At 70.0% G+C, this 55153-nt stretch carries 56 protein-coding genes and 1 tRNA gene (2 of these 57 running past the window's edge); 31 read left to right on the forward strand and 26 right to left on the reverse strand.

Going from position 1 to position 55153, the window contains the following annotated elements; translation table 11 throughout:
• The 5 genes in view from ACIGEP_RS10820 to ACIGEP_RS10840 are tightly spaced (at most 12 nt apart) and all read right to left on the reverse strand, a layout consistent with a single transcriptional unit that may run on beyond the window.
• Window positions 1-154, reverse strand: partial view of a peptidoglycan D,D-transpeptidase FtsI family protein gene (locus ACIGEP_RS10820; protein WP_396661620.1) — the start only. Its footprint begins 1301 nt before the window's first position; 154 of the gene's 1455 nt are visible here — the first part of the coding sequence; the start codon lies at window positions 152-154; the stop codon falls past the left edge of the window.
• A complete protein-coding gene (locus ACIGEP_RS10825; RefSeq protein ID WP_396661621.1) occupies window positions 151-1527 on the reverse strand; it encodes an FtsW/RodA/SpoVE family cell cycle protein in 1377 nt (458 codons plus the stop codon). Before ACIGEP_RS10825 ends, ACIGEP_RS10820 begins: the two co-directional genes overlap by 4 nt.
• On the reverse strand, window positions 1524-2753 hold the full coding sequence (locus ACIGEP_RS10830) for a PP2C family protein-serine/threonine phosphatase (protein WP_396661622.1): 1230 nt from the start codon (window positions 2751-2753) through the stop codon (window positions 1524-1526). Before ACIGEP_RS10830 ends, ACIGEP_RS10825 begins: the two co-directional genes overlap by 4 nt.
• A gap of 12 nt (window positions 2754-2765) precedes the next feature.
• Entirely contained in the window at window positions 2766-3302 is a 537-nt protein-coding gene (locus ACIGEP_RS10835) for an FHA domain-containing protein (protein ID WP_396661623.1), read from the reverse strand.
• Window positions 3299-4030, reverse strand: a complete 732-nt coding sequence (locus tag ACIGEP_RS10840; protein ID WP_396661624.1) for an FhaA domain-containing protein — start codon at window positions 4028-4030, stop codon at window positions 3299-3301. Before ACIGEP_RS10840 ends, ACIGEP_RS10835 begins: the two co-directional genes overlap by 4 nt.
• A 143-nt stretch (window positions 4031-4173) precedes the next feature.
• Here ACIGEP_RS10840 and ACIGEP_RS10845 point away from each other — a divergent pair.
• Window positions 4174-4257 (forward strand) — tRNA-Leu (locus ACIGEP_RS10845).
• Window positions 4258-4336: 79 nt separating this feature from the next.
• On the forward strand, window positions 4337-5371 hold the full coding sequence (locus ACIGEP_RS10850) for an FUSC family protein (protein ID WP_396661625.1): 1035 nt from the start codon (window positions 4337-4339) through the stop codon (window positions 5369-5371).
• Here ACIGEP_RS10850 and ACIGEP_RS10855 read toward each other — a convergent pair.
• From ACIGEP_RS10855 to ACIGEP_RS10865, 3 genes are read right to left on the reverse strand one after another with little or no spacing between them, the layout of a single operon-like run.
• Window positions 5362-5757 (reverse strand): VOC family protein, encoded by a 396-nt coding sequence (locus tag ACIGEP_RS10855; protein ID WP_396661626.1) that lies wholly within the window; start codon window positions 5755-5757, stop codon window positions 5362-5364. The genes ACIGEP_RS10850 and ACIGEP_RS10855 overlap by 10 nt on opposite strands.
• A 59-nt stretch (window positions 5758-5816) precedes the next feature.
• The gene (locus ACIGEP_RS10860; protein WP_396661627.1) at window positions 5817-6083 is read right to left on the reverse strand and encodes a metal-sensitive transcriptional regulator; all 267 of its coding nucleotides are present in this window, start codon (window positions 6081-6083) and stop codon (window positions 5817-5819) included.
• 2 nt (window positions 6084-6085) lie between these two features.
• The gene (locus ACIGEP_RS10865; protein WP_396661628.1) at window positions 6086-7732 is read right to left on the reverse strand and encodes an FAD-dependent oxidoreductase; all 1647 of its coding nucleotides are present in this window, start codon (window positions 7730-7732) and stop codon (window positions 6086-6088) included.
• Between the two features lie 173 nt (window positions 7733-7905).
• On the opposite strand from ACIGEP_RS10865, the gene ACIGEP_RS10870 reads away from it, so the two are divergent.
• Window positions 7906-8112 (forward strand): cold-shock protein, encoded by a 207-nt coding sequence (locus tag ACIGEP_RS10870; protein WP_064002832.1) that lies wholly within the window; start codon window positions 7906-7908, stop codon window positions 8110-8112.
• Between the two features lie 4 nt (window positions 8113-8116).
• Here the strand turns inward: ACIGEP_RS10870 and ACIGEP_RS10875 are convergent, their stop codons facing one another.
• Both ACIGEP_RS10875 and ACIGEP_RS10880 read right to left on the reverse strand, forming a co-directional pair.
• Complete coding sequence (locus ACIGEP_RS10875) at window positions 8117-8794, reverse strand: HAD hydrolase-like protein (RefSeq protein ID WP_396661629.1); 678 nt, start codon at window positions 8792-8794, stop codon at window positions 8117-8119.
• Window positions 8791-9729 carry a helix-turn-helix domain-containing protein gene (locus ACIGEP_RS10880; protein ID WP_396661630.1) on the reverse strand — a complete coding sequence of 313 codons (939 nt, stop codon included), beginning with the start codon at window positions 9727-9729 and terminating at the stop codon, window positions 8791-8793. Before ACIGEP_RS10880 ends, ACIGEP_RS10875 begins: the two co-directional genes overlap by 4 nt.
• Before the next feature lie 252 nt (window positions 9730-9981).
• Between ACIGEP_RS10880 and nucS the strand changes: the two genes are divergently transcribed.
• The gene (gene nucS / locus ACIGEP_RS10885) at window positions 9982-10668 is read left to right on the forward strand and encodes an endonuclease NucS (protein WP_396661631.1); all 687 of its coding nucleotides are present in this window, start codon (window positions 9982-9984) and stop codon (window positions 10666-10668) included.
• Window positions 10669-10674: 6 nt separating this feature from the next.
• On the opposite strand, the gene ACIGEP_RS10890 is transcribed toward nucS, so the two are convergent.
• Window positions 10675-11889, reverse strand: a complete 1215-nt coding sequence (locus tag ACIGEP_RS10890) for an MFS transporter (protein ID WP_396661632.1) — start codon at window positions 11887-11889, stop codon at window positions 10675-10677.
• A gap of 66 nt (window positions 11890-11955) precedes the next feature.
• On the opposite strand from ACIGEP_RS10890, the gene ACIGEP_RS10895 reads away from it, so the two are divergent.
• The 7 genes from ACIGEP_RS10895 to mnhG all read left to right on the forward strand — a co-directional run bounded on the left by ACIGEP_RS10895 (window position 11956) and on the right by mnhG (window position 19289).
• The gene (locus ACIGEP_RS10895) at window positions 11956-12996 is read left to right on the forward strand and encodes a LacI family DNA-binding transcriptional regulator (protein WP_396661633.1); all 1041 of its coding nucleotides are present in this window, start codon (window positions 11956-11958) and stop codon (window positions 12994-12996) included.
• Between the two features lie 80 nt (window positions 12997-13076).
• Window positions 13077-15992 (forward strand): Na+/H+ antiporter subunit A, encoded by a 2916-nt coding sequence (locus tag ACIGEP_RS10900; protein WP_396661634.1) that lies wholly within the window; start codon window positions 13077-13079, stop codon window positions 15990-15992.
• The gene (locus tag ACIGEP_RS10905) at window positions 15989-16510 is read left to right on the forward strand and encodes a Na(+)/H(+) antiporter subunit C (RefSeq protein WP_251577412.1); all 522 of its coding nucleotides are present in this window, start codon (window positions 15989-15991) and stop codon (window positions 16508-16510) included. The genes ACIGEP_RS10900 and ACIGEP_RS10905 overlap by 4 nt, the downstream gene beginning before the upstream one ends.
• Window positions 16507-18078 (forward strand): Na+/H+ antiporter subunit D, encoded by a 1572-nt coding sequence (locus tag ACIGEP_RS10910; protein WP_396661635.1) that lies wholly within the window; start codon window positions 16507-16509, stop codon window positions 18076-18078. Before ACIGEP_RS10905 ends, ACIGEP_RS10910 begins: the two co-directional genes overlap by 4 nt.
• Window positions 18068-18667, forward strand: a complete 600-nt coding sequence (locus ACIGEP_RS10915) for a Na+/H+ antiporter subunit E (RefSeq protein ID WP_396661636.1) — start codon at window positions 18068-18070, stop codon at window positions 18665-18667. Before ACIGEP_RS10910 ends, ACIGEP_RS10915 begins: the two co-directional genes overlap by 11 nt.
• Complete coding sequence (locus ACIGEP_RS10920) at window positions 18664-18936, forward strand: monovalent cation/H+ antiporter complex subunit F (RefSeq protein WP_396661637.1); 273 nt, start codon at window positions 18664-18666, stop codon at window positions 18934-18936. Before ACIGEP_RS10915 ends, ACIGEP_RS10920 begins: the two co-directional genes overlap by 4 nt.
• On the forward strand, window positions 18933-19289 hold the full coding sequence (gene mnhG, locus ACIGEP_RS10925; RefSeq protein ID WP_396661638.1) for a monovalent cation/H(+) antiporter subunit G: 357 nt from the start codon (window positions 18933-18935) through the stop codon (window positions 19287-19289). The genes ACIGEP_RS10920 and mnhG overlap by 4 nt, the downstream gene beginning before the upstream one ends.
• Window positions 19290-19292: 3 nt before the next feature.
• On the opposite strand, the gene ACIGEP_RS10930 is transcribed toward mnhG, so the two are convergent.
• The 3 genes from ACIGEP_RS10930 to ACIGEP_RS10940 are packed head-to-tail and all read right to left on the reverse strand — an operon-like array spanning window position 19293 to window position 22497.
• Window positions 19293-21188: a YhgE/Pip family protein gene (locus ACIGEP_RS10930; RefSeq protein WP_396661639.1), complete on the reverse strand. Its 1896-nt coding sequence runs from the start codon at window positions 21186-21188 to the stop codon at window positions 19293-19295.
• Window positions 21185-21889, reverse strand: a complete 705-nt coding sequence (locus ACIGEP_RS10935) for a hypothetical protein (RefSeq protein WP_396661640.1) — start codon at window positions 21887-21889, stop codon at window positions 21185-21187. The genes ACIGEP_RS10930 and ACIGEP_RS10935 overlap by 4 nt, the downstream gene beginning before the upstream one ends.
• Entirely contained in the window at window positions 21886-22497 is a 612-nt protein-coding gene (locus ACIGEP_RS10940; RefSeq protein ID WP_396661641.1) for a TetR/AcrR family transcriptional regulator, read from the reverse strand. The genes ACIGEP_RS10935 and ACIGEP_RS10940 overlap by 4 nt, the downstream gene beginning before the upstream one ends.
• Before the next feature lie 97 nt (window positions 22498-22594).
• Here ACIGEP_RS10940 and ACIGEP_RS10945 point away from each other — a divergent pair, with 97 nt between their 5' ends.
• Entirely contained in the window at window positions 22595-24880 is a 2286-nt protein-coding gene (locus tag ACIGEP_RS10945; protein WP_396661642.1) for a beta-galactosidase, read from the forward strand.
• A gap of 9 nt (window positions 24881-24889) precedes the next feature.
• Here the strand turns inward: ACIGEP_RS10945 and argG are convergent, their stop codons facing one another.
• Window positions 24890-26332, reverse strand: a complete 1443-nt coding sequence (argG, locus tag ACIGEP_RS10950) for an argininosuccinate synthase (RefSeq protein WP_396661643.1) — start codon at window positions 26330-26332, stop codon at window positions 24890-24892.
• 344 nt (window positions 26333-26676) lie between these two features.
• On the opposite strand from argG, the gene ACIGEP_RS10955 reads away from it, so the two are divergent.
• The 6 genes from ACIGEP_RS10955 to ACIGEP_RS10980 all read left to right on the forward strand — a co-directional run bounded on the left by ACIGEP_RS10955 (window position 26677) and on the right by ACIGEP_RS10980 (window position 33986).
• Complete coding sequence (locus ACIGEP_RS10955; RefSeq protein WP_396661644.1) at window positions 26677-27663, forward strand: ABC transporter substrate-binding protein; 987 nt, start codon at window positions 26677-26679, stop codon at window positions 27661-27663.
• 94 nt (window positions 27664-27757) lie between these two features.
• Complete coding sequence (locus tag ACIGEP_RS10960) at window positions 27758-29350, forward strand: sugar ABC transporter ATP-binding protein (protein WP_396661645.1); 1593 nt, start codon at window positions 27758-27760, stop codon at window positions 29348-29350.
• On the forward strand, window positions 29347-30396 hold the full coding sequence (locus ACIGEP_RS10965; RefSeq protein ID WP_396661646.1) for an ABC transporter permease: 1050 nt from the start codon (window positions 29347-29349) through the stop codon (window positions 30394-30396). The genes ACIGEP_RS10960 and ACIGEP_RS10965 overlap by 4 nt, the downstream gene beginning before the upstream one ends.
• The gene (locus ACIGEP_RS10970; protein ID WP_396661647.1) at window positions 30393-31421 is read left to right on the forward strand and encodes a sugar ABC transporter permease YjfF; all 1029 of its coding nucleotides are present in this window, start codon (window positions 30393-30395) and stop codon (window positions 31419-31421) included. The genes ACIGEP_RS10965 and ACIGEP_RS10970 overlap by 4 nt, the downstream gene beginning before the upstream one ends.
• A 37-nt stretch (window positions 31422-31458) precedes the next feature.
• The gene (locus tag ACIGEP_RS10975) at window positions 31459-32982 is read left to right on the forward strand and encodes a sugar ABC transporter ATP-binding protein (RefSeq protein ID WP_396661648.1); all 1524 of its coding nucleotides are present in this window, start codon (window positions 31459-31461) and stop codon (window positions 32980-32982) included.
• Entirely contained in the window at window positions 32979-33986 is a 1008-nt protein-coding gene (locus ACIGEP_RS10980; protein ID WP_396661649.1) for a LacI family DNA-binding transcriptional regulator, read from the forward strand. The genes ACIGEP_RS10975 and ACIGEP_RS10980 overlap by 4 nt, the downstream gene beginning before the upstream one ends.
• Window positions 33987-33992: 6 nt before the next feature.
• Here ACIGEP_RS10980 and ACIGEP_RS10985 read toward each other — a convergent pair whose 3' ends face one another.
• The 4 genes from ACIGEP_RS10985 to ACIGEP_RS11000 form a co-directional block, all read right to left on the reverse strand.
• Window positions 33993-34700, reverse strand: a complete 708-nt coding sequence (locus tag ACIGEP_RS10985) for a Pr6Pr family membrane protein (protein ID WP_396661650.1) — start codon at window positions 34698-34700, stop codon at window positions 33993-33995.
• 54 nt (window positions 34701-34754) lie between these two features.
• Complete coding sequence (locus tag ACIGEP_RS10990) at window positions 34755-35585, reverse strand: MetQ/NlpA family ABC transporter substrate-binding protein (RefSeq protein ID WP_396661651.1); 831 nt, start codon at window positions 35583-35585, stop codon at window positions 34755-34757.
• Window positions 35586-35649: 64 nt separating this feature from the next.
• Window positions 35650-36369, reverse strand: coding sequence for a methionine ABC transporter permease (locus ACIGEP_RS10995; RefSeq protein WP_396661652.1), 720 nt, complete (start codon window positions 36367-36369; stop codon window positions 35650-35652).
• Window positions 36366-37349 (reverse strand): methionine ABC transporter ATP-binding protein, encoded by a 984-nt coding sequence (locus tag ACIGEP_RS11000; RefSeq protein WP_396661653.1) that lies wholly within the window; start codon window positions 37347-37349, stop codon window positions 36366-36368. Before ACIGEP_RS11000 ends, ACIGEP_RS10995 begins: the two co-directional genes overlap by 4 nt.
• A gap of 185 nt (window positions 37350-37534) precedes the next feature.
• Between ACIGEP_RS11000 and ACIGEP_RS11005 the strand changes: the two genes are divergently transcribed.
• Genes ACIGEP_RS11005 through ACIGEP_RS11055 form a run of 11 tightly spaced genes read left to right on the forward strand, consistent with a single transcriptional unit; the run spans window position 37535 to window position 47295 of the window.
• On the forward strand, window positions 37535-38821 hold the full coding sequence (locus ACIGEP_RS11005; protein ID WP_396661654.1) for an adenylosuccinate synthase: 1287 nt from the start codon (window positions 37535-37537) through the stop codon (window positions 38819-38821).
• Window positions 38822-38823: 2 nt separating this feature from the next.
• The gene (locus ACIGEP_RS11010) at window positions 38824-39936 is read left to right on the forward strand and encodes a lactonase family protein (protein WP_396661655.1); all 1113 of its coding nucleotides are present in this window, start codon (window positions 38824-38826) and stop codon (window positions 39934-39936) included.
• A gap of 37 nt (window positions 39937-39973) precedes the next feature.
• The gene (locus ACIGEP_RS11015) at window positions 39974-40777 is read left to right on the forward strand and encodes a hypothetical protein (protein ID WP_396661656.1); all 804 of its coding nucleotides are present in this window, start codon (window positions 39974-39976) and stop codon (window positions 40775-40777) included.
• Window positions 40708-41532 carry a hypothetical protein gene (locus ACIGEP_RS11020; protein WP_396661657.1) on the forward strand — a complete coding sequence of 275 codons (825 nt, stop codon included), beginning with the start codon at window positions 40708-40710 and terminating at the stop codon, window positions 41530-41532. Before ACIGEP_RS11015 ends, ACIGEP_RS11020 begins: the two co-directional genes overlap by 70 nt.
• Before the next feature lie 22 nt (window positions 41533-41554).
• Window positions 41555-43174 carry an AAA family ATPase gene (locus ACIGEP_RS11025; RefSeq protein ID WP_396661658.1) on the forward strand — a complete coding sequence of 540 codons (1620 nt, stop codon included), beginning with the start codon at window positions 41555-41557 and terminating at the stop codon, window positions 43172-43174.
• Window positions 43175-43185: 11 nt separating this feature from the next.
• Window positions 43186-43392, forward strand: coding sequence for a DUF2997 domain-containing protein (locus ACIGEP_RS11030; protein WP_396661659.1), 207 nt, complete (start codon window positions 43186-43188; stop codon window positions 43390-43392).
• Window positions 43389-44126: a 4Fe-4S single cluster domain-containing protein gene (locus ACIGEP_RS11035; RefSeq protein WP_396661660.1), complete on the forward strand. Its 738-nt coding sequence runs from the start codon at window positions 43389-43391 to the stop codon at window positions 44124-44126. Before ACIGEP_RS11030 ends, ACIGEP_RS11035 begins: the two co-directional genes overlap by 4 nt.
• Window positions 44123-44629, forward strand: a complete 507-nt coding sequence (locus ACIGEP_RS11040; protein ID WP_396661661.1) for a hypothetical protein — start codon at window positions 44123-44125, stop codon at window positions 44627-44629. Before ACIGEP_RS11035 ends, ACIGEP_RS11040 begins: the two co-directional genes overlap by 4 nt.
• Window positions 44626-45369 carry a ComEA family DNA-binding protein gene (locus ACIGEP_RS11045; RefSeq protein ID WP_396661662.1) on the forward strand — a complete coding sequence of 248 codons (744 nt, stop codon included), beginning with the start codon at window positions 44626-44628 and terminating at the stop codon, window positions 45367-45369. Before ACIGEP_RS11040 ends, ACIGEP_RS11045 begins: the two co-directional genes overlap by 4 nt.
• Window positions 45370-45421: 52 nt before the next feature.
• The gene (locus ACIGEP_RS11050; RefSeq protein ID WP_396661663.1) at window positions 45422-46963 is read left to right on the forward strand and encodes an alpha-L-fucosidase; all 1542 of its coding nucleotides are present in this window, start codon (window positions 45422-45424) and stop codon (window positions 46961-46963) included.
• Window positions 46964-47004: 41 nt separating this feature from the next.
• A complete protein-coding gene (locus ACIGEP_RS11055; RefSeq protein ID WP_251577468.1) occupies window positions 47005-47295 on the forward strand; it encodes a chorismate mutase in 291 nt (96 codons plus the stop codon).
• Window positions 47296-47415: 120 nt separating this feature from the next.
• Here ACIGEP_RS11055 and ACIGEP_RS11060 read toward each other — a convergent pair whose 3' ends face one another.
• A complete protein-coding gene (locus tag ACIGEP_RS11060; RefSeq protein ID WP_396661664.1) occupies window positions 47416-47772 on the reverse strand; it encodes a nuclear transport factor 2 family protein in 357 nt (118 codons plus the stop codon).
• A gap of 118 nt (window positions 47773-47890) precedes the next feature.
• Window positions 47891-49006 (reverse strand): hypothetical protein, encoded by a 1116-nt coding sequence (locus ACIGEP_RS11065; RefSeq protein WP_396661987.1) that lies wholly within the window; start codon window positions 49004-49006, stop codon window positions 47891-47893.
• Window positions 49007-49115: 109 nt separating this feature from the next.
• On the opposite strand from ACIGEP_RS11065, the gene ACIGEP_RS11070 reads away from it, so the two are divergent.
• Both ACIGEP_RS11070 and ACIGEP_RS11075 read left to right on the forward strand, forming a co-directional pair.
• Window positions 49116-49646 carry a MarR family winged helix-turn-helix transcriptional regulator gene (locus ACIGEP_RS11070; protein ID WP_396661665.1) on the forward strand — a complete coding sequence of 177 codons (531 nt, stop codon included), beginning with the start codon at window positions 49116-49118 and terminating at the stop codon, window positions 49644-49646.
• Between the two features lie 85 nt (window positions 49647-49731).
• Window positions 49732-50517, forward strand: a complete 786-nt coding sequence (locus ACIGEP_RS11075; protein WP_396661666.1) for an SDR family oxidoreductase — start codon at window positions 49732-49734, stop codon at window positions 50515-50517.
• A gap of 102 nt (window positions 50518-50619) precedes the next feature.
• Here ACIGEP_RS11075 and ACIGEP_RS11080 read toward each other — a convergent pair whose 3' ends face one another.
• The 5 genes from ACIGEP_RS11080 to ACIGEP_RS11100 all read right to left on the reverse strand — a co-directional run.
• On the reverse strand, window positions 50620-52512 hold the full coding sequence (locus ACIGEP_RS11080; RefSeq protein WP_396661667.1) for an amylosucrase: 1893 nt from the start codon (window positions 52510-52512) through the stop codon (window positions 50620-50622).
• A gap of 91 nt (window positions 52513-52603) precedes the next feature.
• Window positions 52604-53299 (reverse strand): hypothetical protein, encoded by a 696-nt coding sequence (locus ACIGEP_RS11085; RefSeq protein ID WP_396661668.1) that lies wholly within the window; start codon window positions 53297-53299, stop codon window positions 52604-52606.
• The gene (locus ACIGEP_RS11090; RefSeq protein ID WP_396661669.1) at window positions 53296-54192 is read right to left on the reverse strand and encodes an ABC transporter ATP-binding protein; all 897 of its coding nucleotides are present in this window, start codon (window positions 54190-54192) and stop codon (window positions 53296-53298) included. The genes ACIGEP_RS11085 and ACIGEP_RS11090 overlap by 4 nt, the downstream gene beginning before the upstream one ends.
• Entirely contained in the window at window positions 54189-54572 is a 384-nt protein-coding gene (locus ACIGEP_RS11095; RefSeq protein ID WP_396661670.1) for a GntR family transcriptional regulator, read from the reverse strand. Before ACIGEP_RS11095 ends, ACIGEP_RS11090 begins: the two co-directional genes overlap by 4 nt.
• A 183-nt stretch (window positions 54573-54755) precedes the next feature.
• Window positions 54756-55153, reverse strand: the 3' portion of a protein-coding gene (locus tag ACIGEP_RS11100; RefSeq protein WP_396661671.1) for a MalY/PatB family protein. It continues 772 nt past the right edge of the window; only the last 398 of its 1170 coding nucleotides appear in the window; its start codon lies off the right edge, out of view; the stop codon is at window positions 54756-54758.

Here is a 55153-nt window from a genome sequence, read left to right on the forward strand (position 1 = left end):
GCTGCACCGCGTACGAGTCGTACAGCGTGCGCCGGTTCTCGGGGTTCTCGTTCAGCTGACCCGCGAGGGCCACCTGGATCACACTCGTCGAGGCGAAGAGACTGAGGAACATCAGGAGCACGACGATGCTCAGTCGGCGGAGTTGCTTGGTCATCCGATCACCACCCGGGGCCTGGAGCGGACGGCATCCGAGATCCTCAGCAGGATCGCGATGATGAGGAAGTTCGCAATGAGCGAGGAACCGCCGGCCGCGAGGAACGGCATCGTCAGACCCGTCAGGGGGATGAGACGGGTGACGCCGCCGACCATGATGAACACCTGCAGCGCGAGCGTGAACGAGAGTCCCGTCGCGAGCAGCTTTCCGAAGTCGTCCTGCCCGGCGATGCCGATGCGGATGCCGCGGCTGACGAACACCATGTAGAGCGCGAGGATCGCGAAGACGCCGACGAGCCCGAGCTCCTCGCCGAGGCTCGGCAGGATGTAGTCGTTGTGGGCCAGCGGCGTCAGATCGGGACGCCCCAGTCCCCAGCCGGTGCCGATGAGGCCGCCGTGGGCGAGGCCGAAGATGCCCGAGACGAGCTGGAAGCTGCTGCCGTTGATGTAGTCGGGGTTGAAGGCGTCGAGCCAGTTCGAGAACCGCGACGCGACGTAGGGCAGGATCTGCGAGGCCGCGAGCGCTCCCGCCACCGCGAGGAGCACCCCGAGGATCGCCCAGCTCGCCTTGCCGGTCGCGACGTAGAGCATCGCGATGAACATGCCGAAGATGAGGATGCCGGTACCCAGGTCGCGCTGCAGGACGATGATGCCGAGCGACACGCCCCAGACGATCAGCAGCGGTCCGAGCTGGCGGGCGTGCGGCCACGTGATCCCGAGGAACCGCGTGCCCACCGAGGTGAGGGCTTCGCGCGTGCGGACGAGGTAGCCGGCGAAGAAGATCGCGAGGCAGATCTTCGCGAGTTCACCGGGCTGGAACGAGAAGACCCCGGCCACCGACACCCAGACGTCGGCGCCGGCCTCGATGCCGAGGCCGGGAACGAAGGGAAGCAGGAGCAGCAGGATGCCGCTCAGGCCGAAGACGTACGTGTACCGGAACAGCACCCGGTAGTTGCGGAGGAAGATCACGATGAGGATGGCGCCGCCGATCGCGATCGCCGCCCAGACCAGCTGGCGGAAACCGAGCGACGACCAGCCGAGGCGATCCTCCGCGATGTCGAGGCGGTAGATCATCGCGACGCCGATCCCGGTGAGGAGCGTGGCGATCGGAAGGACGAAGGGGTCGGCGTCGCGGGCGCAGATGCGCGTCACGATGTGGAGGGCGAGCGAGAGCCCGGCGAGCCATCCGCAGTAGGAGAGGAACGTCGGATCGATCTCGTCACGGGCGCCGAGCTGCACAAGGATCACGGCCGCCGTCGTCACGATGATCGCGAACAGGAGCAGACCCAGCTCGCGGTTGCGTTGAGTCGCCGGCATCCGGAGTTTCCGGAGCGCCTTGATGACCGTCGTGTCGGTCTCTACCGCGGCTGTCATGGGGTCCCCTGGCGGAGGTTGTCGACGATCGCCTGCGCGTCGGCGAGCGATCGGGCGGAGATGGTCTGCTCGACGGACTGTCGCTGGTAGGCGGGCAGGTCTGCGAGGAGGATGTTCGTGTCCTCGTAGGGCGTCGACAGCGAGATCGGACCGATGTCCTGCTGGATGCCGCGGTAGATCACCACGCTGTCGTCGTCGGGGCCGACGAAGTAGCGCGTCTGCGTCCAGGCGTACCCCGCGAAGACGCCGGCGGCGAGCACGGCGACGATCGCGATGAAGCCGACGAACCACCACACCCGTCGGCGGCGCGCCCGTCGGCGGTCCTCTTCGATGAGTTCCTCGAGGTACTCGGCTGCAGGTTCGAAGTGGCTGGGTTCGTTCGCCGCCTGTCGACCGGTCTGGAACCACCCGGTGCGCGCCGGCCGGGCGACCGGGACCTCGATCCCCTTTGGGGTGGCGGCCGAACCCACGACGGTCGCGGTGCCGCTGAACATCGGGTGCCGTCCGCCCACGTCGACGAGGACGATCGTGACGTTGTCGGGGGCACCGGCATCCAGCGCCAGCTTCAAGAGCATGTCGGCGGTACGACCCGGCGCGAGGTCCTGGCGCAGGACCTTCGCGGTCTGAGCGTCGTCGACGACGCCGCAGAGGCCGTCGGAGCAGATGAGCCAGCGGTCACCCGGCTGGGTCTGCATGATGAACGCGTCGACCTCGGGGTCGGTGCCCATGTCACCGAGCACGCGCATGAGAACCGAGCGCCGCGGGTGGTAACGGGCCTCTTCGGGGGTGATGCGTCCCGAGTCGACGAGCCGCTGCACGAACGTGTGGTCCGTCGTGATCTGCGTGAGTGCGCCGTCGCGGAACAGGTAGACGCGGGAGTCCCCGATGTGGGCGATGACGGCGTAGTCGTCGACCATGAGCACGGCACTGACCGTCGTGCCCATGCCGGCGAGCTCGGGACGCTCGGCGACCGTGTCGACGAGGACGTGCGCGGCGTCGACGATCGACTCGCGCAGTTCACGCTCGGCCTCGGCCGGTGTGGGGAACGCGTGGTCGAGACCTTCGAGGTGGTGGACGGCGATGCTCGAGGCGATGTCACCGCCGGCGTGACCGCCCATGCCGTCGGCGACGACGAACAGGTTCGAGCCCGAGAAGCCCGAGTCCTGATTGTTGGAGCGGACCTTCCCGGTATGCGAGATGGCGGCGCTCGAGCCCTCGAAGACCATCGGTGCGGGCCGTTACTTCCGCAGCTCGAACGTCGTGGCGCCGACCTTGATCGGAGCTCCGACGATCACCGGGACGGGCGAAGCGACGCGCTCGCCGTCGTGCCAGGTGCCGTTGGTCGAGTCGAGGTCCTGCACCATCCACTGCTCGCCCCACAGCACGAGACGGGCGTGGTGGCTCGACGTGTAGTCGTCGCGGATGACGAGGCCCGACTCGCTCGAGCGCCCGATCGTGAGGGGCTCGTTCCCGAGGGGGAGCTCGAGCCCCGCCTTGGGGCCGCTCGTGATGACGATGCGGGAGACCGTGTTCACCGTCGCATTCTGCGGGCCCGACGGTGCCGGCGAACGGGTCATGACCGGAGAGACGATGGACGTCTCCGCGTTCGCCGGGGCGGTGGCGACGGGGCCGGGGGCCGCCGGCGCCGGCTCGGGCATCTTGCGGACCTTCACGCCGAACAGGTCGGCGCGCAGCGAATAGACGACCGCGAAGACGAAGAACCACAGCAGGATCAGGAACCCGATCTGCAGCAGCAGGAGTGTCAGTTCGCTCATGCCTGGCCTCCGAGGTCGAACAAGCGGGTCGCCGGGTCCTGCGGCCGCGGGGGGATGCGGGACGCCTGCGCGACGACGCGGAACGTGATGCGGGTGCGGCCGATGGTGACGACCGAGTCGGGTTCGAGGGCCGCCTCCGAGACCTTCTGGCCGTTCAGCTGGGTGCCGTTGGTCGAGCCGAGGTCGCGGACCATCGCGCGACGTCCGTCCCAGAGGATCTCGACGTGCCGGCGGCTCGTGCCGGCGTCGGGGATCGTGATGTCGGCATCCGTCCCGCGACCGATGACGGTGCGGCTGCCGGTGAGCGGGTGCTGCGTGCCGTCGATCTCGACGACGCCGTGCCAGGAGACCTCCTCGGCAGACGCGGACCTGGAGTCCACTCGCACCGTTCCGGTCGTGAGCGACTCGTCGGGGTTGATGGCGAGTGAGACGGGGCCGGCGAAGCTGTACTTCTGCGCCTTCGCGTGGCCCTCGACGAGCTGGACGAGCTCGTCGTGCAGCGTGCGGCCGAGGGCGCCCATCCGCTCGTGGTCGGCGGGGGCGAGTCGGACGACGAGTGTGTTGGGCACGAGGATGCGGTCGCGCGAGACGACGGCGGCCTTCGCGTCGAGCTCGGCACGCAGTGCGGAGGCGATCTCGACAGGCTGCACACCGCTACGGAAGGTCTTCGCGAACGCACCGTTGACGGCGCGCTCGATTCCCTTCTCGAAGCTGTCAAGTAGTCCCACGGGGCTCCTCAGGCAGTCTGGACCGGTGCTCACATGCTAGTTGTCGACCCTGGCAGGGTCTGGGGAACACAGCTGCGGCCGTTTCTCCGGCAGGCTCGCGCCATGATATCCTCGGAAAGTTGATCCCGTGGCGACACGGGCTCGCGCGAGTGGCGGAATAGGCAGACGCGCTGGCTTCAGGTGCCAGTGCCCGAAAGGGCGTGGGGGTTCAACTCCCCCCTCGCGCACAGACAGTGCGACACGAAGCCGGTCGGTGGTGAAAACCCCGACCGGCTTCGTCGTTTCCGGGCCTCGTAAGCTCGTACGGTGAACACGTCGCGCGGCCGGATCTGGACCGGCGTCGTCCGCGTCGCGCCGTACGACCGCGACCACACCGTCGCCATCCGCGCCGCCATCAGTGTGGGCGTGCCGCTCCTCGTCCTGTGGTCCATCGGGCGGCTCGACCTCAGCATCTACGCGAGCTTCGGAGCGTTCGCCGCGCTGTACGGTCGCACCGACGCGATCGGTGACCGGGTCCGGATGCAGGTGGCCGCCGGCGCGGTCATGGTCACCGCGATGCTCATCGGGACCGCCGTCTCGGCGAGCGGTCTGCCCGCCCTGGGTGCCATCGCCGTCGTGGCTGCCGTCGCGTCAGCGGCGACCCTGCTCGCCTATGCGACGCAGTGGCATCCGCCGAGCGCTCTGTTCGTCGTGTTCTCCGCAGGAGCAACGGCATCCATCCCGGCCGACACCTCCCGCTTCGGGGACGTGCTGATCGTCGGCCTCGCCGCGGTGGTCTTCTCCGTCCTCGTGACGCTCGCCTCCGAGACGGTCAGCCAGAGGGGTCTTCCTTCGCTGCCGCGGACGAAGAACCGTCTATCGGTCGGCACCGTGGCCACCGAGATGGCGGTGACCGTCGCCGTCGCGACCCTCCTCGCAGGCGCGGCCGGATACCTGCTGCTCGATTCGCACTGGTACTGGGCGATGGTCGGAGCGGTCGCAGCGGTCAGCGGGCCGCACGTGAAGGCCCGCGTGATCCGAGGTCTCCAGCGCCTCATCGGCACCGTGATCGGCGTGCTCGTGGCGGCCGGCATCCTCTCCCTGGGATTGCCGCCGCTTGCCGTCATCCTCACCGCCGTCGCCCTGCAGGCGGGCGCCGAACTGTTCGTGGGCCGCAACTACGCGATCGCGATGATCTTCATCACGCCGCTCGCGCTGCTCATGGTGCAGCTCGCGGCCCCCACGACAGTGACCGTCCTGTTGACCGACCGACTGGCCGAGACCCTCATCGGCATCGTCGTGGGGACGGTCGTGGCTCTCGCGTCGGCGCTCGTCCGCCGCCGCATCCGGCGTCAGCCCTGATACCCGATCAACCAGGTCACGCCGAAGCGATCGGTGACCGTTCCGTCGTGGTCGCCCCAGGTGCGCAGCTGCAGGTCGTCGACGACGCGACCCCCGTCGGCCAGCCGCGCGAACCACGTCTCGAGCACGGCGGGTTCGGCGGCGCCGAGCAGGGCGAACATGACGCCGCGCAGCGCGAGGGCCTCGTCGCCCGGCCCGCCGTCCGACGCGAACAGCGGCACCGCTCCGGTGAGCATCCCGTGCGCGATGAAATCGCCCGGACCGTCGACGCGCTCGAACTCCGCGAAGGTGTGGAGCACGAGGTCGCCGCCGAACACCCCCTGATAGAAGAGGAGCGCGTCGCGTGCCGTGCCGGGGAACGTCAGGTACGGGGTGAGGCCGGTCATCCGCTCACCGTAGACCGCTCGGTCCCGGCCTGACCAGAGCGGATGCCGGTGCCCGCCGCTCAGCTGAGCGACAGGAACAGCTTCTCGAGGTCGGCCATGCGCAGCTCCGGGTCGTCGTCCTCGAGGCACTGCTGCATCGCCGTCGCGATGACCGCGAAGCCGGCCCGGTCGATCGCGCCAGACACGGCCGAGAGCTGCGTCACCACCTCTCGGCAGTCGCCGCCCCCCTCGACCGCCGCGATCACGGCCGCCAGCTGACCCTGGGCCCGCTTCAACCGGTTCGCGATCCGGCGGACGGCATCCTCGTCGCGCAGAGCGGCCGACATCGTCAGGCCCCTTCGCGCGCGGCGGCCTCGAGGCCGTCGGTCCAGGTGAGCCAGCCGCCGTCGAGGTTGCGGACGTCGTGCCCGAGCTGCTGCAGGAGCCTGCTCGCGGTGTGCCCGCGCTGCCCGACCCGGCAGTGCACGATGAGCGGCGCGTCCGGCAGCTCCGTGTGTCGGTTCCGGAGCTCGTCGAGGGGGAGCAGGACCGCCCCGGGGATCGCGCCCGCCTCGTTCTCCTCGGCGGTGCGGACGTCGACGACCACGGCGCCGGCCGCGCGGGCGGCATCCACTTCATGCCACTGGATCGTGCGGTCCGTTCCCGTCGCGAGGTTCTCGGCGACGTAGCCGGCCATGTTGATCGCGTCCTTCGCCGACCCGTACTGCGGCGCGTAGGCGAGCTCGAGCTGCGACAGAGCGGATGCCGTGAGTCCGGCCGTCATCGCGACGGCGAGGACGTCGAGCCGTTTGTCGACGCCTGTCCGTCCGACGATCTGGGCGCCCAGGATCAGGTCGGTGGCGGGGTCGATGAGCAGCTTCATCGCCATCTGCTCCGCGCCCGGGTAATAGGTCGCATGAGAGAAGGGGTGCGTGTGCACGATGCGGTGCGCGCGCCCCGCGGTCCGCAGCCGCCGTTCACTCCACCCGACGAGTCCGACGGTCAGGCCGAGGATGCCGACGACGGTCGTCCCGAGCGCGGGTGCCGCCGCATCCGTCGCGATGCCGGCGATGGCGTCGGCCGCCGCCCGGCCGTGCCGGTTGGCGAGACCGGCCATCGTGACGAGGGTCGCCGCGCCGTCGAGGTGGTCGGTCTTCTCGACGGCGTCGCCGACCGCCCAGATTCCGGGGACGTTCGTGCGGTGATGGTCGTCGACGGCGATGCCGCCGGTCGGACCGAGGGCGATACCCGCATCGGTCGCGATCCGCACGTCGGGGTGGACGCCGCGGGCGTCGACCACGAGGTCGGCGGCGACACGCGAGCCGTCCGACAGGATGACACCGCGCGCCTCGAGACGGTCGATCGTGGTCCCGGTGCGGAGGTCCACCCCGGCGGCCGACAGCGCACGGTGCACCGGCGACGCCATCTCGGGGTCGAGCGGGCTCAGCACCTGCGCCCCGCGCTGCACGAGGGTCACCTGCGCGCCGCGCGCCACGAGGTTCTCGACGGCCTCCACACCGATGAACCCGCCACCGGCGACGACCACCCGCGGCTGCGAGAGCCCGGTGAGGATCTCGACGATCTCGTCGACGTCGTCGACGGTGCGCAGGGTGGTGACGGGGACGCCCTCCCCCGGGATGCCGCCGGTCGCCGCCGCTCCGAGAGCCAGCACCAGATCGTCGAAGCGCTCGTCCCACTCGGTGTCGCTGTCGAGGTCGCGGACGGTGACCGTCTTGCCCGCCGTGTCGATCGCGGTCACTTCGTGCCGGACGTGTACGCGCAGTGCGAAGCGAGCGCCGAGGGACTCCGGGGTCTGCAGCAGCAGGGCCGAGCGCTCCTCGATCACGCCGCCGACGTAATAGGGGAGGCCGCAGTTCGCGAAGGAGACGTGCGAGCCGCGTTCGAAGACGAGGATCTCGCGCTGTTCGTCGAGTCGGCGAAGACGTGTCGCGGCCGACATCCCGGCCGCGACACCACCGATGATGATCGTGCGCATGGGTTCAAACATACCCCTGGGGGTATTTAGCACCTCGTGGGGGCGACATTCTCGTGTACGTCGGGCAACGTTTGTGTCACCTTCGGACGCAGGGGGAGACAGCGGGGGCCGTGGCGGCTAGGTTGGGGAAGGACCGGCGGACGTGTCGCCGGCATCAATCAGTAAGGCAGTTCATGAGCGTCAGCGGTACCGTCAAGTGGTTCAACTCGGAGAAGGGCTTCGGGTTCATCGCTCCCGATGAAGGCGGCGCCGACGTCTTCGCCCACTACTCGGCCATCGAGTCCTCGGGCTACCGCTCGCTGGAAGAGAACCAGCGAGTTGAGTTCGACATCGCACAGGGCCCCAAGGGTCTTCAGGCGGAGAACATCCGTCCCCTCTGAGGTTTCACACCTCTTCAGTGAGGAGCAGGCGGCGGAGCTCGACGATCGTGTCGACCGCCGCCTGCGCTCCTTCTGACTCGTGCGGCCAGCTGAAGCCCCACCGCACGAAGATGACGGGGACGCCGTTCGCGGCGCCTCCGTCGATGTCGTGGTGACGGTCTCCGACCAGGATCGGTCGACTGGTGTCGACGCCCATCGAGCGAAGTCGACGCAGAGACTCCGCGACGATGTCCGCCTTCGTGGCGAGCGTCCTCTCGTCCGGCGTCGCGCCCGCCATCGCCTGCATGTGCTCCGCGAGACCGTAGTGCTCCATCAGCGCGACGACCTGGACCTCCGGCTTCGAGCTGGCCGTCGCCTGCGGGATGCCGGCCGCCGAGATCTCGGCGATGAGCTCCCCGACGCCCGGGTAGAGCCGCGTCCGAGCCGTGTAACCGTCCTGCTTGCCGAGGCCCCGGTAGTACGAGACGGCCTCGGATGCCTGCTCCGGCGTCATGCCGACGTTCTTCTGGAACGAGTCGTACATCGGTGGTCCGATCCAGTGAACCAGTTCCGCGCGCGTCGGCGCGGGGTACCCGAAATGGGTGAGACAGCGATCGAGACGGCTGAGGATGCCGTCTGATGCGTCGACGATCGTGCCGTCCACGTCCCAGAGGATGCAGGACCAGGGGGAGCGTGTCGTCATGCTCCCAGCCTAGGGGCGGGCCGCAGGGCCCGACGGACGAGGACGGCGACGCCGTAGGCGATGGCGCCGACGATCACTTTGTCGATGAGTGAGATGGTGGCGTTCACGATACTGATCGCCACCTCGGTGTGCACCCCGGTCATCCCGATCACGAGATCGCGCAGTCCGTCGAGCCCGCGATCGGTCGAACCGCCCAGATAGAACACGGTGATGGGTACCGCGATCGACGAGGTGACCACGGCCACGAAGGCGCTCAGCGCGAGGAAGCGGGGAAGGGTGGCGGCGAGACGGAACCGCGTCGCCCCGAAGCCCCAGACGAGTCCGGCCGACACCATCGTCACGGAGAACACCGCGGCCACGACCTGGCCCTTGAGCAGCTCGACGACGATGAAGACCACCCCCACCGCCGCAGCTGCCCACGGGCCGCCGAGGATCGCGACCAGCGCCGTCCCGACCATGTCGAAGAAGAACACGTCCCCGAGCAGGGGGTTCACGAACTTGCCGGTCGAGTTCAGCAGCACGCCCGCGACGATCAGGGCGACGAGGCGTCCCCACGACAGCCCGTCCGACGCGGGGACGGGCTGTTCCGGAGTCGGGGTCTCGAGGCGAGGCTCCGGCGCCGCGCTCGAGCCGGCGGCGACGGCCGCGGCGACGCGGGCACGCCACAAGGCGACGGCGGCGGGGTCCTCGCCGAGTGCCTCGACGATCTCGGCGACGAGCCCGGCGTTAAGGCGTCGCCGCCCGAGCCGGAAGGCATCCGAGATCGTGGTGTGCGGAACGCGCGCCGCGGCGGGATTGGCGCCCGCGTCGATGCGCTGCTCGGTGACCCTCGCCGCGAGCTCTCGGTACGAGACGCCGCGTGCGTCGCGCAGCATCCGGAGCTCCGAGATCAGCTCGTCGACGCGCGCGGCACCCGTGTCGCTGGAGCCCCCCACACCGTCATCGTAGAGCCGCGGGGGCGCCGCGCCGGACCCGGGTCGCGGATGCGGCGCCACCGCGATGAGCTGCGCGCGAGCCCGAATACGCGCGACGGCGCCTGACGATAGGGGTGTCTCGTGCTCCCCCCGGAGACGGACAGCCATCAGGAACCTGCTCGTCGTCCACGCTACGGACCGCGATCCGGGATCCCCGAGCCGCGGGCACGTTCCCGGACGATCCCGTACAGACCCACGGGTAGGCTCGTCGCCGTGCGTCTCGTCATCGCCCGCTGCTCCGTCGATTACACCGGTCGACTCAACACCCATCTGCCTCCCGCCACCCGGCTCATCATGGTCAAGGCGGACGGCACCGTCGCGTTCCACCGCGACATCCAGCACCAGCCGCTCAACTGGATGAGCCCGCCGTGCACCCTGACGGTCGTGGAACCCGGCGAGGACGACGTCGACGTCGTCGAGAAGTGGCGGGTCACTCACGCGAAGTCCGGCGACGAACTCACGATCCGCATCTACGAGGTGCTGCACGACTCGTCGCACGAGCTCGGTGTCGACCCGGGCCTCGTGAAGGACGGAGTCGAGGCCGACCTGCAGCGCCTGCTCGCCGAGCAGGTCGGCGTCATCGGTGAGAACCTGACGCTCGTACGACGGGAGTTCCCGACCGCCATCGGGCCGGTCGACCTGCTGCTGCGCAACCCCGAGGGCGGCACCGTGGCGGTCGAGGTAAAGCGCCGCGGCGACATCGACGGCGTCGAGCAGCTCACGCGCTACCTCGAGCTGCTCGGGCGTGACCCGCACCTCGCGCCGGTCACCGGGGTCTTCGCCGCTCAGGAGATCAAGCCTCAAGCCAAGGTGCTGGCGGCGGACCGCGGCATCCGCTGCGTCACCCTTGACTACGACGAGATGAAGGGCGTCGAGTCGGGCGCGCCGCGTCTGTTCTGACCCACCTCAGTGGCTCGTGCCGCGGGTGCCCGGAAGGGGCTTGGCGGCGCCGGAGGCGAAGCCGGACGCGGCGACCAGCGCGACGATGATGAACAGCGTGTTCAGCAGCCCGATGTGCGTGCTGATGACACCCAGGATCGGCGGCCCGCAGAGGAAGGCGACGTAGCCGATGGTGGCGGCCGCGCTGACCCGCGCGGCGGCGCGCTCGGGGTCGTCCGCCGCCGCCGACATCCCGAGCGGGAAGCCCAGCGACGCCCCGACGCCCCACAGCGCGGCACCGACGAAGACGAGCGGCAGGTTCGGCGCCAGGATGAAGAGCAGGATGCCGACCACGGCCGTCACGGCGAGCACCCGAAGCGTCGCGACGCGGCCGAACCGGTCGACGAGCGGGCCGCCGAAGACCCGGACGACGGTCATCGCGACCGAGAAGACGGTGAGCGCCGCAGCACCGAGCGCGAGACCTCCGCGGTGATCCTCGCTCACCGCGAGGGCCATCCAGTCGTTCGCCCCGCCCTCGGCGAACGCCATGCCGAGCATGACGACCCCGAGCACGTACGTCCGGGGCTCCCGCCAGGCCGACAGCGCGGCCGCGAGACGGGATCGCCACCCGGAGGGTGCCGCGTCGGGGGCACCGAAGTCGCGCTGCGGCACGTAGGCGAAGGCGACCACTGCGATGACCACGATCGCGACGGCGATGACGGCCGTGTGCGGGAAGACGCCGATGCGCGCTCCGGCCACCAGCGCACCGATGCCGGCGCCGATGACGGTGCCGAGGCTGAAGAAGGCGTGGAACAGGGGCAGGATCGTCTTGCCCACCTCGACCTCGATCGCCGCCCCGTCGACGTTCATGAGGACGTCGAGCGCGCCGTTGCCGAACCCGAAGAGGGTGAGTCCCACGAGGACGAGCAGGAGCGAGGGGGTGACGTCGGTGCCGAGGCCGATGAGGAACAGACCCACCGCCAGCACCAGCATCACGGTGAGCATGCCGCGTCGGGTGCCGAGGCGGGCGGCGATCACCGAAGAGACCGACAGGCCGAGGATCGAGGCGACACCCATCCCGAGCAGCAGCAGTCCGATCGTGGAGTTCTCGATGCCGAGCGCTGCTTTGATCGAGGGGACCCGCGACGCCCAGGTCGCGATGCTCAGACCGCTCGCCGTGAAGATCGCGAACACGGCGAGACGCCATGTCCACAGGCGAGCGGCGGTGAGGTGCAGGGTCATGGACGTCACTCTAGCGGGATCTCCGAATCGATTCGAGAACGGCGCTGTACGGGTTACGATCGAGATATGAGCACCCGCCGAGCGACGATCTCCGACGTCGCGCGTGAAGCCGGGGTGTCGGCGTCGACGGCATCCGTCGTCTTCAGCGGGAAGGTGTCCGTGTCGGACACCACCCGCGCCAAGGTGATGCAGGCGGCGGAGAAGCTCGGGTACACCGGGCCGGATCCGCGAGCCGCGTCGCTTCGGACAGGACGCGCCGGTGTCGTGGCGGTGCTCTTCCGAGAGCGCCTCGGCTCGGCCTTCCGCGACCCCGCGACGGCGGCCATGATGGACGGCCTCACCGACGCCCTCGCGCCGATCGGCGCCGGCGTCCTGCTCCTGCACGACGAGGGGCCGGTCGAGTCCGCGCCCACGCTCACGTCGGCTCCCGTCGACGCAGCGATCCTGCTCGGCTGCAACGAGATCCTGCAGTCCTCGGTCGACGTGCTGGGGCGGCGCGGCATCCCCGTCGTCGTCATCGAAGGCGACGCAGGTCCCGACGTCCCGCAGATCCTGCTCGACAACGTCGAGGCGCAGCGCACCGCGGCAGAGCACCTGCGCTCGCTCGGTCACGAGGACGTCGCGCTCGTCACCCTGACCAAGGATGCCACGCGCCCCCGCGGCTTCATCGACGATCCCGCCCATATCGCCGTCGAGGTGACCCGCGACCGGCTGCGCGGCGCCCGACAGATCTACCCCGACGCGCCCGCGTACGCGGTCGGTGCGAGCTCGATCGACGAGGGTCTCGCGGCGGGGCGCGTGCTGCTCGCCGGTCGACGACCGACGGCGATCATCGCGCAGAGCGATCTGCTCGCGGCCGGAGTCATCCGTGCCGCCGGGGAGGCGGGCCTGCGCGTACCCGAGGACCTCAGCGTGACCGGCTTCGACGGCATCACCGTCGACGGGCTGGCGCCCTACGTCCTCACGACGCTCGTGCAGGACGCCATCGCGAAGGGGCGTGCGGCGGGCGAGGCCGTCGTCGCGATGCTCGAGGGGCGCGAGCCGGCATCCCTCACCCTCACCTGCACATTCCGACGAGGGAACACGACCGGTCCGGTACCGGGCTGACCTGGGAACCGGCCGGGCGACCGCTGGCCGTCAGCCGGTAGACTGGAACCCTCGACCCCCGATCACGCAGAGGAGGCCAAGTGCTGATCCTCCTCGCGGCGTTCGCGCTCGTGCCCCTCGTCCTTCCGGCACTCGTCGCGCGCCTGGGGTCACGCACCTTCCTCGTCGCCGCCATCGTCCCGATCGCCGCGTTCGTCCACACCGCGCTGCAGGCACCCGCCGTGATCGCGGGGGATATCCCGTTCGAGACATACAGCTGGATCCCCGACCTCGAAGTCCAGCTGTCGATGCGGATGGACGTCCTGTCGTGGGTCATGGCGCTGATCGTGACCGGCGTCGGCGCACTGGTGATGATCTACTGCCGGTGGTACTTCGCCGGCAAGACCGAGGGCCTCGCGACCTTCTCGGCCGTGCTCCTCGCCTTCGCGGGTGCGATGTACGGACTCGTCCTCACCGACGACATCGTCGTGCTGATCATGCTGTGGGAGGTCACGAGCGTCCTCTCGTACCTGCTCATCGGCTTCTACCACCGCCGCGGCGCGAGCCGCCGCGCAGCACTGCAGGCGCTTCTCGTGACGACCCTCGGCGGGCTCGTCATGCTCATCGGCGTCGTCATGCTGGTCGTGCTCTACGGCACGACCAGCATCGCCGCGATGCTCGAGACCGGCCCGGTCTTCGAGGGCGGGCAGGCGGTGGCCCTGGACGCCGCGATCGTGATGCTGCTCGTGGGGGCGCTCAGCAAGTCCGCCATCTTCCCGTTCCACTTCTGGCTGCCGGGCGCCATGGCGGCGCCGACACCCGTGAGCGCCTATCTGCACGCGGCCGCGATGGTGAAGGCGGGCATCTACCTCATCGCCCGCTTCGCCCCGGCCTTCGCCGACACCGACCCGTGGCGTCCGATCGTCATCGGGCTCGGCATCTTCACGATGCTCCTCGGCGGCTTCCAGGCGCTGCGCGAGTCCGACCTCAAGCGCATCCTCGCCTTCGGCACGGTCAGTCAGCTCGGCATGCTCACCGTCGTGCTCGGCTACGGCGAACGCAACAGTGCGCTCGCCGGCCTCGCACTGCTCGTGGGCCATGCCCTCTTCAAGTCGGCGCTGTTCCTCGTCGTCGGTGTCATCGACCGTCAGCTGAACACGCGCGACATCGCCGAGCTCTCCGGCGTCGGCCGCCAGGCGCCGACACTCGCAACCTTCTCGATCATCGCGATCGCCTCGATGGCCGGCGTCGCCCCCACGGTGGGCTTCGTCGCCAAGGAGGCCGCCCTCACCTCGTTCCTCGAAGGCGGCAACGAGCCGGCGGCCCTCATCCCGCTGATCGGAATTCTGCTGGGGTCGGCGCTGACGGCGGCGTACGGCATCCGTTTCGTGTGGGGTGCCTTCTGGACGAAGAAGGATGCCGCCGGCGCCCCGCGCGAGCGCACCGAGTGGCCCGACCCGCCGATCGGCTTCCTCATCGCCCCCGTCGTGCTGAGCGGTCTCACCGTCGTCGCGGGCCTCTTCGCGCCCGTGATCGATTCGGCGATCGCCGGGTACGCCGACGGCATCCCGCTCGACGAGGGCGGCAAGGCGTACCACCTGGCGCTCTGGCACGGCTGGGAGCCGGCGCTGTTCCTCTCGCTCGGCTCGATCGCCCTCGGCGCCGTGCTGTTCTGGGTCACCCAGCGCCGCGCGCTGAAGGCCCGCATCCTGCCGTTCACCGCGAACGACGCCTACAACCTGACGCTGCGCGGCATCGCCCGTCTCTCGGTCTGGACGACCTCGCTCACTCAGCGCGGGTCGCTGCCGTTCTACGTCGGCACGATCTTCGTCGTCTTCATCGCGGCAGAGGCGACGGCGCTGCTGGCGAGCAGCGAATGGCGCATCGCCGTCGACGCCTGGCAGAGCCCCGCGCAGCTGCTGGCGGCTCCGGTCATGATCCTCGCGGGCTTCGTCGCGATCCGGGCGCGCAAGCGCTACACCGGCGTCGTGCTCGTGTCGGTCACCGGGCTCGGCATGGTCCTGCTGTTCGCGACCAGCGGCGCACCCGACCTGGCGCTCACGCAGATCCTCGTCGAGACCGTCACCCTCATCGCCTTCGCTCTCGTGCTGCGCCGCATCCCGGCCCGCCTCGGTGACCACAACGCCTCGGTCCTGCCCGTCGTCCGCGCCGTCATCGGCATCGGCGTCGGCGTCACGATGGCGGCGGTCGCCCTCATCGCGACCGGCGCGCGAGTCGCCGATCCGGTCTCCGGGCCGTTCCCCGACCTCGCCTACGAGATCGGACACGGCAAGAACGTCGTCAACGTGACCCTCGTCGACCTGCGCGGCTGGGACACCATGGGCGAGCTCTCGGTGCTGATCCTCGCGGCGACCGGTGTCGCCTCGCTCGTGTTCGTCACGAACCGCTCCGACAGCCGCATCCTCCCGTCGCTCCCGACCGGCACCGGTCGCAGCCGGCGCCCGCTCGTCGAGACGGCCGACGGTCCGCGTCCCCGCTCGACCGCGCCGGGATCGACCCGGCAGGCGTGGTTGGTCGGCGGTCTCAAGGTGAAGCCCGAGAACCGGTCGCTCCTGCTCGAGGTCATCGTCCGCGTCCTCTTCCACTCGATCATCGTCGTGTCGGTCTATCTGCTCTTCGCGGGCCACAACCTGCCCGGCGGCGGCTTCGCGGGCGGGCTCGTCGCGGGCATGGCGCTCGTGATGCGGTACATCGCGGGCGGACGGTGGGAGCTCGGAGCGGCGGCGCCGACGGATGCCGGTCGACTGCTGGGTGCGGGCATGACCCTCGCGCTCGCCTGCGCCATCGTGCCCCTGTTCTTCGGCGCGGCGCCCCTGACGAGCACCTACTGGGAGTGGGACCTGCCGATCCTCGGCGAAGTCGAGTTCGTCACCTCGACGATCTTCGACGTCGGGGTCTACCTCGTGGTCATCGGACTCGTGCTCGACGTGCTGCGTTCGCTCGGAGCCGAGGTCGACCGCCAGACGCAGGCGCAGCGGGAGCGGGTGAGCGCATGACCGTCTCGCTCGTCCTCGTGATCATCATGGCCGTGCTGTTCGCCGCCGGTGTGTACGCGATGCTCGAGCGTAGCCTCACCCGTGTGCTCATCGGGTTCCTCCTGCTCGGCAACGCCGCGAACCTCTTCCTCCTGATCGTCATGGGCGCTCCGGGCGTGGCCCCCTTCTACGGCAGCGCCGGCGAGGGCGAGTCGTTCAGCGATCCGCTGCCGCAGGCGCTCTCGCTGACGGCGATCGTCATCACTTTCGCGATCTCGTCGTTCCTCCTCGCCCTCATCTACCGGTCCTGGCAGCTCGGACAGGCCGACACGGTCACCGACGACGAGGCCGACCGCGAGGTGCGCGAGCGCGGTGCCCGCGACGAGGAGGCGATGGACGACGAGATCACCGACGAGGACGACGACGCCACGACAGACTTCATCGGGACGGAGACCTCGCCCATCGTGATCCTCCACGCGCAGGACATCGCCGAACTGCGTGACGACGCTCCGACGGACACTCCCGGAGGCCCGCGATGACCGCGCTCGTCCCGCTCCTGGTCACCCTCCCGCTGCTGGGCGCGGGTGTCGCCCTGATCTTCGGTCGACGTCGCCGCGTGCAGGTGGGCGTCTCGATCGTGACCCTGACGGTGGCGGCGACGATCGCGGCCGTGCTCCTCTGGTACGTCGACGCGAGCGGGATGCCGCTGGCGGTGTCGGTCGGCGGGTGGCCGATCCCGTTCGGCATCGTGCTGTACGTCGACCGCCTCGCGGCTCTGCTCGTCCTGGTCTCGAGCATCGTGCTGCTGGCGGTCCTCCTCTTCTCGGTCGGGCAGGGCGCCGCCGACGGTGACGAGGAGACGCCGGTCTCGATCTTCCACCCCTCGTACCTGATCCTCGCGGCGGGCATCTTCAACGCGTTCATCGCGGGCGACCTCTTCAACCTGTACGTCGGGTTCGAGATCCTGCTGGTCGCCTCGTACGTGCTCATCACGCTCGGCTCCACGGAGTCCCGCATCCGCACGGGTGTCGTCTACATCGTCGTCTCCCTCGTCTCGTCGATCCTCTTCCTCGCCGCGATCGCCGCGATCTACGGCGCGCTCGGCACCGTCAACATGGCGCAGCTGGCCGACCGGATGGGCGAGCTCCCCGACGAGGTGCAGCTCGTGCTCCACCTCATGCTTCTGCTCGCCTTCAGCATCAAGGCGGCGGTCTTCCCGCTCTCCTTCTGGCTGCCCGACTCGTACCCGACCGCCCCGGCGCCGGTCACCGCGGTGTTCGCGGGCCTGCTGACGAAGGTCGGTGTCTACGCGATGATCCGCACCGAGACACAGATCTTCCGCGACAACGACGTCAACCAGCTCCTGCTGATCGTCGCCCTCGCGACGATGGTGGTCGGGATCCTGGGCGCGGTCGCGCAGGCCGAGCTCAAGCGCATCCTGTCGTTCACCCTCGTCAGCCACATCGGGTACATGGTCTTCGGGCTCGCGATCGCGACGCCCGCATCCCTCGGCGCCACGATCTACTACATGGTCCACCACATCGTCGTGCAGACCACCCTGTTCCTCGCGGTCGGTCTCGTCGAGCGACGAGCGGGGTCCACCTCGATCCTCAAGGTGAAGGGACTCATGAAGGCGGCGCCGGTCCTGGCCGTGCTCTACTTCATCCCCGCGATCAACCTCGGCGGTCTGCCACCGTTCTCGGGCTTCATCGGCAAGTACGCGCTCTTCAACGCGGCCGCCGAAGTCGGGACGCCGCTCATGTACGCCCTCATCGTCGCGGGCATCGTGACCTCGCTCCTCACCCTGCTGGCACTCATGCGCGCGTGGAACCTCGCGTTCTGGCGCGAAGAGGAGGACCAGGCGGAGGAGTCGGGCGTCGTCGACCGTATCTCCTACCTGGGAGACGCGCCCGCGGCCGGGGTGCAGACCGAGCGTCGGGTCATCCCGCGCATCATGACCGCCGCGACCGCCGGCATGGTGGCGGTCACCGTCGCCCTGACCGTGTTCGCCGGCCCCCTCTATCACCTGTGCGCGGGGATCGGGTCGTCGCTGCTGAACCCCGTGACCCTCACCCAGCTGCAGGACGAGGTGAACGATGGGAACTGACGTCAAGCGCAGCGCACTGACCGGGATCTGGCGGCAGCTGCCGTTCTTCCTGTGGCTCATCGCGCTCTGGATGCTGCTGTGGGGTCAGTTCACCGTCCTCGCCTTCCTCACCGGAACGGTCGTGGCCGTGTTCGTGACGAGCGTCTTCCGCCTGCCGCCCGTCGAGCTCTCGGGCCGCCTCAACCCGTGGTGGTTGATCGTCTTCTTCGTCCAGTTCATCGGTGCCGTCGTGAAGGGGTCGCTGGTGGTCGCGTGGCAGGTCGTGCGGCCCGGTCGCCAGCCCGGGATCTCGGTCGTCGCCGTGCCGCTCGTGACCGACGACGACCTGATCATGGCGCACGTCGGGGTCACGGCATCCCTCATCCCCGGATCCCTCGTCCTCGAGACCGATCGTGACCGCCGCATCCTCTACCTGCACGTCCTCGGAGCGTCGACGGATGCCGAGGTCGACGAGCAGCGTCGGATGGTGCAGCGCTGGGAGGCGCGCATCGTGCGCGCCGTCGGCTCGCCGGCGCAACTCGAGGCGGTCCGGTCGTCCCGTTCCGGCGCGGCAGAGGTCCGTACCGGAGCGAAGGAGGAGCGCTCGTGACCGCCGTCCTCGTCGTCGCCATCTGCGCCGTCTTCGGTGTCGCCGCCCTGCTCACGGTCTGGCGGATCATCGTCGGGCCGTCGATCCTCGACCGCGCCGTCGCGTCCGACGTGCTGCTGACTCTCCTCATCTGTGCGCTCGGGGCCGAGATGGCGATCAACCACCACACGCGGACGCTCCCGGTGCTGCTGATCGTCGCGGCCGTCGGTGTGTTCGGCTCGGTGTCGATCGCCCGGTTCGTCGCCCGCCGGGACGGAGACGAGCGATGACCGAGATCCTCCACGTCGTGTCGCTCGTGCTCATCCTGGCGGGAGCACTGCTGTGCCTGACCGCCGCGATCGGACTGCTGCGCTTCCGCGACGTGCCGACCCGCCTGCACGCGGCGACCAAGCCGCAGGTGCTCGGCCTGCTGCTCATCGCGATCGCGGTCGGCATCGAGCTGCAGTCGTGGGCGGTCGTCGCCTTCCTCGTGCCGATCCTCGTGATCCAGTTCGCGACCGCGCCGCTGTCGGCCCACATGGTCGGGCGCCAGGCCTATCGCAACGGCACGATCGACCGGCGCAATCTGCATGCCGACGAGCTCGCCGACGCCAAGGAGACCCCGCCCGGCGCGGGCGGCTGAGCCTCAGCCGATCAGGCTCGGCTGCAGGTCGCGCATCGTCCGGCGGAACGTCATGCGGGTGACCCCGGCGACGGCGAGCACCAGCGCGCCGACGAGCCACGTCGCGAGGAGCGCGGCATCCGCCCACGCCCGACCGGCCTGACCCCCGTACATCACCTGTCGCATCGCGTCGACGACGTAGCCCATCGGCAGCACGTGGTGCAGCGCCGCCAGCGGCGCGGGCAGGGTCTGCCACGGGAAGGTCCCCCCGGCGGTCACGAGCTGCAGCACCATCAGCACGAGACCCAGGAACTGGCCCACCGACCCCAACCAGACGTTGAGCGCGAGGATGATCGCCGCGAAGGTGGCCGACGCGAGCAGGAGGATGCCGAGGGTCGGCAGCGGATGCGTGAACGAGAAGCCGAGCGCGATCGAGAGCACGCCGAACAGCGAGACCATCTGCACCGCGCCGAGCGCTGCCGGCGTCAGCCACCCCGCTATCGCGACGCGGACGGGGGAGCGGAGCGCGGTCACCGCGCGACGCGACACCGGCTTGACGATGAGGAACAGGGCGTAGATGCCGATCCATCCGGCGAGGGCCGCGAAGAACGGTGCCAGGCCGGCGCCGTAGTTCTGCGCCTGCGTGAGCGAGTCCTCGGCGACCCCGACGGGGTCGGCGAGGGTCGCCGCCTGCGCGGTCCGCGTCGCGGCATCGTCGTCCGGCAGCTGTCCCGCTCCATCGCGCAGCGCGTCGCGGAGGGTGCCGGCACCGTCTTCGAGCCGGTGGATGCCGGTGGCCAGCGAGTGTGCACCGGTGTCGAGCTGGTGGGCACCGGCATCCGCTGTCGCCACGCCGTCGGCGAGCGTGTGGGCCCCGGTCGCGGCGGTGGCCGCACCCGAGGCGAGCTTCGCGCTGCCGCCGGCGACCTGCGCGGCACCGTCGTCGAGTGTGTCGATCTGCGTCACGGCCTGCTGCACGCGCGAGTCGAGCTCGCCGACGCGGGTGCCGATCGGGTCGAGGACGCCGAGGACGTCGTCGATCTGCGCGGCGTCGAGACCCTTCTCCTCGAGGGCGGAGGCGAGGTCGCTGCGGAGGGTGGGAACGGCCGACGAGACGCGGTCGGCGGCAGAGCCGACCCGGTCGGCGACGCTCCGGAGCTTCGCCGTGCCGCCCGCGACCTGCTCCGCGCCCGTCGACAGCGAACGTAGACCGTCGGCCAGGGTGTCCACGCCCGAGGCGAGCTGCGACGCACCGGAACGCAGGCTCGTCGTGCCCGTCGCGAGGGAGTCCGCACCCTCTGCGAGCGTGTCGGCGCCGTCGCCCGCGCTCGTGAGGCCGTCAGTCAGGGTGCCGGCACCGTCGGCCGCCTCGAGCAGCTTCACCCGCACGGTGTTGAGTGCATCGAGCATCGTCAGCCCGGCCTCGCGGACGACCTTCTCGCTGATGGTCGTCCGGATGCGCTCGACCGCCTGGGTGCCGATCGTCGAGGCGAGGTAGTTGTTGGCGTCGTTGGTCGTGAGGTCGATTTCGGCCTGGCGCGGGTGCGAGGACGAGATCGATGCGACGGCGGCCGTGAAGTCGGCGGGCAGGGTCACGGCGAAGTCGAAGGAGCCGTCGTCGAGGCCGCGGCGGGCACCGGCGGCATCCACCTCGTGCCAGTCGAAGCTGCCGTCCTCGAGCAGGGAGTCGGCGACCTCGTCGCCGAGGTTGCGGTCGGTGCCGTTGAGTGTCGCGCCGTCGTCGCTGACGACGAGGGCGACGGGCACCTGCGACAGGTTGCCGTACGGGTCCTGATTAGCCCACAGGTACAACCCGCCGTAGAGGACGGGCACGAGGATGAGGGCGATGAGGGCGATGACCCGCATGCGGGTGGAGGTGAGTCGGCGCAGCTCGGCGGCGAACAGGGCGGGGATCTTCACGAGCGGATGCTTCCGGGGGAACGGCGGGCGATGACGGATGCCGGGCGCCGGCGCGACCCGCGCAGTGCCGCGGCGGCCCGGAGCCGAGGACGCCCGATCCGCGGGTGGGTGGTGGTGGGAGCCAGGGCGGCCGCCGCGGCGGTGCCGGTGATGACGAGCACGGCGAAGCCGCGGCCGGCGAAGTCGTCGGCGATCCGCTGCCAGTGGCAGGGATCGCCGCCGTGACGGTCGGGCGAGACGAGGACGAGCACCTCGATCCCGCGGCGGAGGGCCGCGAGCTCGAGCAGCATGCGGACGCGGACGTCTGCTGCGACCTCAGCGATCGGCGTGCGGGCCAGGTGACGCCAGCCGTGCTCGTCGAGCCAGCGCCGGGCGGACAGCGGGTCGGCACGCCGACCCGCGAACATGAGCTCCTCCTCGACGACGCCGACGACGGCGACGTCGGGCGCCGGGTCGTTGACGTCGGGGGCGTCGACGAGGGCCGCCACCCGGCGCAGGCGGCGGGCGCCGCGGTGGCCGTCGAGCGTCACGCTGCCGGCATCCGGTCGCATCCGTCCCACCGCGATCAGACCGAGCACCGACGGACGCTGCTCGGTCTCGGCGGTCGCGAGGGTGACGCGGCCCGTCTCGATGGTGACGGAGGTGGGCGGGAGGATGCCGCCGTCCGCGCCCTTCGAGACCGCATCCAGGTCGATCCTCATGACCGTGCCTCCGCGAGTACCGCGTCGGCCTCACGCCACCCGAGCCCCGCGACACCGAGGATCGCGCGGACGGCGACGCCGGCGGCATCCGGTCGACTCGAATCCAGCCGGGTGATGACGGTGCGCGCGGCCTCTTCGACAAGGCGCGCCACCGTGGTGACGTGCAAGTCGCCGCGGAGCGTGCCCTCGCACCGCCCCCGGTCGACGATCTCGAGCACGCGGCGGCGCACCGGCGTGAGGATGGCGGCGGTCTCGCCGACGTGGGAGTCGTCGAGCGCGACCGCCGCGGCGAACTGCACGTGCGCGGCGCCCTCCCAGAGCGCGAGGGCCAGGCGAGCGAGCGCGAGCGGGGCGGGACCCTCATCGTCGACCGTGTCGGCGATGGCGTTGAAGCGCTCGGCGCCGGCGTGGATCATCTCGCGGATGAGCGCGTCGCGATCGTCGAAGTGGCTGTAGAGGGCGCGTCGGCTGAGGCCGGCGGCGCGCGCGATCGTGTCGACGGAGGCGTTCGGGTCGGCCGCCAGCGTGTGCGCGGCGGCGGAGAGGAGTCCCGCCCGATTGGCGACGGCGTCGCGCCGGGGGCGGCGCGGGGAGGAGGTGTCGGTCACGCGTCCAGTGTAGAAAACTGCACATGAGTGTGCAAGATAACTCAGTGAACCCACAGCGCGGCTTGATGTAACCGTTTACCGGCGATACCGTCGCCCGATGCGCGCCGCCGACCGCCCCGCCGATCTCCGCCGCGATCTCGTCGTCTCGGGTGAGGTCCACTACTTCCGTCTCGCCCCGTCCGAGTGGGCGGATCGGCTCGACGCCGCCGTGCGCACCGGGGTGACCGCGATCGCGACCTACGTCCCGTGGCTCGTCCACGAACTGCCCGACAGGTCGTTCGACTTCGGCGAGCGGCATCCTCACCTCGACCTCGAACGATTCCTCGATCTGTGCGCAGAGCGCGGCCTGGCGGTCATCGCACGGCCGGGCCCGTTCGTGATGGCCGAGCTGAAGAACGAGGGCCTCGGGTACTCGGTGCTGCGGCGGCATCCTGAGATCCGCGCGATCGGCTGGGACGGGCGGACGCGACCCGAGACGATCGTCGACTACCTGCATCCCGCCTTCCTCGAGGCTGCCGACAGCTGGTTCGATGCCGTCATCCCGATCCTCGCGGCGCAGACCATCGACCGCGGTGGGCCGATCGTCGGCATCCAGCTCGACAACGAGATCGGGATGCTGCCCTGGGTGACGAACAGCCCCGACCTCTCGGACCGGACCGTCGCGGAGCTCGTGCAGAGCCTCGCCGCGGAGAGCTCGCCCGAAGCGGTACAGGAGCGGTACGGGGTCGGCGCGACATCCTTCGACGTGACGGACCCGGCGACGTGGGGTCCCGCGCTCCGCTCACCCGTCGAGGAGCAGGTGCTCGCGCTGCACCGCGACCTCGGCCGTTTCACCCGCGACCGCTACGCCCGGTACGTGCAGCACCTGCGCGACGGAGTGCGCGCCCGCGGCGTCGGCGAGGACGTGCCGCTGCTCGTGAACGTCCACGGATGCTGGGGGGAGCGCGCCACGATGTTCCCGCTCGGCATCTCACAGCTCTTCCACACGTGGTCGGACGGCGTAACCCTCCCCGGCACCGACATCTACATCGGCGACCTCGACCTCGACACCCTCCCGGGGCTGTGGGCGTCGACGGCCTTCCTGGGCGCGACCTGCCGCGACGACCAGCCCTACGGGGTGCTCGAGTTCGAGGTCGGGTCGGGCGACTACGGCGAGGCGCTCGACGTGACCTGCGGACCCGAGGCCGCGGGGCTCAAGCTCCAGCTCGCGATCGCGCAGGGCAGCTCGTTCGTCAACTACTACCTGCTGGCGGGCGGGCGGAACCCGGAGCTGTTCGAACCGGTCGGCGACGGGAACGACCGCATCGCCTTCACGGGGGAGCGCCACGGCTTCGCGGCGCCGATCCCACCCGAGGGCGGTGTCGCCCCGTGGTTCGGCGAGACCGCGCACGTGACCGCGGCGATGACGGATGCCGCCGACCTGCTGCGCGCGGCACGGCCCGAGCGACCGCCGGTGACGATCGGATTCGTCGTCGACCACTACATGACGGAATACCGGTACCCGGGCTCGACCCGCGAGGCGGAGTTCGTCGCCGAGCTCGAACGCTTCCGCGGGTCCGGAGCGCGCGAGATCATGACCCGCGCGCTCGTGGTCGGCGGGTACGCGCCCGACGCGACTGTGATCGACGGGCCGGGCGCGTTCGCCGACCTGCCGACGCACAGGGTGCTCGCGCTCGCAGCCACGCCCTTCCTCGACGACGACGTGCAAGCGGCGCTCGCCGACTGGGTGTCTCGCGGCGGTCGCCTGCTGCTGAGCGGCCCGGTGCCGCAGCACGACATGGAGGGGCTGCCGGCGACCGCCCTGACGGACGCGCTCGGACTGGAGGTGGGCGTGCGGGACGAGTCGGGACTGCACACCATGACCTACGCGGCGACGCCCGGGCGCACGCCCTTCGTCGCGCCGTCGGTCACCGCCGACGGCCCGGCCTGGCGAGGCGCCGAGGTCGCCGTCGGCTTCGCTCAGCCGCTGACCCCGCGTCAAGCGGATGCCGATGTCACCCCGCTCGCGCATCTCGCGCGCAGCGGCGAGCCCTGCGTCGTCGAGGTGCCGCTCGGAGCGGGACGCGTCGTCGTGGCGGCGGCGGATCTGCCGTGTCTGCCCGAGATCTGGGACGCCCTGCTCGCACGGCTCGGCGCCGCACCCGCCATCCGGGTCGCCTCCGACAATCGCGGTGTCGTCGTGGTCCCCTGCCGCACGCCCGACGGCGTCGAGGTGGTGCACGTCGTCAACGTGTCGCCGTGGGACACTGCCGTCGCCCTCGAGCGGGACGGGCGGCCGCTGACCGACGAGCCGTTCGCGCTGGCTCGACGGAGCGGGACGTGGCTCGTGCGTCGTCCGGGCGAACTCCGCGCCCGGGTCGCCTACCGCGGACCCCGCGGCTGAGGCTCGAGGTCAGTCGGCGCCGAAGTCGAACGACGCGGACTCGCCCGCCTCGTCGAACGCCTCGGCGAGACCCTCGCGCTTCTCGTCGAAGGGCTGGGCGTGCCCGGTGATCGCCGCTGCGCCGCCTCGCTCGAGCTCGCCGACGAGCTCGGCGGTCGCGCCGCCGATCATGCCGAGCGACACGAAGTGCTCGAGGCGCGCACGGGAGTCGGCGATGTCGAGGTTGCGCATCGTGAGCTGACCGATGCGGTCGGTCGGACCGAAGGCGGCATCCCCGACACGCTCCATCGAGAGCTTCTCGGGGGAGTACGAGAGGTTGCGGCTCTCGGTGTTCAGGATCGTGTAGTCCTCGCCGCGGCGCAGGCGCAGAGTCACGGTGCCGCTGATCGCGGACCCGACCCAGCGCTGGATCGACTCGCGCAGCATGAACGACTGCGGCTCGAGCCAGCGGCCCTCGTACATCAGGCGACCGAGGCGCCGGCCCTGCTCGTGGTACGTGGCGAGGGTGTCCTCGTTGAGGATGCCGTTGACGAGGCGCTCGTAGGCGATGAACAGCAGCGCCATGCCCGGCGCCTCGTAGACGCCGCGGGACTTCGCCTCGATGATGCGGTTCTCGATCTGGTCGCTCATACCGAGGCCGTGGCGCCCGCCGATCGCGTTGGCCTCCATGACCAGGGCCACGGCATCCGCGTACTCGACGCCGTTGATCGCGACGGGGCGACCCGCTTCGAAGGTGATGGAGACGTCTTCGGTCTCGATCTCGACCGAGGGGTCCCAGAAGCGGACGCCCATGATCGGCTCGACGATCTCGAGCGAGACGTCGAGGTGCTCGAGCGTCTTCGCCTCGTGCGTCGCGCCCCAGATGTTCGCGTCGGTCGAATAGGCCTTCTCGACCGAGTCGCGGTAGGGGAAGCCGTGCGCGACGAGCCACTCGCTCATCTCGGTCCGGCCGCCGAGCTCGGTGACGAAGTCGGCATCCAGCCACGGCTTGTAGATGCGCAGGGCCGGGTTCGCCAGCAGACCGTAACGGTAGAACCGCTCGATGTCGTTGCCCTTGTAGGTGGAGCCGTCGCCCCAGATGTCGACGCCGTCCTCCTTCATGGCGCGCACCAGCATGGTGCCGGTGACGGCGCGGCCGATCGGCGTCGTGTTGAAGTAGGTGCGCCCGCCGGAGCGGATGTGGAACGCGCCGCACGAGAGGGCGACGAGGCCCTCCTCGACCATCATCGGCTTGCAGTCGATGAGGCGCGAGCCCTCGGCGCCGTACTGCAGCGCGCGACCGGGGATCGATTCGATGTCGTCCTCGTCGTACTGGCCGAGGTCGCCGGTGTAGGTGAAGGGGACGGCGCCCTTGTCACGCATCCAGGCGACCGCGACCGAGGTGTCGAGACCCCCCGAGAAGGCGATGCCGACGCGCTCGCCGACGGGCAGGGACTGGAGGACCTTCGACATGGCCTCCATCCTATCGAGCGGGCGGTCGGGACCCCGGCGCAGTTACGCCCGGGCCGTGCGGCGGAGATCCGCGCGACGCGCCGGTGAGCGGACGCCGGGCGTCGGCGCGTCGGAATGGATCTCCGCGCGAACGCTGACGCGCACCGGATGTGAGTGCTCACATCAGACCGCGCGGGGCGGATGCTGCGGACCGGGCGCTAGACCATGCTTACAGCGCGTTACCGGAATGTTATCGCTCACAATCTAGCGCTGCGAGAAATGTGAAGGCTAACATTCGAGCATCCGAAGGCCACGGCGGCCCGGAACACCGGCGGTGGCCGGACCCGAACAAGGAGGTTTAGGGGATGAACAAGAGAGTTTTCGCGGCTGCGGCCATGCTGGGGGCATTCGCACTCATCGCAACGGGCTGCGCCGGCGGCGCAGCACCCGGTGCCGGGGGCAACGGCGGGGGCGGTGACGACGTCATCAAGGTCGGTTTCGCACAGACCGGATCGGAGTCGGGCTGGCGCGCCGCCAACACCGAATCGATGAAGAAGGCCTTCTCGGCGGAGAACGGCTTCGAGCTGATCTTCAACGCGGCCGACAACAAGCAGGAGGCGCAGATCTCCGCCGTCCGCAACTTCATCAACCAGGGCGTCGACGCGATCGTCATCGCCCCGATCACGGTGGACGGCTGGGACGACGTCCTGACCGAGGCGAAGGATGCCGGTATCCCGGTCGTGCTCGAAGACCGCACGGTATCGGCGAGCGATGACCTGTACGCATCGTGGGTCGGCCTCGACTTCGAGCAGGAGGGACGCACCGCGGGCGAGTGGGTCAAGGAGAACTTCGACGGCAAGGGAGCGAACCTCGTCGTCCTCGAGGGAACGACCGGTTCGTCGGCCGCTCTCGACCGGGCGACGGGCTTCAACGAGGCGATCGAGGGCACCGACGTCAACGTGCTCGACTCACAGACCGGGGACTTCACCCGCGACGGCGGCAAGAAGGTCATGGAGGGCTACCTCCAGAAGTACGGCAAGGACATCAACGTCCTGTTCGCGCACAACGACGACATGGGCCTGGGTGCTCTCGACGCCATCAAGGCGGCGGGTCTGACCCCCGGCAAGGACATCCAGATCGTCACGATCGACGCGGTGAAGGACGGCATGACCGCCCTCGCGAGCGGCGAGTTCAACTTCATCGTCGAGTGCAACCCGCTCCTCGGCGACAAGGCCGCCGAGCTCGTCAAGGCCGTCGTCGCCGGCGACGAGGTCGAGAAGCGCACGATCGTCGAGGACCAGTCGTTCACGCAGGAGCAGGCCGCCGAGGTCCTCGACTCCCGCCCCTACTGATCGATCGCCACCCTCACGATCCTCAACGGATCACCGCACCACCGCCGGGGACCGGATTCCGGTCCCCGGCGGTCATCACGGAAAGGCGCGCCGCATGGTCGATGTCGCAGCCACGCCGGACTCCCCGGCCACCGTCCCCGCGCATGACGAGGTCGTGCGGATGCGGGACGTCACCATCCGGTTCCCCGGGGTGCTCGCCCTGGATCGCGTGGATCTGACGCTGCGCGCCGGCGAGGTCCACACCCTCATGGGCGAGAACGGCGCCGGCAAGTCCACCCTCATCAAAGCGCTGACCGGGGTCTACGCCATCGACGGCGGGACAATCGAGGTGGCCGGTGAGCAGCGGGTCTTCCGCTCGACGGCCGACGCCGAAGCATCCGGGATCTCCACCGTGTACCAGGAGGTCAACCTCTGCACGAACCTGTCGGTCGGCGAGAACGTCATGCTCGGCCGCGAGGTGCGCAGGGCCGGTTTCATCGACTGGCGCACCACCCACCGCGAGGCGACGCGTCACCTCGCCGCCCTCGGGCTCGACATCGACCCGCGCTCGGCCCTGTCGTCGCACTCCATCGCGGTGCAGCAACTCGTCGCCATCAGCCGCGCGACCGTCGCCGACGCCCGCGTGCTCGTCCTCGACGAGCCGACCTCGAGCCTCGACCGCAGCGAAGTCGAGCAGCTGTTCGCCGTCGTCCGGGGCCTCCGCGACCGTGGCGTCGCCATCCTCTTCGTCACGCACTTCCTCGACCAGGTCTACGAGATCTCCGACCGCCTGACGGTGCTGCGCAACGGCCAGCTGGTGGGGGAGTACCTGCCCGCCGACCTGCCGCGGGGAGACCTCATCGCCAAAATGATCGGCCGCCAGCTCGACGAGCTCGAGGCCCTGTCGCGCACCTCCGAGCGCGCGATCGACCGCACCGCGACGCCGGTCCTGCGGATCGACGGTCTCGGACGCAAGAACGTGATCGAGCCCGTCGACATGGAGGTGTACGAGGGCGAGGTCGTCGGCATCGCGGGTCTGCTCGGCTCGGGCCGCAGCGAACTCGTCCGCCTCGTCTACGGTGCCGACCGCGCCGACGCCGGCACCCACGAGGTGCGAGGGGATGCCGCCCGCATCACCAACCCGCGGAACGCCATCGACAAGCGCATCGCGTTCTCGAGCGAGGACCGACGCGCCGAGGGCATCATCGCCGACCTGACCGTCGCCGAGAACATCGTCCTCGGCATCCAGGCCAAGCGCGGCGCAATGCGTCCCATCGGCAAGGCCGAGCGCGACGCCATCGTCTCGGAGTACATCTCCGCACTCGGGGTGCGCCCCGCCGATCCGAACGCGCTGGTGCGCAACCTCTCGGGCGGCAACCAGCAGAAGGTGCTGCTCGCGCGCTGGCTCGCCACGGCGCCGCAGCTGATCATCCTCGACGAGCCGACGCGCGGCATCGACGTCGGCGCGAAGGCCGACATCCAGCGCAAGGTCGCCGAGCTCTCGGCGGAGGGCCTCTCGGTCGTCTTCATCTCCTCTGAGTTGGAGGAGGTGGTCCGCATCGCGCAACGGATCGTGGTGCTGCGCGACCGTTCTAAGATCGGCGAACTGGACGCCACCGACGTGACGGTCGACGACCTCGTCGCCCTCATCGCACAAGAGTCCGGCGAGACGACGACGTCCCGCCTCAACCCGGAGACAGCGGCATGAACCCGACCCTGAAGCGCTTCCTGGCGCACCGTCTCGTCTGGCCGATCGCGACACTGCTCGTGCTGGTGATCGTCAACACGATCGCACGGCCCTCGTTCATCTCGATCACGGTGCAGAACGGTCAGCTCTACGGCCCTCTCATCGACATCCTGCGCAACAGCGCACCGCTCATGCTCGTCGCGCTCGGCATGACCCTCGTCATCGCGACGCGCGGCATCGACCTGTCGGTCGGCGCGATCATGGCGGTCTCGGGCGCGGTCGCGCTGACGTTCATCTCGTCGTCGCCGGCTCCCGAGGACCTCTCGACGGTGCTGATCGCGATCGCGCTCGCCGTCGGGGTCGCCCTCCTCCTCGGCGTCTGGAACGGCTTCCTCGTGGCGGTCGTCGGCGTGCAGCCGATCATTGCGACACTCGTCCTGATGCTCGCCGGCCGCGGCGTCGCCCTCCTCATCACGGGTGGCTTCATCACCACGATCACGAGCGCGCCCTACCGGTTCATGGCGCAGGGATATCTCGTCGGCCTCCCGTTCGCGTTCTACGTCTCGGTCGTCGCCATCGTGATCGTCGCGGTCCTGCAGCGGCGCACGGCGCTGGGCGTTCTCACCGAGGCGGTCGGCATCAACCCCGAGGCCAGTCGTCTCGCGGGTGTCCGGTCGCGCGGCATCATCTGGGGCGCCTATGCGGCGAGCGGCCTGTTGGCCGGGTTCGCCGGCATCCTCTACTCGTCCAACATCATGGCGGCCGACGCGAACGCCGCCGGCCTCTACATCGAGCTCGACGCGATCCTCGCCGTCGTCCTGGGCGGCACGAGCCTCATGGGCGGCAAGTTCACGATCGCCGGCACCGTCGTCGGCGTCTTCACGATCCAGACCCTCAAGGCCACGATCACCTTCCTCGGGGTGCCGCCGGCGGTCAGTCCGCTGTTCCTCGCGATCGTCGTCGTGATCGTCGTGCTCGTGCAGTCGCCGCGGACGCGGTCGCTGCTCGCCAAGGGAGCCGATGCCGTCCGGGGCGGCACCCGTCGCACCGCGGAGGTGGCCTCGTGAGCGCGATCACCGCCGACCTCGGTCGCACCGGCGGGTTCGCCGACACGGTGCAGCGCTTCCGCAGCCGGCACGCCTCGTGGGTGCCCGTCTTCGCCGCCGTCGTCATCCTCGTCGCGATGCTCATCGGAGCGCAGGCCTACTTCGGCAACTTCGTGACCCCGCGCGTGCTGTCCGCCCTCCTGCTCGACAACGCGTACCTGCTGATCCTCGCCGTCGGCATGACCTTCGTCATCCTCACCGGCGGCATCGACCTCTCCGTCGGCGCCGTGATGGCCTTCACCGGGATGCTGGGGGCCAGCATGCTGAGCCAGGGGATGCCGGTGGCCCTCGTCATCCCGGTCATGCTCGTCCTCGGAGCGCTCATGGGTCTGTTCGTCGGCGTTCTGGTGCAGTACTTCGGGGTGCAGCCCTTCATCGCCTCGCTCGCGGCGATGTTCGCGGCCCGCGGGCTCGCGTTCATGGTGAGCCTGTCGTCCATCCGCGTCGAGGAGCCGGCGATCCTGTGGCTGCAGTCGACCCGCCTGCAGGGCGGCCCGGGCAGCTTCTACCTGACCCCGACCGGCATCCTCGCCCTGCTGGTGGTGCTGGCCGGCATCCTGATCCTGCAGTTCACCCGCTTCGGGCGCACGATCTACGCGATCGGCGGCAACGAGCAGTCGGCACGTCTCATGGGTCTGCCGGTCGTGCGGACGAAGCTGCTCGCCTATGTGATCAGCGGCGTCTGCGCGGGGCTCGCGGGAGTCGTCTTCACCGCGTACACGGGCGCGTCGTACCCGCTGAACGGCATCGGGACCGAGCTCGACACGATCGCCGCGGTGGTGATCGGCGGCACCCTGCTCACGGGCGGCAGCGGATTCGTGCTCGGGTCGATGATCGGGGTGTTCGTCTACGGCACCATCAAGACGGCCATCTCCTTCCTCGGCGTCGACCAGTCGTGGACCCGCATCACGATCGGTGCGTTGCTGCTCGTGTTCGTCGTCGTGCAGCGTCTGCTGGTGGCGCGGACGGCACGAACGTCACGGTGAACCTCGAGGGAGGCCCGCCGCGGGCATGATGGTCCGTATGGATGCGCGCGGAGCAGCGGTCGCGCCGGTCGTGCAGGTGACCGGCGCGACCGTCCGCTTCGGCGCCGAGACGGTGCTCGACGCCGTCGACTTCCGCCTGCTGCCCGGCGAGGTGCACTCGCTCATGGGCGAGAACGGCGCCGGCAAGTCGACGCTCATCAAGGCGATCACGGGTGCGCTGCGTCCGGATGCCGGCACGATCCGCGTCGGGGGTGAACCGGTGCACTTCGCCTCACCGGCCGACGCGCTCGCGGCGGGCATCAGCGCCGTCTATCAGGAGATCGACCTGCTGCCGAACCTCTCGGTCGGCGAGAACGTGCTGCTGGGACGTGAGAGCAGGCGGTTCGGGGCCATCGACTGGCGCGAGACCCACCGCCGAGCGGGCGAGATCCTCGAGGGTCTCGGGCTCGACATCGATCCGCGCACCCGATTGTCGCGGCACTCGCTCGCCATCCAGCAGCTCGTCGCGATCGCGCGCGCCATCTCGGTCGACGCCCGCGTCGTCGTGCTCGACGAGCCGACGTCGAGCCTCGACCTCGACGAGGTCGCGGAGCTCTTCCGGGTCATCCGCGAACTCACCTCCCGCGGCGTCGCGGTGCTGTTCGTCTCGCACTTCCTCGACCAGGTCTACGAGATCTGCGACCGCATCACGGTGCTCCGCGGCGGTCGCCTGATCGGCGAGTACGTGCCGACAGAACTCCTGCGCATCGACCTGGTCGAGAAGATGCTCGGGCGCGGCGCCGACGAGCTCGACGTCCCTCCCCGAGAGGATGCCGCGGCGTCCTCTCCCGTCGCCCTCGCCGGACGCGACCTCGCCTCGGGGACGGGCTTGACCGCAGCGACGCTGGCGATCGGCGAGGGTGAGGTCGTCGGCCTCGCAGGGCTCCTCGGCTCGGGCCGGTCGGAGCTCGCCCGCGCGCTGACGGGGGTCGACCGACCGGATGCCGGTGGGATCGAGGTGCGCGGAACGCCCGCCGTGCTCGCGACGCCCCGCCGGGCGATCGGGCAGGGCATCGTCTACTCCTCCGAGAACCGGCGGACCGAGGGCATCATCGGCGAGCTCAGCGTGCAGGACAACATCACGCTCGCGCTGCAGGCGGACCGCGGCATTCTGCACCGGCTCTCGCGGACCCGCCGGCGCGAACTCGCACTCAGCTGGATCGAGGCCCTCGACATCCGCCCCGCCGACCCGGACCGGCCGGCGGGAACCCTCTCGGGCGGCAATCAGCAGAAGGTGCTGCTCGCCCGCCTGCTCGCCCTGTCGCCGAGGGTGCTCGTCCTCGACGAGCCGACCCGTGGCATCGACGTCGGCGCGAAGGTCGAGATCCAGCGGCTCGTCGCCGACCTCGCCGACAACGGCCTGTCGGTGCTGTTCATCTCGGCCGAACTCGAGGAGGTGCTGCGGGTCTCGAACCGGATCGCGATCATGCGCGGCGGTCGCCTCGTCGACACCATCCCGGCGGACTCCCTCAGCGTCGATTCGCTGCTGGCGCTCGTCGCGCGCCCTGGGGACGCGTCGTGAGCGACGAGCGGGGCGCAAAGTCCGCCAACATCTTCGACGTCGCGCGCCTGGCCGGTGTCTCGCACCAGACCGTGTCGCGCGTGCTGAACGACCTGCCGAACGTCCGCCCCGCGACGCGCGCTCGTGTGGAGCAGGCGATGGCGCAGCTGCGTTACAGCCCGTCGCCCGCCGCGCGCGCCCTGGTCACCAAGCGCACCCGCACGATCGGCCTGATCACCCCGGGGACGGCGGACTTCGGCCCGACGTCGATCGCGATGCACTTCAACGTCGCGGCCAGGGTGGAGCGATACTCGGTCGATTCGGTGACCGCTCCCGATACGGATCCGGCGAGCGTCCGCTCGGTCGTCGAGGGTCTGCTGCGGCAGCGTGTCGATGCGATCGTCCTGGTCGTCACCGACCTGGGGGTCCTCGAAGTCGTGCGCGGCCTCGATCTCGGGGTGCCCATGGTCGCGGCCGCGGCCACCCAGCGCCGCCATCCGCAGCTCGTCTCGATCGACCAGTACCGCGGTGCGAGGTCGGCGGTGCGTCATCTCGCGGAGTCGGGGCACCGACGCATCCTGCACATCGCGGGTCCCGCTCGGAACCCGGATGCGATCGAGCGCATCCGGGGCTGGCGCGACGAACTCGCCGTGCACCAGCTGACGGTGATGGCGCCGCTGCACGGCGACTGGACGGCGGCCAGCGGCGCCGAGATCGGTCGATCCCTCGACCTCGCGCCCGGCGACGCGGTCTTCGCCGGCAACGACCACATGGCGATCGGTCTGCTCTCGGCGCTGCGCTCGCGCGGTCTGCGCGTGCCCGAGGACATCGCCGTCGTGGGGTTCGACGACGTGCCCGAAGCCGCCTATCTGCTGCCGCCGCTGACGACCGTGCGGCAGGACTTCCGTGCGCTCGGCGAGCTCATGATGCAGAAGGTGCTGCTCGCCGTCGAGGAACCGGATGGGCTCACCGAGGACACACCACTGCCAACGCACCTGATCGTGCGGGAGTCCTCGCGCCGCTGAGTCCGCTCAGACGGTGACCGCGGATCTCGACGAGCGGCCGCGCAGCCGTCCGACGGCGACGACGATCGCGCCGACGACGACGAACGTCACCGCGATCCCGACGACGTAGACCCACACCCCGCCCCACCCGGCGACGCCGTTGGGGTTCAGGAAGGGGTACGGGTACCAGAACGCGACGCCGCGCACCGGGTCGGTCACGAAGGGTCCGCGGATCAGCGTGTAGACGATCCAGGCGATGGGCACGGCGAGGATGACGAGGACCGACCGCCAGCGCAGGGCCCGATGGGTCGGCGCGACGAGCAGATCGACGATCAGGAACAGCGGCGCGACCACGTGGAGGATCTCGTTGGCCCATGCGACGTGGTCATCGGCGGTCGGCAGGCCGCGCAGCAGCAGGTTGTACACCACGCCGGTGATCGTGAGATAGGTCGTGGCGGCGGCGAGGGCGACGGCGATCCCGGCGGGCTCACGATCCTCGTGGGGCGGGCGCATGAAGAACCAGACCACGGCGGCCAACAGAGCCAGTGCACCGACGAGGTTCGACAGGATCGTGAAGAAGCTGAAGAAGTTCGCGATGGTCGTGGCCACATCGCGATCGTTCGCGATCGCCGTGCGGATCGTGGTGACGAATTGCCCGACCACGGCGGTCATGAGGACCGCGGCGCCGAGCAATCTGATGACCGACCACACCGTCGGCCAGGTTCGGGTGCGCATGACCGAACCCTAGCGCGCGGCCCGGGAATCCGGGCCGCGCGCAGCCGAAGGTTGTCAGCCCTTGACGACGGGGACGACGAGGCCGCCCCAGGTCTCGTTCTCGAAGTCCGCGGTGTCCTGCGAGGTCAGCAGTTCGTACAGCTTCTCGACGCGGGGGTCGTCCTTGAGTTCGGGGCGCGTCGCGAGGACGTTGTAGTACGGGCTGTCCTCGCCCTCGAGCAGGATCGCCTTGTCGCTCGTGAGGCCCGCGGGCAGGGCGAAGGAGATCGTGACGAAGGCGGCATCCACATCGGGCAGCGCCTGCGGCAGCGTCGCGTTCTCGATCTCGCGGAACTCGAAGTCCTTCGGGTTGGCGGTGATGCCGCTCAGGTCGACGACGTCATCGCTCACCTCGATGAGTCCCTCGGAGGCGAGCAGCTTCAGCGCGCGCCCCTCGTTGGTCGGGTCGTTCGGGATCGCGATGCTCGCGCCGTCGGCGAGCTCGTCGAGGCTCGACACCTTGTCGGAGTAGAAGGCGGCGCTCGGCAGGTACGCCTCGCCCACGCTCACGAGGCTGCCGCCGGCCTGCTCGTTGAACGTCTCGAGGAAGGTCGCGTTCTGGAAGAGGTTGGCGTCGATCGAGCCGTCGGCGAGGGCCGTGTTGGGCGTGTTGTAGTCGGTGAAGGGGACGAACTCGATCGTGAGCCCGGCCTCCGCGGCGCTCGTCTCGGCGATGTGGTTCAGGATGTCGCCGGCGGGCGTCTGGAGCGCGCCGACCTTGAGCGTGCCGAGGCCGTCGCCGTCGCCCTCGCCACCGGCGGACGGGGTCGTCGAGGCGCAGCCGCTGAGCAGTAGCGCGGTGGCGGTGGCGGTGGCCAGCAGGGCGGAACGGAGGGTGCGGGACATGGGGATGCCTTTCATCAGTGGTGCGGGGACCGGCGCCAGGACGGCCGGAGGTGCGGGGATCGGATCAGACGGCGGATGCCGCGGCGACGCGCACGCTGCGGCGGGTGCCGCGGCGGCCGAGGCGCCTCGCGCCCCAGGCGGCGAGGCTCTGCAGCACCATGACGATCGCGAAGATGATGATGATGACCGCGACGATGTGGATCCAGCTGTATTGCTGGTAGCCGTAGCGGATCGCGACGTCGCCGAGGCCGCCGCCGGCGACCGTGCCGACCATCGCCGAGAAGTTGATGATCGAGGTCACCGTCGTCGACAGGCCGAGCAGGGCGGCGGGGGCGGCTTCGGGGAGCAGGACCTTGGTCACGAGCTGCCACCGGCTCGCGCCGAGCGACGAGGCGACTTCGAGCAGGCCGGGGTCGACCTCCTTGACGGCGATCTCGACCATGCGCGCGAAGAACGGGATCGCGACGGCCGACAGCGGCACGATCGCGGCGGTCGACCCGATGAAGGTGCCGACGATCGCCCGGGTGACGGGGATGAGGGCGACCATCAGGATGATGAAGGGCACCGATCGGCCGAAGTTGACGATGAAGTCGAGCGTGCGGTTGATTGCGATGCCGGCCGTGCGCGAGCCGAACGGGCGCTCGAGGAACCGGCCCGCCTCGGTGCCGACGAGGACCACGCCGAGCGGCAGCCCCACGACGATCGTCACGAGCAGGGCGACGCCGACCATGTAGAGGGTCTCGCCGGTCGCCTTGAGCAGGACGTCGATCAGCTGCTGGTTCATGCGGCCACCCCCTGGAGGACCTCGATGAGCAGACCTTGGGCGCGCAGGTCGGCGATGACGGCGGCCGCCACGTGTCCCGGCACCTCGAGCCGCGTACGACCGGCCTGCGTCCCGGCGATGCGCTCGACGACCGCGCCGAGGATCGACACGTCGGCGTCGTGGTCGCGGGCGAGTCGGGCGATGACGGGGCGATCGGCGGTGCCGCCGGCGAAGGTGATGTCGATGACGGTCGCGTCGGCCGGCACGCCCTCGGGCACAGGCCCGAGCGGGAACAGTTGCGAGGTGAGACGGGAGCCGGGGGTGCGGATGACGTCGACGAGGCGTCCCTGCTCGACGACGCGGCCCTGTTCGAGGAGGGCCGCCGAGTGGCAGCTGGACTTCACGACGTCCATCTCGTGCGTGATGAGCAGGACGGTCAGCCCGAGCTCCTCGTTGATGCGGCGGTACAGGTCGAGGATCGACTCGGTCGTCTCGGGGTCGAGGGCGCTCGTCGCCTCGTCCGACAGGAGCACGCTCGGGCGCGAGGCGAGGGCACGGGCGATGCCCACCCGCTGCTGCTGACCGCCCGACAGCTCGTGGATCGAGGCGTCGCCGCGGTGACCGAGCCCGACGAGGTCGAGCATCTCCTGCGCGCGGTCGCGCCGGGCGCCGCGCGACCCGCCGTCGAGTTCCAGGGCGAGCTCGACGTTGCCGCGCACGGAGCGGCTGCTCAGCAGGTTGAAGCGCTGGAAGACCATGCCGATCCGGCGCCGGGCGGCGCGCAGCTCGGTCTCGCCGAGGGCGGTGAGTTCGACGTCGTCGACCGTCACCGTGCCACTGTCGGGACGCTCGAGCAGGTTGACGATCCGCGCGAGAGTGCTTTTGCCGGCGCCGCTCTGACCGACGATGCCGAACACTTCGCCGGTGGGGATGGTCAACGAGACGTCGTCCACGGCGGGCACGCCGCCGTAGCGTTTCGAGACCCGTTCGAGCGCGATCAACGGTCGTCCTCTCGGATGCGGGGTGGGGATCGTCGGGCAGCGAGTGCGCCCAGTCCCTTCGATGCAACCGAATGGGTGCGGCGGCGCCAAATCGTGTGACGCCGCGTTGCGCTGCGGATGCCGTCGGTGCCGCCCGGGCCGCCCGATAAGATGGGGTGTAACCGTCCGATAACGGGGGAGAGCCCATGCCAGGCATCGTGATCGTCGGAGTTCAATGGGGAGACGAGGGCAAGGGCAAAGCCACCGACCTCCTGGGTGAGCGCACCGACTGGGTCGTCAAGTTCAACGGCGGCAACAACGCCGGCCACACCGTGGTGATCGGCGACGAGAAGTATGCCCTCCACCTGTTGCCCAGCGGCATCCTGTCGCCCGGCGTCAACGCCGTCATCGGCAACGGCGTGGTCATCGACCTCGAGGTGCTGTTCGCCGAGCTCGGCGCGCTGCAGGCGCGCGGCGTCGACGTCTCGCGGCTCAAGGTCAGCGCGAGCGCGCACATCATCACGCAGTACCACCGCACCCTCGACAAGGTGACCGAGCGCTTCCTCGGCAAGAAGATGATCGGCACGACCGGTCGCGGCATCGGCCCGACCTACGCCGACAAGATCAACCGCACCGGCATCCGCGTACAGGACCTCTTCGACGAGAACATCCTGCGCCAGAAGGTCGAGGGCGCCCTCGACCAGAAGAACCACCTGCTGGTGAAGGTCTTCAACCGTCGCGCGATCACGGTCGACGAGGTCGTCGAGGACCTCCTGTCGTACGCCGAGCGTCTGCGCCCGATGGTCGCCGACACCGGCCTGTTGCTCAGCGAGGCTCTGGATGCCGGTGACGTCGTCGTCTTCGAGGGCGGGCAGGCCACGATGCTCGACATCGACCACGGCACCTACCCGTTCGTCACATCATCTTCGGCCACGGCGGGCGGCGCCTCGACCGGATCGGGAGTCGGCCCGAACCGCCTCGACCGCATCGTCGGCATCGTGAAGGCGTACACGACCCGAGTCGGGTCGGGTCCCTTCCCGACCGAGCTGTTCGACGAGAGCGGCGACTTCCTGCGCTCGCGCGGCTTCGAGTTCGGCACGACGACCGGGCGTCCGCGGCGCGTCGGCTGGTACGACGCGCCGATCACGCGTTACGCGACGCGGATCAACGGCATCACCGACCTCGTGCTCACCAAGCTCGACATCCTCACCGGGCTCAAGGAGATCCCCGTCTGCGTCGCCTACGACGTCGACGGTCGACGCTTCGACGAGGTCCCGGTCAACCAGACCGACTTCCACCACGCGACGCCGGTCCTCGAGACCTTCCCCGGCTGGAGCGAGGACATCTCCACCGCGCGCACCTTCGAGGACCTGCCGCAGACCGCGCAGGACTACGTGCTCGCGCTCGAGAAGATGAGCGGCACGCGCATCTCGGTCATCGGCGTCGGAGCCGCACGCGACGCGGTGATCGTGCGTCACGACCTGCTCGACTGACCGTGCGATTCCTGCTCGGCGGGTACTCCGCCGACATGGGCGGCGCGGCGACGGGGATCGGGTTGCTGGATGCCGGGAGTGCCGATTCGCCGGTGGCGAGCGGACCCCTCGGTTTCGGCGGTGACGTCGTCGCGGCCGACTCGCCGTCGTGGATCGCGCGGCATCCGTCCCTCGACGTCGTCTACGCCGTCCTCGAGGGTCGCGGCAGCGTCCGCGCGTTCCGGCGGACGGGCGAGCGGACGTTCGCCGCACTGGGCGGAGAGGTCGCCGTCGGTGAGAGCCCCTGCCACGTGCTCGCTCTCGACGACGCACTGATCGTGTCGTGCTACGGCGACGGCGCGGTCGTCCGCGTCGAGCTCGCGCCCGACGGTCGACCGCGGACCGCACGCGCGTGGACGGACGCCGACGCCGGGGACCCGGCATCCGACCTCACCGCGGCGGCGCGGGCGCTGCGTGCCGCCGCAGGTCCCGAGTACGCGCACCTCATTCCGCATGCCGACGACGAGACGGATGCCGCGGCTCCGACGGCCGGCCGATCCTCGCACGCCCATCAGGCGGCACTCCTTCCCGGCGGTGTGATCGCGACGACGGACCTCGGTCTCGATCTCGTCCGGTTCTGGCGCGGCGGTCGCGAGGTGCAGCGCTTGATCCTGCCGACCGGCACCGGACCGCGGCACCTGCGGATGCACCCCAGCGGGCACCTGTACGTCGTGACGGAGTACTCCGGCGAGGTGTTCGCCGTCGCTCCGGATGCCGCGGGGGAGTGGCGTCTCGTCGGCGGAGCGCAGCTCGGCGCGTTCCCGGGCGACATGGGCGCAGAGCTCGCGATGTCCTCGGACGGCGTCTATCTGTACGCGGGGCTGCGCGGCAGCGACACGATCGCGACCGTCAAGGTCCGCGGCGGCGGCGAGACCTTGCAGCCGGTCGCGCTCGCCGAGTCGGGCACGTCGTGGCCGCGCCACCACGTCGTCGCCCGCGACACGATGCTGGTCGCAGGTCAGCGCGCCGACGAGGTCGTCTCGCTGGCGATCGACGAACGGACCGGGGTCCCCGGGCGCGTCCGGCACCGGACAATAGCACCGGCGCCGACGGCGCTCCTACCCTTCTCGTCCTGATGACCTCGCCCGGTAACGTGTCGGGGCGGAGGGGAACATGAGCGCGGGCGGGCAGACGAGCGCGAGCCGGACAGCGGTCGCGCGACTGGGTGGATTCACTGCCTTCGTCTGGATCGCGGGCCTGGTCGTGGCAGGGATCGTCGCCCTCGTCTATGTGGATGACGGGGGCTTCGACGTGGGTCCGGTCGGCGTCGACGCGGACTACGCGCGGGAGCCGTGGACGAGCCCGGACCCGATCGCGGCCGACGACCTGGGCGGCGGAGTCTACGAGGGGCGGGACGGAGCGGTCATCCGCCTCACCGGTCTCGACGTCGATCAGCCTGTCGTCCTGACACCCGAGGACGGGACCTACATCAGCAGTGTGCGTGTGACCGGTCCCGGTGGCCGCATCGTGACGGAGGGCGAGTACGACCAGCCGCCGCGCTTCTTCTCTCTGGTGGACGATCGGGTCGTCGTGCTCGTCGATCAGCCCGACGTCGAGCTGTGGGTCGACGGCCTCAGCGACGAGACGTGGCGCGGACGCGTCACATCCGGCGGTCTCGGGTGGGTGAACGACGTCGCATCGGGCTTCGAGTCCGCCGTCTTCACCCACGCGGGCGAGGCGTCGACCGCGCGGCTCAGCGCACGTGGGGAGGGCAGGGTCTCGATCCAGGTCGTCACGCCGCACGGCAGCGAGTACACGTTCGACGGCGAGGCGCCCCTCGATCAGTCGATCGCCTGGCCCGACGCGCCGCTCGTGGTGTTCTCGGTCGACTCGTGGGAGGACGCCGGGTGGCGGCTCGAGTTCCCGCCGTCCTCACCGACACCGACGCCGTCGCCGACCCCGGAGTCGACACCGTGAGTACCGCGGATGCCCGGATCCGCCGCTTCTCGACCGTCACCTGGCTGGCGGGGACGGGTGTCGCCGTCGTGCTCGCCTTCATCCTCGTGCCGGTCATCGGGATCAATCCGCGCACCGGGGACCTCGTCCTCACCGACCCGAATCGGTACGAGTACGAGCCCTGGGACGATCCCGCCGCGCAGGAGGCGCGATCGGCCGACGACGAGCTCAGCGGCACGGCGGCGAGCAGTTTCGTCGAACTCCCGGCAGGCGACGACGTCTGGGTCATCGGACCGCTCACCGAGGGGGCCGATGACTACCTCAACGTCTACCAGCAGGTCGACATCGCCGCCGGCCTCGACGACGAGCGCCCGCAGTACCTGGGCCTCGTGAGCCAGTCGCGCAAAGTCACCGTCGTCTCTTCGCAGGCGGGCGGCCGGCTCTGGTTCGCCCCCCGCCTGACGGACTGGACCGCGACCGTCAGCCGCGAGACACCGACGCCCATCGAGGGCGGCACCGCGACGGGCGAGGGTCCGGCGTTGCTGTCGTACGAGGGGGACGCGCTGAGTGCGCGCTTCGTCTTCGAGGGCGACGGCTTCTTCACCGTCGATGCGGCCTTCCCCGGCGAGGTGATCGACCTCGTACGAGGGGTCGACGGCGTCGACATCCGCGAGTCCTGGCCGGCTCAGGGGCGGGTGATCTTCCGCGTCGACGCCGACGAGAGCGCCGGTCGGTGGACGATCACGCTGGACGAGCCGGCATCCGGAACATCATGACCACCATGGAAAGGGAACGCACGTGACCTTCGACGCCACCCTGGACGCCGCCTTCAAGGCGCGCCTGCCGCTGCTGTACCTCGAGACCGGCGAGGAGGTGCGCGCCGTCGCCGCGATCACCGACGCCGCCCATGCGCAGCGCAACCGCCGCGCGGTCTGGACCTGGACCTCGGCGCTCGGGCTGATCGGGCCCGACGGCAAGAGCGTCTCGAACACGACCAACCCGGCGCGGGCGCTGCAGCACGTCGCCGGGGTCACCGACCCGAGCGTGTTCATCTTCTGCGACCTGCACGCCTACTTCGGCGGCGAGCACCGGCAGGGGGATCCCACGATCGTGCGGACGGTGCGCGAGACCGCACTCGAGTTCCGGCACGGCGACGTCTCGCGCACGCTCGTCATCACCGCCCCCGTGCGGGTGATCCCGCCCGAGCTCGACGAGTTGACGCACCTGTTCGACTTCCCGCTGCCGACCGCGGCGGAGATCCGCGACCTGCTCGACACGATGATCGACAACAACGCGCGCGAGATCAAGGTCACCGCCGACGACGCGGCACGCGAGGCGCTCGTCCATGCGGCGCTCGGGCTGACGATGGCCGAGGCCGAGAACGCGTTCGCGCGCGCGATGGTCAACGATGGGCGGCTGAGTGCGGACGACATCGGCGTCGTGCTCGATGAGAAACGTCAGGTGGTGCGCAAGTCCGGCGTGCTCGAGTTCGTCACCGCGAACATCGACCTCGACGACGTCGGCGGGCTCAACAACCTCAAGCGGTGGCTCGAACGTCGGAACGGCTCGTGGCTGCCCAGCGCGCACGAGTACGGTCTGCCCGCTCCGAAGGGTGTGCTCATCACGGGTGTCCCGGGCTGCGGCAAGTCGCTGACCGCGAAGGCGACGGCGGCGTCGTGGGGCCTGCCGCTGCTGCGTCTGGACATCGGCCGCATCTTCTCGGGCCTGGTCGGGTCGAGCGAGCAGAACCTGCGTACCGCGATCGCGACCGCCGAGGCGGTGGCGCCCTGCATCCTGTGGGTCGACGAGATCGAGAAGGGGTTCTCGAACACGACCGGTCAGGGCGATTCGGGTACGACGGCGCGCGTGTTCGGTACCTTCCTCACCTGGATGCAGGAGAAGCGGCATCCGGTCTTCGTCGTCGCGACGGCGAACAACATCGACGCCCTCCCGCCCGAGTTCATGCGCAAGGGGCGGTTCGACGAGATCTTCTTCGTGGACCTGCCCACGACCGTCGAGCGCGAGGCGATCTGGTCGCTGCAGCTGGCGGCGCATGCGACGCCGGCCAACGGGCTCGATGCCGTCGCCGGCGACCGGGGCGCCGTCGCCTCCCTCGTCGAGGCGAGCGAGAACCACTCCGGTGCAGAGATCGAGCAGGCCGTCGTGGCCGCGCTGTACGAGGGGTTCGGCGGGCGCCAGGCCATCACGGCGGATGTCGTGAGCCGGGTCGTCGCGTCGATGATCCCCCTCGCGGTGACGCAGGCCGAGGAGGTCCAGCGCATCCGCGCGTGGGCGGCGCAGCGCGCCGTGCGGGCGACGGGCGCGGAGGACCTCGACGCCCACGACGTCGAGGTCGGCGGCGCGGAGGGCGACGGCATCCTGTCGTCGCGTCGCGGCGGCCGGACCGTGGACTACTGAGGGGAGCGGACATGAAGAAGCTCGTGGTGCAGCTGAAGGCGGACGGGTCCGTCGCCGCAGAGACGGTCGGCATGACCGGCCCGGAGTGCCTCGACTACATCGAGCAGCTCGAGGCGCTGCTCGAGGCCGAGACCGCCTCGTCGCAGTTCACCGACGACTACACGCGGGTCGCCGCGACAGCTGACGACCAGTTGCGCCAGGAGGACCGGGGCCGATGATCTTCGCCGAATCCCGCGGCGCCGGCGGGGAGGGGAGCCTCCTCGGCGTGACGCCGCCCCCGCACGGTGACGAGGCGCTGCGCTGGTCGCGCTTCGTGCCCTCGACCGACGCGGAAGGCCCCGGCACACGGGCGACGGTCTGGATGCAGGGCTGCGCGGTGCACTGCCCGGGGTGCTTCAACCCGCACCTCTGGGCGACCCGCGGCGCACAGCTGAACGACCCGGCCGCGCTTGCTGCGGAGTGGGTGGATGCCGCGGTCTCCGCCGGCGCGGAGGGGATCACTCTCCTGGGCGGCGAACCCTTCGACCAGGCCGGGGCGCTCGCCGTGGTCGCCGAGGCGTTCCGCGCGGCCGGGCTGGGGGTGATGGCGTTCTCGGGCTACACCCTCGGCCGGCTGCAGGAGTGGAGCCAGGAGCGCCCCGACATCGCGCGGCTGCTCGCCGCGACGGACCTGCTCTGCGACGGGCCGTACCTCGCGGGTCTGCCCGACACGCGGCGGCCGTGGATCGGCTCGCGGAACCAATCGATCCGCGCCCTCACCCCGCGGTACGCGGCCGCGGTCGAACGGATCGCGCGCGACGGCGGTCAGGACGCCCTCGAGGTGCGCATCGGTCCCGACGGCGCTGTCGCGGTGAACGGGTGGGCGACCGACGCGGCGCTCGCCGCGCTGTTGGACGATCTGGGCGTGCGCGGCGACCGCGCCGCATCCCTCAGGAAGGAACCCTCTCGATGAGCATCTCGCTGATCCTCGTGCCCGCCGCGCTCGCCGCCGCGGCGGCCCTCGGCGGCACCGGCGTACTCGGCGCGGTCGCGCAGAACCGGGACGCCAAGACCGAGCCGGGAGCGCGGCCCGCGGCGGTGCCGATCGCGGTGCAGACGCGGATGAAGGACGCCGATCTGCTCACCGCGGCTCTCGGCGACCTCGGTGCGACGGACGCGTCGCGCGTCGACGGCGAGCTGACCGCGACGGTCGACGGGCTCGAGCTCGTGATGTCGCGTACCGAGGACGACGTGTGGGGCGCGCACCTGTCGCGCCTCGACGGGCACGAGGTCTCCGAGGCCGAGGCGGCTGAGCTCATGACGCGACTGGATGCCGCCTACGCGCGGCACGTGCAGCAGGCGGTCGCCGAGCGCATCCGCGCCCGCGCCGACCAGGCCGGGTTCGAACTCGTCTCCGAGACCCGCGATGAGGACGACACTGTGACGATGGTGCTGAACGTGCGGGACCGGGCGTGAGCACGTCGTCGCGCGAGGCGGTGCCGACCTGGGGCTGGATGCTCGGTGTCAGCTCGTGGCTCGTGCCGGTCTTCTTCGGACCCGGGTTCGCGTGGATCGGCTTCTTCATCGTGGGTGCGGTGTCGCGGCGTGGCGTCGCGTACGTCGCCGGCCTCGCAAGCGGCATCCTCGGATTCACCATCGGCGTCGAGGTCTGGGGCGGCTTCACCGACATCGTGGCCGCGGTCGTCCACCTCGCCGGCATCGTGGTCGCGCTCGCACTCAACCCGGCGTGGCTGCGGACCCTGTGGGAGCGTCGTGTCGCCCGGACCGATAAGAATCGACCCGCCGCCTGGCGGCGGGCGGAGGAGCCCGCCGCGACGGCATCCGCTCGCCCGGCCCGTGGCAGCCGACGAAGCTCGAAGCGAGCCTCGAAGCCTGCGCCGCCGCAGGAGTCGAACCGGCTCGCGGAGTCCGTCGGTGCGACGTCGGCGGATCTGCTGCAGACGAGCGAACCGGCCGAACCCGTCGACGTGCAGACCGCGTCGACGGACGAGATCGCGGACCTGCCCGGGATGAACCGGACCAAGGCGCGCCGGGCCGTGCGGGCGCGGACGAAGCAGGGCGGATTCGTCTCGGTCGAGCAGTTCGGCGAGGCGGCGGGCCTGCAGCCGCACGAAATCGTCCGGCTGCGATCGGCGGCGACCTGCTCGCCGCGACCGCGCGGGGAACGCCGCTTCGGTCGCCGCGTCGACCTCTGAGACCTCCAGGTAAACGTTGCATTCCGCTGGGCGAGGGCGGGAGGATCGAGGCATGGCCGCATCCCCCCTCGAGCCGCTCGACTCGGCATCCCTCCCGCCGCGCGTCGACGTGAGCGACAACTCCGCCGCCCTCGCCGCCGTCCAGGACGTCATCGACGCGGGGCCGTACGCGGCGACGTGGGAATCGCTGCGCGCCTACGAACCGCCGCTCTGGTACCGCGACGCGAAGTTCGGGATCTTCATCCACTGGGGCATCCCGTCAGTGCCGGCCCAGGGCGAGTGGTACTCGCGCACGATGTACCTCGAGGCCGACGGTGCGTTCGCGCACCACCGCGAGACCTACGGCCCGCACGACGAGTTCGGATACAAGGACTTCATCCCGTCGTTCACGATGGAGAGCTACGACCCCGCCGAGTGGGCGGAGCTGTTCCGCCGCTCGGGCGCGCAGTTCGTCGTCCCCGTCGCCGAGCACCACGACGGCTTCGCGATGTACGACACGGCCCGCTCGCGGTGGAGCGCGACGCAGATGGGTCCGCGCCGCGACGTGTTCGGCGACCTGATGACGGCGGTCGACGACACGTGGATGGTTCGGGGGGCGTCCTCGCACCGGGCCGAGCACTGGTTCTTCATGAACGGCGGGATGCGGTTCGACTCCGACGTCCGCGACGCGCGGTTCTCCGACTTCTACGGTCCCGCGCAGCGCGAGGAGACGGCGCCCAACGAACTGTTCCTCGAGGACTGGCTGCTGCGGACGGTCGAGATCATCGACCGCTACCGGCCGCAGGTGCTGTGGTTCGATTGGTGGCTCGAGCAGCCCGCGTTCGAGCCGTACATCCGGCAGCTCGCCGCGTATTACTACAACCGCGGTCACGAGTGGGGCCGCGGCGTCGTCATCAACTACAAGTGGACCGCGTTCGCCGAGGGGAGCGCCGTCTACGACATCGAACGCGGCGCGATGAGCGGCATCCGTCCCGACGTGTGGCAGAACGACACGTCCGTCGGCAAGACCTCGTGGGGCTGGATCGAGGATCACGAGTACAAGTCCCTCGACGATCTCGTCGGTGAGCTCGTCGACGTCGTGGCGAAGAACGGCAACCTGCTGCTGAACATCGGGCCGAAGGCCGACGGCACGATCGCCGAGCCTGAGCGGGCGTTGCTCGAGGGGATCGGCGACTGGCTGACGGTCAACGGCGAAGCGATTTTCGGATCGCGTCCGTGGCTCATCCCCGGCGAGGGGCCGACCGAGGTGGTCGCAGGATCGATGATCGACGACGGGTTCGCGCCGTACACCTCGGCGGACGTGCGCTTCACGACGCGCACCGACGTCACCGGCGACTACGTCTACGCGATCGTGCTGCGCTGGCCCGAGGACGGCGTCGCGACGATCCGGTCGTGGAGTCGGGGGAGCGGTCTGCTGGGGCGGCGGATCACCGAGCTGACCGTACTCGGTGCGGGCTCGGTCGAGTGGTCGCAAGACGTCGACGCGCTGCGGGTCACGCTGCCCGAGATCGCGCCGTCGTCGGTCGGTGTGGTCGTGAAGGTGTGGCTCGAGCCCGAGCAGGTACCGGCGCGCAAGGACTTCCTGCACGGCTGAGTGCCCGTGCCCGCCGCGATACGCTCGACGCCGGAGGAATCATGACCGACCCGAACGCCCAGCTGCAGATCCTGCGATCCAGCATCGACAACATCGATGCGGCCCTCGTCTTCATGCTCGCCGAGCGATTCCGCTGCACGAAGCAGGTCGGCGTCCTCAAGGCGGAGCACGGGATGCCGGCATCCGATCCCTCGCGTGAGGAGCAGCAGACCGCGCGCCTGCGCCGTCTTGCCCTCGAAGCCGACCTCGACCCCGAGTTCGCCGAGAAGTGGTTCAACTTCGTCGTCGCCGAGGTCATCCGTCACCACACCGAGGCCGCCGAGGAGCGCTGAGGGCGGGCGCCCGGCTGCGGGCGTTCGCGGATGCAATGGATCGGCGGCGACACGCCGACGTAGAAACGGATGCCGCGGCGCGCCTCGCGGCATCCGTTGCATCCCGTGACGGCACGGCGCTCACACAGCGGCGGCGGCGAAGTCCATCTTGGTGATCCGACCCTGCTCGTCGATCCAGAACTGGTACTCCAGCTCGACGACACCGCCGGGGAAGTCGCCCTCGAGGCGGTACGAGGCGCCGACCATGTCGTCGACGGTGCGCGCACCCAGGAAGGTGACGGTCGTCGTGAAGAGGTCGATGGTCTCGTCGACCCACGCGTCGATCTCGGCGCGGCCGCGGTGCGTGCGTCCCTCGTCCGAGACCACCGCGTCGTCGGCGAAGAGCGCCTTCACGCGAGCCGCGTCGTGTGCCTGCCACGCGTCGACGAAGCCTTCGGCGGCGGCGGGCAGGTCGTTGATCTCCAGTGTCGTGCTCATTGTTCCCATCCCTTCCTCCACGAGTCTCCTCGTGTCCTGTGCGACGGAGATACCGTCCCTCAGGACACTATATATCCGGATCCTGTCCTGCACGACAATAAATTTGCGAAGAGTCAACTCACGCAGGGGTGCTATCCGACCGGTCGTCGGACTCGAGGATGAACTCCGCCTCGGGCGACCGCACCCCGTTCGCCTGGACGGTGACGACGTGCCGGCCCGGGTGATGGCTGCGCGTCGTGATGCGACGGAACGAGTGCGTCTTCGTGACGGTCACACTCGCGCCCGGGGCGAGGGTGCGGGAGGCGAGCTTGAACGTCTTCGGGCTCAGCGAGCCGCGTGCACGACGGAAGCCGATCGTGTAATCGATGGCGACGACCGCATCGGCGTCGCCCTCGTTCGTGACCTCCGCCCGGAAGGTCACGGACCCCTCGTGCGGCACGACCGTGGCGTCGAGCTGCGGCCGCTCGACCCGCAGTCGGTCACCCGAGTATCCGACGAGCGCGAGCGCAGTCGGATCGGCTCGCTTCACGAGAGTCCGCATCCCGTGTCGGATGACGCGGGCCGTGTGCTCGTCCGGATGCACCGCCCACGCCTGTGCGCGTCCGGTCGCCACATCCGGGCTCAGCCGGCTGAGGTCGTTGAGATGGTTGGCGACGGAGCGCCTCACGTACTCGGCGGGATCGCGGTAGAGCGCGTCGATGATCGGACCCGTGGCATCCGGGTGCTCGAGCAGCCACGGCACCTTCTTGGCCCAGGGCAGGTGAGAGCGGGTGCCCTCGCTGGCGAGGCGGCGCACGTGCTCGTTCTCATGTCCCAGCCACGACCCGACGTGCGCCAGGGCTCGTTCCGGTCGTGCGATCAACATGTCGCGGATCGCGAACTCGCTGCTCAGGCGGGTCGTCAGCCGCGCGAGCAGCGACATCGCGGCGTCGAACGCCGACTCGGATCCGTCCTCGAGGGCGCGCGCGGTCACGAACTCGCTGAGGGGCCAGATGATCCAGCCGGTCGTCTGGGGAAAGCGCAGCAGACCGTCGACGACACCCTCGGCGGCAGGGAACCCTGCCGGGACGTCGGCCAGTGCGGCATCCCGGACGAGGTTCACCCGGTCCCGAAGGCGGAGTCCGTCCAGCGAGCGACGCACGCGATCCAGCTGCGGCGTGTCGAGTCCGCGCACGACGCTCTTCAGTGATTCGCGCAGCGTGTCGACCCCCGCCGGACTGATGAGCTCGTCCATCGATCCCACGGATCCACCTCCTCCTCGACTGAAATTGGCGCTGGGGACAGTATCACGCAATGATGTCCCGTGGGACATGTTCTGGCCTTGCCGGCAGTAGAGTTCTCGCGTGGCGAAGAGTTCAGAATCCTCGGTGATCAGGCCTCGGCGGGCGAGCGACTTCCCCTATCGATCAGAGTTGCTGGCCAACCTCAGTGCGTTGATCCTGCTGTGGGACTCTCCGGCGCTCCAGGGTCAGATCCTCGCGAAGTCGGGTGAGAGCATCGACCAGCAGTCGCACGCCACACTGCGGCACCTGCTCGCCTGGGGCCCGATGCGTCCGAGCGCCCTCTCGGAGGTCCTCGCGACCGGCGCGTCCCATGTGAGCAAGATCGTCCGCCGTCTGGAGGTCGACGGCTGGGTCCGGCGGACGACCGACCCGTCGGACGGTCGGGCGACGCTCATCGCGTTGACGGAGTCCGGCGAAGCGGCGGCGCGCGGTGTCTACGCGCTGGGCGACCGGATGATCGCTGAGGTGCTCGAGGGCTGGAGCGAGGCGGATGTCGAGGAGTACACCGCGCTCACCTCGCGATTCGTGAAGGATGCCATCGCCTCCGCCGAGCGGATGCTCGAGAGAGGCTTGCTGCCGGCAGCGGAATAGATCCCTCTCGCACGCGTTTTCTGTCTTCCAGGACAGTATTCATTGTCCTGGGAGACAGAAAACGCTTCGAACGAGAGGACTGCGCATGGCGCACTCAGATCGCGACCGTCTGGACGGTCGCACGGCACTGGTCACCGGGGGAACGAAGGGCGCAGGGAGGGCGATCGCCGATCGGCTGCGGGAGTTGGGTGCTGACGTCCACGTGACGGCTCGCTCGATGCCCGAGGGGTACGAGTTCCCGGACCGGTTCATCGCCGCTGACACGTCGACCGCTGCGGGCACGGATGCGGTGGCTGAGAGGATCACGGATGCCGGCGGTCTCGACATCCTCGTGCACAACGTCGGCGGCGCATCGACTCCTCCCGGGGGATTCGCCGTCATCACCGACGATCAGTGGCTCACCGAGCTGCAGTTGAACCTGCTGGGTGCGGTGCGACTGGATCGGGCGTTGCTCCCCGGCATGATCGAATCCGGATCGGCTGTCGTGCTGCACGTGACCTCGATCCAGCGGGAGCTGCCGCAGTACGAGTCGTCACTGGCCTACGCCGCCGCGAAGGCGGGACTGCGCACCTACAACCGGGGTCTGGCGAACGAGCTGGGCGGGACGGGTGTGCGTGTGGTCGCGGTGAGCCCCGGCGGGATCAAGACCGAGGCCTATGAGAACTTCGCAGCCCAGATCGCCGACGCCAACGGAATCACCCGTGAGCAGGCCGATCAGCGGATCATGGACTCGCTGGGCGGCGTGCCGCTCGGTCGCTTCGCCGAGCCCGAGGAGATCGCCGACCTCGTCGGCTTCCTCGTCACCGATCGCGCCACCGCGATCCACGGCGCCGAGTACGTGATCGACGGCGGCACGGTGCGCACCGTCTGACGCAGCGTCATCGGATGCAAGGGATCCGCGACGACACGCCGGGGACGTGACGGATGCCGCGGCGCGCCGCCCGGCATTCATTGCATCCGTTGACGTTCGACGTCAGGCCAGCCGCACCCGCAGCCAGCGGAACCCGTGCGCCGGCAGCACGAGCCCGCCCGACAGGTCGACGGCCTCCTCGGTGACGACGTCGATGGCATCGGCGCGGAACCCCGACAGGGTCCCGGCGTCGATCGTCACCGCGTCGTCGCCGACGTTCGCGAGCACGAGCACGACGCCCTCGCCGATGCGCTGGAACCCGACGACCGACGGATGCGGCGTGTGGAACGGCGTCAGCGGGATGTCAGCGAACTCCGGCGTCCGCTGACGCGCCTCGATCAGCGCGGTGAGCCGTGAGTGGATGCGGCCGGCGACCGTCGACGGATCGTGCCGCGACGCGAACGCGGCGGGGTCCGCGGCGGGGCGGTGCACCCACCGGCTGTCGCCCGCGTGCGCCGGGTCGTCGCGGTAGCCGTAGTCGTTCAGCTGACCGAGCTCGTCACCGAGGTAGAGCAGGGGGATGCCGCCGGTCGACAGCGCGAGCGCATGCGCCAGGATCACGCGGTCCTCGCCGTCCGGGTCACCAGCCTCGACCCCGGCGAGCGACGCAGTCGTCCCGGTGACGCGCGCATCACCGGTCTTGGGGTTCTCCTGGAAGGGCACCCCGCGCGAGAAGGTACCGGGGAAGCGGCCGACGTAGAAGTCGTTGAGGAACCGGCGGTGGGCGTAGCCGTCGATGCCGAGGGTCGCGGCATCCTCGTCGGCGAAGGTCCAGCCGATGTCGTCGTGACTGCGCACGTAGTTGACCCACGCGGTCCCCGCCGGCAGGGCGTGACGTTCGTCGAGCGCCTTCTGCAGCAGTCGCCCGTCGCGGGTGGCGAGCGCCTCCCAGCCGAGCGCCATCTGCAGCGGGTTGTACGAGAGCTGGCACTCGTCGGTCGAGATGTAGGTGATGACCTCGTCGGGGTGGACGATCGCCTCGGACTTGAACAGCACCGACGGCGCACCGAGCGACAGCACCTGGTTGAAGGCGCGGAGCAGCAGGTGTGCCTCGGGCAGCGACTCGCAGGTGGTGCCGAGCCGCTTCCAGATGAAGGCGACGGCATCCATCCGCAGCACCTCGACGCCCTGGTTGGCGAGGAACAGCATCTCGCCCGCCATTGCGCGGAACACCGCGGGGTTCGCATAGTTGAGGTCCCACTGGAAGTGGTAGAAGGTCGCCCAGATCCAGCGTCCGTCGGGCAGCTGCACGAACGCGCCTGGGTGGTCGTCGGGGAAGATCTCGCGGACGGTCTCTTCGTAGCGATCGGGCATCGTCCGGTCGGGGAAGATCAGGTAGAAGTCCTCGTAACCGGGAACGCCCGCGACCGCCTTCTGCGCCCACTCGTGCTCGTTGCTCGTGTGGTTGAAGATGAAGTCCACGACGAGTGAGATCCCGGCCTCGCGCAGGTCGGCCGCGAGCTCGGCGAGGTCGGCCATCGTGCCGAGCTTTTCGTCGACCGCCCGGTAGCTCGACACCGCGTACCCGCCGTCGTTGTTGCCCTCCGGCGAGGCGAACAGCGGCATGAGGTGCAGGTAGGTGAGCCCGAGTTCCTGGAAGTAGGGGATGCGATCCCGGATGCCGCGCAGCGAACCCGCGTAGCGATCGACGTAGCAGACCCCGCCCAGCATCCTCTCCGACAGGTACCACCCCGGGTCGGCGGTCCGCCGGCGGTCGAGCGCCTTCAGGTCGGCCGGCCGGTCGCGCCAGCTCCCTGCCGCCGACGCGACCACGGCGGCCAGGGCCTCGCGGCCGTCCTCGCGCTCACCGTAGAGCTGGAGGAACAGGTCGTGCAGCACGGGCAGAGCCCCGTCGAGTCGCGCCTCGAACTCGGCATCCGGTCCACCCAATGCTTCTGCGACGGCCGCCCTGGCGGCGTCGAGATCAGTGGTCGGATCGAGGCTCAGACGTGCCATGGTGCTCCCAGCGTCGGGTCGGTGATCCGCATCGTAGCGCGGGCGGGGACCGCCGATGCGATCCCCGCCCGCGCCGGAGAGTGGTGTCCGCTCAGGCGATCGCGCGGCGCAGCATCCCGTACGACAGGGCGGCGAGGACCGCGCCCACCAGGACCATGACGCCGGTCAGGGCGATCGGGGTCAGCGATCCGAAGAAGGCGAACAGGTCGCCCCATGCCCGCAGTTGTCCGACCAGCCACATCGCGCCGATGAGGACGAAGCCCAGCGAGACGAGGACGATCGTCAGGACGAGGTTGCCCCACCGCTTGTAGATCGTCGCCGCACAGAATCCGACGACGAAGAACAGCATCGCGAGGCCGAAGAAGAACAGACCCGCGACCACCGGTCCCTGCGACCACACCCATGGCAGGTAGAACATGTAGCCGCCGATGCCCCACCCGCCCGTGGCCTGCTCGATGAGCCCACCCACGATGAACAGGGCGGCGAGCACGAAGGCCGTGAGAGCGGCGGTCAGGAGCGTGCCGAGGTAGAACTCGCGCCGAGTCACACTCATCGCCTGCGAGAACGGGAACGTGAGGGTCAGCGCCTGCACGCCGACGACGCCGAAGTACCACAGCGGTGCCTGCGCGCCGCCGCCGAACATCTGCGCATCGGCCCCGCTGCTCGCGATGAGCCCGAAGATCGCGAGACTGATGACGAGCGTGCCGCCGAGGATGATCAGCGGCACCCAGATGTAGGTGGCCCGGTTCACCAGCTGCATGCGCACGACGTTGAGGGTGCGGTTCATCGGAGTGCTCCTTCGTCGGTGGTGGCGGCGTGCTGGGTCTGCCGCACGATGAGCTGCTGCAGGGAGACGGGGGTGACGTCGAGGCCGGATGCCGCGAGTTCCGCGCGGTCCTCGCGGCTCAGTTCGCCGATCACCGTGGCGCTCGTGACGCGGCCCAGGCTCTCGCGGTGGATGACCTCGCGGCCGGCGACAAACGCCTCGACGGCCGCCGACTCGCCGACGATCGTCGCGGCCCGCCCGCGGACGGACTCGGTGTCCTCGTCCATGACGATCCGGCCGGCGTCGATCACGATGACCTTCTCGAGAAGGTTCGACACCTCGTCGATCAGGTGGCTCGACAGGATGATGGTGCGCGGGTGCTCCGCGTAGTCCTCGAGGAGCCGGTCGTAGAAGATCTGGCGGGCCACGGCATCCAGGCCGAGGTACGGCTCGTCGAAGAAGGTGACCTCGGCGCGCGCGGCGATGCCGATGATGACGCCGACGGCCGAGAGCTGACCGCGGGAGAGCTTCTTGATGCGCGTCTTCACGGGCAGTCGGAACTCCGCGATGAGCGAGTCGGCGAGGGCCTGATCCCAGTTCGGGTAGAACAGCCGCGCGATGCGGAAGGCGTGCAGCGGCGTCGCGTCATCGGGGTACTTCTGGCTCTCGCGAACGAAGCACATGCGGCTGAGGACGGCGGGGTTCTCGTACGGCGACTCACCGAACACGCGGACCTCGCCCGCGGTCGGGAAGTTCTGCGCCGTGAGGATCGACATGACGGTGGTCTTGCCGGCGCCGTTGCGGCCGAGCAGCCCGTAGATCGAGTCGCGCTCGATGGTGAACGAGATGTCGTCCACGGCGGTGGTGTCGCGGTAACGCTTGGTGAGGTTCTTCACCTCGATGACGGCGGTCATCGTGCGGTTCCTTTCGTTCCGGATGCGGTCGCGCGCTCCGCCAGCAGGCGCGCCAGGTCGTCGGGGCTGAGGCCGAGCTTGCGGGCCTCGGTGATCAGGGGATCGAGGTAGCGGTCGGCGAAGGCCGCGCGCCGCTCGGTGAGCAGGAGCTCGCGCGCACCCTCGGCGACGAACATGCCGATGCCGCGGCGCTTGACCAGCACACCCTTGTCCGTGAGCATCGTGATCCCCTTCGCTGCGGTGGCCGGGTTGATGCGATGGAAGGCGGCGAGCTCGTTCGTCGACGGCGCCTGGTCCTGTTCGGACAGGCTGCCGTCGATGATCGAGTCCTCGATGCTCTCCGCGATCTGCTGGAAGAGCGGGCGTCCTTCATCGACCATTCCGACTCCGCGATGTTCGTTGGTTAGTTACATAAGTAGGTAACCACTGAACCGAGTGGGTGTCAAGAAGTCCGTTCGGCGGTCACGGATGCAATGGATCCGCGGCGACACGCCGCAGGCGCGACGGATGCCGCGGCGCGGCGCGCAGCATCCGTCGCGCCTGCGGACGCGGAGGAGGGGGGCTCAGGCGGAGCGGACGGCCTGACCGAGTCGGCGCACGATCTGCTCGAGGATCGGCCTCGGCGTCGCGAAGATGAGGCGGGCGAAGCCCGTGCCGGCCACGCCGCACATCGAGCCCTCGGTGAGGGTCACGCCGGCTTCGCGGGTGAAGAACTCCGCCGGGCGCTCGCCGAGTCCGACGCTGCGGAAGTCGATCCAGCCGACGTACGTCCCCTCGGGCTTCGGCATCCACGCGCCCGGGATCTCCTCGGCGACCAGGTCGAGGAGGGTGTCGCGGCTCTGCTCGAGGTAGGGCACGAGGTCGGCGAGCCACGGGTCGCCGTCACGGTAGGCGATCGTGTTCGCGATGGCGCCGAGGTTGCTCGTGCCGTGCCCGGCGAAGGGGCCGAGCCGCTCCCAGG

It is taken from the genome of Microbacterium sp. NPDC077663 (genome assembly GCF_044542795.1).
GTDB lineage: Bacteria > Actinomycetota > Actinomycetes > Actinomycetales > Microbacteriaceae > Microbacterium.

Excerpts from the sequence above, each read along its gene's own strand:
- ACIGEP_RS10825 (WP_396661621.1), bottom strand. The coding sequence starts at position 1,527 with ATGACAGCCGCGGTAGAGACCGACACGACGGTCATCAAGGCGCTCCGG.
- ACIGEP_RS10830 (WP_396661622.1), bottom strand. The coding sequence starts at position 2,753 with ATGGTCTTCGAGGGCTCGAGCGCCGCCATCTCGCATACCGGGAAGGTC.
- ACIGEP_RS10835 (WP_396661623.1), bottom strand. The coding sequence starts at position 3,302 with ATGAGCGAACTGACACTCCTGCTGCTGCAGATCGGGTTCCTGATCCTG.
- ACIGEP_RS10855 (WP_396661626.1), bottom strand. The coding sequence starts at position 5,757 with ATGACCGGCCTCACCCCGTACCTGACGTTCCCCGGCACGGCACGCGAC.
- ACIGEP_RS10860 (WP_396661627.1), bottom strand. The coding sequence starts at position 6,083 with ATGTCGGCCGCTCTGCGCGACGAGGATGCCGTCCGCCGGATCGCGAAC.
- ACIGEP_RS10865 (WP_396661628.1), bottom strand. The coding sequence starts at position 7,732 with ATGCGCACGATCATCATCGGTGGTGTCGCGGCCGGGATGTCGGCCGCG.
- ACIGEP_RS10870 (WP_064002832.1), top strand. The coding sequence starts at position 7,906 with ATGAGCGTCAGCGGTACCGTCAAGTGGTTCAACTCGGAGAAGGGCTTC.
- ACIGEP_RS10875 (WP_396661629.1), bottom strand. The coding sequence starts at position 8,794 with ATGACGACACGCTCCCCCTGGTCCTGCATCCTCTGGGACGTGGACGGC.
- ACIGEP_RS10890 (WP_396661632.1), bottom strand. The coding sequence starts at position 11,889 with ATGACCCTGCACCTCACCGCCGCTCGCCTGTGGACATGGCGTCTCGCC.
- ACIGEP_RS10895 (WP_396661633.1), top strand. The coding sequence starts at position 11,956 with ATGAGCACCCGCCGAGCGACGATCTCCGACGTCGCGCGTGAAGCCGGG.
- ACIGEP_RS10905 (WP_251577412.1), top strand. The coding sequence starts at position 15,989 with ATGACCGTCTCGCTCGTCCTCGTGATCATCATGGCCGTGCTGTTCGCC.
- ACIGEP_RS10910 (WP_396661635.1), top strand. The coding sequence starts at position 16,507 with ATGACCGCGCTCGTCCCGCTCCTGGTCACCCTCCCGCTGCTGGGCGCG.
- ACIGEP_RS10915 (WP_396661636.1), top strand. The coding sequence starts at position 18,068 with ATGGGAACTGACGTCAAGCGCAGCGCACTGACCGGGATCTGGCGGCAG.
- mnhG (WP_396661638.1), top strand. The coding sequence starts at position 18,933 with ATGACCGAGATCCTCCACGTCGTGTCGCTCGTGCTCATCCTGGCGGGA.
- ACIGEP_RS10935 (WP_396661640.1), bottom strand. The coding sequence starts at position 21,889 with ATGAGGATCGACCTGGATGCGGTCTCGAAGGGCGCGGACGGCGGCATC.
- ACIGEP_RS10945 (WP_396661642.1), top strand. The coding sequence starts at position 22,595 with ATGCGCGCCGCCGACCGCCCCGCCGATCTCCGCCGCGATCTCGTCGTC.
- argG (WP_396661643.1), bottom strand. The coding sequence starts at position 26,332 with ATGTCGAAGGTCCTCCAGTCCCTGCCCGTCGGCGAGCGCGTCGGCATC.
- ACIGEP_RS10955 (WP_396661644.1), top strand. The coding sequence starts at position 26,677 with ATGAACAAGAGAGTTTTCGCGGCTGCGGCCATGCTGGGGGCATTCGCA.
- ACIGEP_RS10960 (WP_396661645.1), top strand. The coding sequence starts at position 27,758 with ATGGTCGATGTCGCAGCCACGCCGGACTCCCCGGCCACCGTCCCCGCG.
- ACIGEP_RS10965 (WP_396661646.1), top strand. The coding sequence starts at position 29,347 with ATGAACCCGACCCTGAAGCGCTTCCTGGCGCACCGTCTCGTCTGGCCG.
- ACIGEP_RS10975 (WP_396661648.1), top strand. The coding sequence starts at position 31,459 with ATGGATGCGCGCGGAGCAGCGGTCGCGCCGGTCGTGCAGGTGACCGGC.
- ACIGEP_RS10985 (WP_396661650.1), bottom strand. The coding sequence starts at position 34,700 with ATGCGCACCCGAACCTGGCCGACGGTGTGGTCGGTCATCAGATTGCTC.
- ACIGEP_RS10990 (WP_396661651.1), bottom strand. The coding sequence starts at position 35,585 with ATGTCCCGCACCCTCCGTTCCGCCCTGCTGGCCACCGCCACCGCCACC.
- ACIGEP_RS10995 (WP_396661652.1), bottom strand. The coding sequence starts at position 36,369 with ATGAACCAGCAGCTGATCGACGTCCTGCTCAAGGCGACCGGCGAGACC.
- ACIGEP_RS11005 (WP_396661654.1), top strand. The coding sequence starts at position 37,535 with ATGCCAGGCATCGTGATCGTCGGAGTTCAATGGGGAGACGAGGGCAAG.
- ACIGEP_RS11015 (WP_396661656.1), top strand. The coding sequence starts at position 39,974 with ATGAGCGCGGGCGGGCAGACGAGCGCGAGCCGGACAGCGGTCGCGCGA.
- ACIGEP_RS11030 (WP_396661659.1), top strand. The coding sequence starts at position 43,186 with ATGAAGAAGCTCGTGGTGCAGCTGAAGGCGGACGGGTCCGTCGCCGCA.
- ACIGEP_RS11035 (WP_396661660.1), top strand. The coding sequence starts at position 43,389 with ATGATCTTCGCCGAATCCCGCGGCGCCGGCGGGGAGGGGAGCCTCCTC.
- ACIGEP_RS11040 (WP_396661661.1), top strand. The coding sequence starts at position 44,123 with ATGAGCATCTCGCTGATCCTCGTGCCCGCCGCGCTCGCCGCCGCGGCG.
- ACIGEP_RS11050 (WP_396661663.1), top strand. The coding sequence starts at position 45,422 with ATGGCCGCATCCCCCCTCGAGCCGCTCGACTCGGCATCCCTCCCGCCG.
- ACIGEP_RS11055 (WP_251577468.1), top strand. The coding sequence starts at position 47,005 with ATGACCGACCCGAACGCCCAGCTGCAGATCCTGCGATCCAGCATCGAC.
- ACIGEP_RS11060 (WP_396661664.1), bottom strand. The coding sequence starts at position 47,772 with ATGAGCACGACACTGGAGATCAACGACCTGCCCGCCGCCGCCGAAGGC.
- ACIGEP_RS11065 (WP_396661987.1), bottom strand. The coding sequence starts at position 49,006 with ATGGACGAGCTCATCAGTCCGGCGGGGGTCGACACGCTGCGCGAATCA.
- ACIGEP_RS11075 (WP_396661666.1), top strand. The coding sequence starts at position 49,732 with ATGGCGCACTCAGATCGCGACCGTCTGGACGGTCGCACGGCACTGGTC.
- ACIGEP_RS11080 (WP_396661667.1), bottom strand. The coding sequence starts at position 52,512 with ATGGCACGTCTGAGCCTCGATCCGACCACTGATCTCGACGCCGCCAGG.
- ACIGEP_RS11085 (WP_396661668.1), bottom strand. The coding sequence starts at position 53,299 with ATGAACCGCACCCTCAACGTCGTGCGCATGCAGCTGGTGAACCGGGCC.
- ACIGEP_RS11090 (WP_396661669.1), bottom strand. The coding sequence starts at position 54,192 with ATGACCGCCGTCATCGAGGTGAAGAACCTCACCAAGCGTTACCGCGAC.
- ACIGEP_RS11095 (WP_396661670.1), bottom strand. The coding sequence starts at position 54,572 with ATGGTCGATGAAGGACGCCCGCTCTTCCAGCAGATCGCGGAGAGCATC.